The organism is Mesonia sp. K4-1 (assembly GCF_008017825.1).
Classification (GTDB): domain Bacteria; phylum Bacteroidota; class Bacteroidia; order Flavobacteriales; family Flavobacteriaceae; genus Mesonia.
Genome location: NZ_VRLS01000026.1, coordinates 115344 through 170117, shown reverse-complemented (window position 1 = coordinate 170117; position 54774 = coordinate 115344). Strand labels below are relative to the sequence as shown.

Sequence of the window (54774 nt, the reverse complement as noted above, 5' to 3'; positions counted from 1 at the left end):
TACCGCGCTAAGCGGGGTGCAAATATACAACCCTTTTTCCCTAATCAACAAACAAAATCGCAACTTTTATTTAATATCCTCTTAATACATTGAAAATGAAAAGTGTGTAAGTGAAAATTTATTTATTGTTATAATTGAATTAGGAAATTCATATCCTAAACTGTTATATTAGTATAAAATTTATTCACTATTTATGAAGCAAGGTTATTCTTCTATTAGAAAAGTATATATCTTATTTTTTTTTCTGTTTCTCATTAACCAATATACAAGAGCTCAATGTGCAGGTAGTGATACCACAATTACTATATGTAATATTCCAGACACGAGTAATCAAAATTTTAATTTATTCAACGCTTTGCCAGGGACTCCTATTACTGGAGGAACATGGACAGACAATGATAATTTAAATGTTTATGTTGGGACCGCTACGCATATTATTAATATATGGCAAATAAATCAAGGAGGTGTATATTCATACACTTATACAGTGGATCCTATTAATTGCACTAATAATACTGCTACTATAACTTTAATTATAGGAGGCTACCCTGGTGAAGATAACTATATAGCTAATGCTTGTGAAGATGATTTAGACGTAAACCTTTTTCAATTTATAAGTAATAATCCTAGCCCGCACTTTTTTGGCACTTGGGTTGACCAAAGTAATACTGGAGCTTTAAATGGGAGTTTCTATAATGCCACTGTGCAGGGTGCAGGAACTTACCTATTTACTTATAATGTTCCTGCAGTGGGAAGCTGTTCTGCCAAAACAGTAACTGTTGAATTAACCGTACATCCATTACCAAACCCTGGTATAGATTCAATTATAGAGATTTGTGGTTTAACTGACCTTGCTAATTATACGACTTTAGACTTATCGGTTATATTAATAGGTGAACAACCTAATGGAAATTGGACAGAAAACTCTGGCACTTCAGAATTTAGTAATAATAGTGACACGACTATTGACGTCCAAAATATTTTTAACACTTTTGGTTACGGAGAATATGACTTTAGCTATACAGCAACACCTAATCATCCTATATGCCAACCCCAAACATCTATTACGACTCTTAAAATACAAAGAGAATTAGACTTCTCTAATTCTGATTTTGATGTTAACTCTATATGTGAAAATGAAATAGGTATAATTCCGCTTGAAGCTTTAATAACTAATCTACCAAGTTTAACTGGCCTCCCTAGCTATATGTTAAATATAGATTATGAAGTAAACGGACCCATAAATTATGATGGCTCAGTACAAACTAGTTTAAGTGACCCTACATCATTCTTATTAGATTCAAACTTTACACCAACTCCAGGAGTATACTCTATTACCATTACAAATATTGAATTAGTAAGCGATCCTAACGATTTAATCTGTAATATTATTTATAACCTAGAAACTACTTTTGAAATATGGCCCGTATATGACGATTTAAATTTAAACATAGATGATATTTGCGAAGGTGAAAACTTAAGTATAATTATTAATCACCCAGATATTAACTTTAATGAGTCTTTAAACATCACTTATAATATTACAGGTGCAAACACCATAAACAATAGTTCTCAAACTTTAAATTTTGTAAATGGAGAAGCTTCATTTATTATTAATAGCTCATTAATTCCTAATACAGGTATAAATACTTTTAAAATTACAAGTATTACGACCGAAAATAATTGTACTTCAAATCCAGATGATTTACTTATAGATTTTGAGGTCTTTCCTCTACCAAATTCCAATGTAGTTATTGATGTTGAAAATATTTGTTTCGGTGAACCGATTTTAATACAACTTTTTAACTTAACAGGTATTAATCAAGTTGAAATCATTTATTCTATTGAAACAGGAATTTCTTTAAATCAACATATAACATTACCCGTAATTAATGGACAAACAGAATTTACCTTACCCGCTAACACTTTTATTAGTGCCGGCAATTATTCTTTTGTAGTAAATGAAATTATTAATTTAGCAACAGGCTGTAGCATTCTTTCTAACAGTAACCAAGATTTTGAAATCTTTCCCATACCAAATCCGCCTACGGCAAATGCTATCCAAGAATTTTGCGAAGTAGATGAAGCTACCATCGCAGACTTACTACCTAATGCAGGAAATATAACTTGGTATGACAATCAAAATTCAATTGTTCCGTTAGGTAACACTCATATACTTTTAGAAAGAACTTATTGGGCTGCACAAAGTAATACTCAAAATTGTATTTCTGATAAAACTCCCGTTGACGTTTTAATCCATAAAACCCCAACTCCTACTTTATTAGATGCCGAGTTTTGTGGTGCCGATAATCCTACTATACAAGATTTATCTAAAAAGGTAATTGAAAACCTTCAATATGAGGTAATCCTGTTAGATGAAGATAATAATCTACTCTCTTCCTCTACTCTATTAAAAGAAAATGTAGTCTACTATATTTACTTACACGATTCTGTTACCAATTGTGATTCAAAAGAAAAACTAGAAGTATTTGTAAGTCTTACAGATTGTGATGTCACTAACTATGATTTTTTTGTACCTGATGCTTTTTCACCTAATAAAGATGGGACCAATGATGTATTTAGAATCCCGAATATTTCATTTATTTACCCTAATTATGAATTTGAAATTTACAATCGTTACGGGAAAATTTTATTTAAAGGAGATATTGATCATCCAGAATGGGATGGTCGCTCTTCTGAGAGTGGTGCATTAGTAGATGGTATTGCACCTAATGGGGTTTATTTTTATATACTTCATTTCAATAAAGGTAGAAAGAAACCACAACAAGGTCGTCTATACCTTAATAGATAATATTTAAAATTATATATGAAAAAAATTACTCTATCTCTCTTTTTCTTATTATTCATAAAACTAGGGTTTGCACAACAAGATCCAGAGTTTACACATTATATGTATAATATGAATGTGATTAATCCTGCATATGCTACCAGTACTCCAGAGGTAATCAATTTTGGCGCTTTTTATAGAACGCAATGGATAAATGCGACGGGGAGTCCGCAAACTTTTTCATTTTTCACCCATCTACCATTAAATAATAAGATTGAAACTGGCTTATCTTTTATTTCTGATGAGATTGGTGAAGGAGCGTTAAAAGAAAATAACATTTTTGCTGATTTTGCCTATATCTTAAAACTTAACGACAAGCTTAAACTATCACTTGGCGTAAAGGCTGGGATTACTTTCTTAGATACAGATTTTTATAATTTTCGCTTAGAAAGTGGAGACGTGAGCACCGATGCTGCTTTTCAAGAAAATTTACATAAAACCTTTCCTAATTTTGGTACGGGAGCATTTCTCTTTCATAAAGATTATTACATAGGTCTTTCTGCTCCTAATTTTCTAAATAGTAAACATTTAGATGATCCCGACGGGATTCAACGCTTGGGAAGTGAAGAAATTCACACCTATCTTACTGGAGGTTATGTATATCAGCTTAACTCAGAGTTTAAACTAAAACCATCCTTTTTGATAAGAAATGTAAAAGGTGCTCCATTAATGTACGATTTTTCTTTTAATGTAAAGTACTTAAATCGGTTTGAGTTAGGGGCATCTTATCGCTTAGACGATTCAGTTAGCGGAATGTTTTCAATTGGCATCACCCCAAACTTAAGCTTTGGTTACGCTTACGATTATACCATTACCAATCTTGGAAACTACAACTCTGGTACGCACGAATTCTTTCTGCTTTATGATTTATCTTTATTAAGCGGTTACAATAAATCTCCAAGATTCTTTTAAATTATTTGTATGAAAATTAAGCTACTCTTCTTCATTTTAATTCCACAAATTATTTTTTGTCAGAATTTTCAGACTAAAAAAGCCGATAATTATTTTCAAAAAACCTATTATTCTAAAGCCATCCCTTTATATGAAGCTTCCTTAAATAAAAAAACTTCAGAAGAGACACTTTTAAATTTAGCCGATGCGTATTATTTCACCTTTCAAGTAGAAAAAGCATCCTCCCTTTACGAAAAAGTTTTAGGTAGAAAGTCAGAATTAATGAATAATGAGCATCTTTTTAGATATGCTCAAACCTTAAAAGCAATAGATAATTATCAAGAGGCAAATAAAATTGAAACCTTATATTCTTCACATAGCCCTGAAAAACATCAAAACAACTTGCGCTATTTAGAAAATGTAACAGCTATAGGGGATCGTTATGATATAAAATCTTTACCAATTAATACTGAAAGTTCAGAATTTGGATCAACCATTTATAATGACCAATTGATTTACTCAGCTACCAAAAAGTCCCATTCGTTTTTTGAAAAAATGTACTACTGGAATAATAAGCCTTATCTTAATTTATACAGCACCTCATTAGATTCATTAAATCAGGAAAACTCAGCCCAACTCTTTTCTCAATCTTTAACCACCAAGTTTCATGAATCGAATGCAGTTTTTACTTCAGATGGAAAAACAGTCTATTTTACCAGAAATAATTACCTTAACGGAAAAACAAAAAAAGATTCCGCTAAAGTAAATCAACTTCAAATTTATCAAGCACAGCTCGTTGATGGAGAATGGAAAAATGTTATTTCCCTTCCTATTAATGATAAAAATTTTTCTACAGAACACCCTGCACTAAGTTCAGATGGAAAAATACTTTATTTTTCCTCTAATAGACCTGGAGGTTTTGGAGGTTTTGACATATATCAAGTTTCCATCAACAATTTTACTGATGTAAAAAATTTAGGAGCACTTATAAATACTAAACAAAAAGAGCAATTTCCGTTTATAGACAAAGAAGGAAGTTTATATTTTTCATCTGATGGTCACCCAGGTTTTGGGTTTTTAGATATTTTCATAAGTAAGAAAGAAAATGATCAATTTTTAAAACCTGATAACGTAGGTTTTCCTATAAACTCTGGATTAGATGACTTTGCTTTTATGATAAATTCAGAGACAAAAGAAGGTTTTTTCAGTTCTAACCGAGCTACAGGTATAGGAAGTGATGATATTTATCAAATTAAAGAAACCTTACCTTTAATTATAGAGGATTGTTATCAATATATTACAGGGATAGTTCAAGATAAATATACCAAAGAAGTTTTAGCAAATGCTAGGGTAATTCTCTATAATAAAAATGTAGACAGAGATAGTATTATCACAGGACCTAAAGGTGAATTTAAATTTAAAGTTCTTTGTTCAAATCCTTATAAAATTACTGGTCATAAAGTAAGTTATAAACCTGACAGTACAATTGTAAACACTTCTAAAATCAGAAAAAAAGAAAATAAAATTGTTTTGTCTTTACTGAGTCTTGAGCGAATTGAAGAACTGAAAAAAGAAGAAGAACTTGAGCAACAAAAACAATTAGAAATTACCAAAGCAAATGAGAAACTAGCGAAAGAAAATAGAGTAAAATCAATTATTGATAATGAAAAAGCGATTGTTAAAAAAGACAATGCTTATTACATAAAAACCGAACCTATTTACTTTGATTACGATCTTTGGTATATGAGAAAAGAATCTAGAGCAACGCTACAAAATGTTATTTCTCTAATGAAAAAGTATCCCAATATGAAAATTGAAATAGGAACGCATACCGATATTAGAGGAAATAATAAGTATAATAAAGACTTATCACAGAAAAGATCTAATTCTGTACAACAATATTTATCTGAAAATAAAATTGACGTTTCTAGAATTATTGCCATAGGTTACGGAGAGAGGTTTCCTATTATCTACTGTGAGACTGAAGAATCTTGTACAGAAGAACAACATGAAATTAATAGAAGATGTGAGTTTAAGATTCTAAATTTTGAGTAGAAGTTAATTCCAGCGTTTCATACTCTTAGAAAAATCAATATCTATGACAGGCTCGCTTCTATTCAACTCATTTTTTTGAAAGCTCCTTCTCAATATATGTTCAATATAATAATCCTCTTTTACGTTTAAAGGATCGAAAGTTTCTTTTAAAGAAATATTAAAAAGACTTGCAGTGGTATTATACCAAAAAGCCTTCCATCCGCTTTTTAACTCCTTAACTACATCAAAGGTGGTTTCACCTGTTTGTCGATACATCAATTTTACGAGAATTTGCCCTTCGGTTTTAGTGAGTTTTTTTAATTCTTCTGTAAACTCATCTTCAATATAATTCTGAACGATTCGTGTATATTTTCTTTTTTTAGATTTACTTTCTATAGAATTAAGTCTTTCGTTTAATTGAGTTAATCTTTCAGATGCTAGAACAGCATAAGGCCAAACTTTTCTTGTTTTTCTTTGAAGAATCAAATACGTTCTTCGCTCTGTTCTATTTTTAAATTTAAAAGGACCCAGAAGAAGTACTTCATCTAGGTTTACAGCATCTACAGCCAAAGAATCATCTTGTATCATATAAAAGCCAGATGGTGTCGATACCAAATGCTTCTTTGTAGTGTCTTTTTCAAGCACCCTGCTTGTATGTTGAGCTTGCAACACAAAAGAAAAGAGTAATATATATATAGAAATAATGTACTTCAAGTGATTATTTTTTACATAACTATTAGCCAAAATCGTTCCAAAATTAATTCCGCTACAAGCGTTGTGACCTTAATTATTAGTATTTTCGTAAAAATGTAAAATTTAAGTTATGAGCAAAAATAGTATCCTTAATAAAAAGTCACTCACTTTTTTAGAAAATTATTTAAATAATGCAGCTCCAACGGGCTATGAATGGGAAGGACAAAAATTATGGATGGATTACCTAAAACCATATGTTGATGAATTTATTACCGATACTTACGGTACTGCAGTAGGAGTTATTAATCCCGATGCTAAATTTAAAGTTGTTATAGAAGGACATGCCGATGAAATTTCTTGGTATGTAAATTACATTACAGATAATGGTCTTATTCACGTCATTAGAAACGGAGGAAGTGATCATATGATTGCAGCCTCAAAACGTGTAAATATTCATACTAAAAACGGAATTGTAAAAGGTGTGTTTGGTTGGCCAGCTATACATACTAGGGATAAAAGCAACGAAGAGCATCCAAAAATAGAGAACATTACCATAGATGTTGGTTGTACGACTAAAGAAGAAGTAGAAAAACTAGGTGTTCACGTAGGTTGTGTAATTACTTATCCAGACGAGTTTTTTGTACTTAACAATGATAAATTTGTTTGTAGAGCTTTAGATAATAGAATGGGTGGTTTTATGATTGCCGAAGTTGCTCGTCTATTAAAAGAGAATAAACAAGAGTTAGATTTTGGTCTATACATTACTAATTCTGTACAAGAAGAAATAGGTCTTCGTGGTGCCGAAATGATTTCGCAAACCATCAAACCAAATGTAGCTATTGTAACCGATGTGACTCACGATACTACTACTCCTATGATCGATAAGAAGAAGGAAGGTGATACCAAAATTGGTGCTGGTCCCGTGATTAGCTACGCTCCGGCGATACAAAACAAATTGCGTGAAATGATTATGGATACAGCCGAAAATAAGAAAATACCTTTCCAACGTATGGCAGCAAGTAGAGCTACTGGGACAGATACCGATGCTTTTGCCTACAGCAACGGCGGAGTTGCTTCTGCTTTAATCTCACTACCATTACGTTATATGCATACTACCGTAGAAATGGTACATAGAGATGATGTAGAGAATGTGATTAAGTTAATTTACGAAAGCTTACTTCAAATTAAAAACGGAGAGACATTTAGTTATTTTGACTAAAATTTCGCTTCCGCGGAAATAAACCTAAAGCCTCTTGATATTTTCAAGAGGCTTTTTCATATAACAAATCTTTAAAATTTCATAAAAATTAATCCGTAAAGAAAAATTTCACTTTTCCTTATCAGTTGTGTTTTGTTTTTAGTTTTAAATTCAGGAATAAAAAATACAGCTGTGCGACTTTCACCTCAACAATTAAAGAAAATAATTACAGAACCCGAAGAGTTTACCAATATGGCTAATCTTGTCTATATTTCAGATAAAGATTTAACCATTAGTCGGCATAAAGTAGGTAGAGGTTATTACTACAAAGACAAGAAAGGAAATAAAATTACTTCTATAAAAGAAAAAAAACGCATTAAAGATTTGGTTATTCCTCCCAATTGGAAAAACGTTAGAATTACGCATTTAAAAAATGGGCACCTTCAGGTAATCGGTCGAGATGACAAAGACAGGAAAGTCTATTTATACCATGAACAATGGACCAATTTTAAAAATCAAACCAAATTTTACAAAATAGCAGCTTTTGGTAAGCAACTTCCCAAAATACGAGAGCAAATAGATAAGGATCTAAGAAAGAAAGGAATGCCTAAAGAAAAAGTAATCGCTTTGGTTATTCGGCTAATGGAAGAAACTCATATAAGAATCGGCAATCATTATTATGCCAAGAAAAACAAAACTTATGGTCTTTCTACCTTAAGGTCTAAACACATACATATAAGCAAAGACATTCTCACTTTTAATTTTATAGGTAAAAAAGGAAAAGAACATCAAATAGACATTACCGACAAAAAATTAATAGAATTGGTGCAAAACTGTGAAGAAATTTCTGGATGGGAATTGTTCAAATATTACGATGAGAACGGAAAAACCCAAACCATAGACAGTACAATGGTCAATGAGTATATTCAAAACAGTTGTGGTGATTTTTATTCGGCTAAAGATTTTAGAACCTGGGCGGCCACCAAAATATTCTTCGAAACTCTTCGAGATATTGGTCTTGAAGATGATGAAAAGCAACAAACCAAAAATTTAAATCTCGCTTACGCGGAAGCTGCCAACGGATTGGGTAATACCAAAACGGTTTGTAAAGAATATTATGTGCACCCCATAATACCAGAAAAATACCTTGACGGAAGTATAGCAAGTTATTTTAAAAAAGTAGAGAACAATAAGAATCCCAAAACAAAAAACCTCTCCAAAACAGAAGAAGTTCTCCTTGATCTTATGAAAGATTTTGAAATTGATTTTAAGAAATAAAGTCATTTATATCTCCTAATACATAACAATATCTCATAAAATTTATTAAAAGATGGTTTTTTGATATAAAGATTGATGCTTTTAAAAATTATTTTATACTTACAACAACTAATTAACATTAAACCTATAAAATGAAAAAACTTTTACTCGCAGTTGCTACCTTAGCATTTGCATTGTCTAGTAATGCTCAACAATTTTTAAGACCATTTGAAGGAATTTCTACCAAAAAAGTTTCCTACATAACTTTCGAAGATGGTACAGAGTTAGAAACTCCTATTAAATCTGTAAAAAGAAAAAAAAGTTTAATTAAAGGCTTTAGCTATAAGGACGAAAATAAAAACAAAATAGAAGTGCCCATAGAAGATATTGATTTCGTGTATATCCCACAAAATAATCTTGATAAACTAAATAAATTCACCGATTTCGCACACGATCCAGCCCAGTGGACTATAAGTCCGTATGATGAGGAAAGATTCGAAAAAGGTTATGCCTATTTTGAAAAAGTACCTGTAATGATTAAGAAAAAGAAGATGGATTTACTTTTACAATTATTAAATCCTACCAATACTTCTAGGATAAAAGATTTCACGATATGAGAGCCGGAGAAGCTGGTGGTTTCGGAATGGGAGGATTACAAATTAAAAATCTATAGATAAATCTTTTTATATTCAAAAAGACAATGCTACTGCAGAAAGAATGCATAAGTCTGATTTCAAAAAAGAAATTTTTCAAGAGCTTTTTGGTGATTGCGAAGCAACAGTTACCAAGTATGGAAACAAACCAAAATGGAAAGATTTTGATCAAATGATTTATTTCTACAATGAAAATTGCGCCAACTAAAATAAAAAAGCCAAGTTTCTAACTTGGCTTTTTTAATTATTTTAAGATCTTTACGCTGAATAAATACATCTGTAAGAGAGTCGCTATTATTACTTATACTTTATTTATGATTAAAAAACTACCTCAATGGGGTTTACGTTCATCTACTAATTTATATAGTTTGAGTATTTTACTATTGTTGAACTCTCAATTAATATTCTCACAAGTAATTAAAAATTCTGCTACGGACTATTTCTTTTTATCTGAAGTTTTGATAGGTAAAACGATACCTGCAAACCTACATTTCCCTAATATACATATGCAAAGAGGTATTTCTATAGGAATAGGAAAAGACCATAAGAATAATAAAGAAGAATGGGCATACCGACTTAACTATCCTAAAACAGGAGTTGCAATAGGACTAGGTAATATGGGAAACCGTGATGTCTTGGGTTATCAATTTTCTATTCTCCCGTACGCTGAATTTCCCTTATTAACTTTAAATGAAAAAAAAATAAACCTTATGTTAGGTTTAGGTTCTTCTTATTTTACTGAAAAATATGACCTGAAGAATAACCCTATTAATAAAGCTGTTTCTACCAATATTACTTGGTCATTTAAACTTTTCACCTACTACCCCATTTTTCAAACCTCAACAACCAATATACGTTTAGGGTTAGGCTACGCACACCAATCGAACGGGCACAAGAGATTACCCAATAACGGCTTCAATTCTTTTTTAACTAGTGTGAATGCTAATATAAACTTTAAAAAAATTAAAGAGATTAAAGAGTCACCATCATTTTTTACGTTTGAGAAAACACAAAATACCTATATCAATGTTGAAGCAGGTTGGGGAGAAAACACATTTTCACCTAGCTTTAACGATCCAAAAAATGTATTTTCTTTTAGACTAGGAATAGGAAAAAAGATAAATAACACTTATAGATTAGGTACAGGTATACACTATCATTATTATCAACATTATTACGATTATATAAATAATAATGAATCTTTGGTTCAAAAGGGAGAAGAATTCGAAACATTAAAAAACCATCCTGTTATTAACGCTTCAGCATTTGGTGTTTTTATTACTGGAGAAATGATTCTTCTTAATCACATAGGATTTTTAACTCAAATAGGTGTGAATTTATATAAGCCTTCTTATAGTATAGAATGGCGATATAATGAAGGTTGGAAAGACACCCCGCAAGAAATACCAGAGGGGTGGCTTTTAGGAGACTATAACTCTAAGTACAAACTAAAGAAATTATTTTCTACGAGATTAGGAGTTAAATATTACTTTACAAGTATTGACTCTAATCCCAACCACAATATATACTTATCTGCAAGTATCAACGCTAATTTAGGACAGGCCGATTTTACTGAATTTGGACTAGGGTATATTTATAACTTAAAAATTAATTAGAAATATAATCTAATATGTTATTTTCTATTCTTTCTTTAATATTAGAAATATCTGCTTTTACAAATTTCTCTCCAGTGATATTTTCATAAAGTTCAATATACCGATCTGAGACAGAAGTGATGTACTCATCACTCATTTCGGGTAGTGTCTGCCCTTTTAAACCTTGAAAGTTATTTTCAATAAGCCACTGTCTCACAAATTCCTTTGAAAGTTGTTTTTGCTTCTCACCTTTTTCTTGTCTTTCTTCATAACCTTCAGCATAAAAATAGCGAGAAGAATCTGGCGTATGAATTTCGTCAATTAAAACAATTTTTCCTTCTTTAGTTTTCCCAAATTCATATTTGGTATCTACGAGAATTAATCCGCGTGAAGCAGCAATTTCACTTCCTCTTTGAAATAAAGCATAAGTGTATTTTTCTAATTGCTCATAATCTTCAGCTGATACGATATTTCTCTTTAAAATATCTTCTCTAGAAATATCTTCATCGTGATCCCCTTGTTCTGCTTTAGTGGCAGGAGTAATAATGGGTTGTGGTAATTTATCATTTTCTTTTAATCCTTCCGCTAAGGCAACTCCGCATAATTCTCTTTTTCCAGCTTTATACTCTCTTGCTGCGTGACCGGCTAAGTACCCACGAATGACCATTTCTACTTTAAAGGTTTCACACATTTGTCCTACTGCAACATTTGGATCTGGAGTAGCTTCTAACCAATTGGGAACAATATCTTTGGTATCATTCATCATTTTGGTGGCTATCTGGTTAAGAATTTGTCCTTTATATGGAATTCCTTTTGGCATCACTACATCAAAGGCAGAAAGTCTATCGGTAGCAATCATTACTACCTTATCATTATCTAGCTCATATACTTCTCTTACTTTTCCTTTATAAACACTTTTTTGCTGCGGAAATTGAAAACTGGTTTCAGTTAGGGTATTACTCATGAATCTAAATTATTCTACGTTTTCTATTTTTTTATATGCCTCTATAACTTTCTTAACCAAGCGGTGTCTTATGACGTCTTTGTCATCTAAATAAACGACACCAATACCTTTCACATCTTTTAAAACTAATAATGCTTCTTTAAGACCAGAAATGCTTCTTGGCGGAAGGTCTATTTGCCCAGGATCTCCTGTAATAATAAATTTAGCGCTTTTCCCCATACGGGTTAAAAACATCTTCATTTGAGCGTGAGTGGTATTTTGAGCTTCATCTAGAATCACAAAAGCGTTATCTAGAGTTCTACCCCGCATAAAGGCCATGGGTGCAATTTGTATCACTCCTTTTTCTATAAAAGTTTCTAACTTTTCGTGCGGAATCATATCTCTTAATGCATCATATAAAGGCTGCATATAAGGATCTAGCTTTTCTTTGAGATCGCCTGGTAGAAATCCTAAATTTTCTCCAGCTTCTACGGCTGGTCTTGTTAAAATAATTTTACGAACTTCTTTTTCTTTGAGTGCTTTTACAGCAAGTGCCACCCCTGTATAGGTCTTACCTGTTCCCGCAGGACCCACAGCAAAAACCATATCATTTTTTTTGGTAAGCTCTACTAACTTGCGTTGATTAGCTGTTTGAGCCTTTATTAATCTACCGCTTACTCCATGTACAAGCACTTCCCCACTTTCTGACGAAGTATCATAATCTTCTTTCTTTTCACTGGTAAGTACGCGTTCAATAACATTTTCATCGAGCTTATTATACTTTCCGAAATGCTCCAGAAGCATATTAAATCTTTTATCAAACTCTTCTAGTAATTCTTCATCCCCAAAAGCTTTTATTCTATTACCTCTTGCAACAATTTTTAACTTAGGAAAATACTTCTTAAGTAGCTCTATATTTGCATTTTGTAATCCAAAAAATTCTCTTGGATTAATTTCTGAGAGTTCAATATCAAGTTCGTTCAAAAGCAAGTGTATTTATTAATCTTTTATAATTAAATTCGCATTACAAATTTAGACAAAAATACCTTCAAATCACACTAAAATATATTAACATCATTTCTTTATGGCGATTATAACTTTAACCACAGATTTTGGGCTTAAAGACCCTTCTACAGGTGCTGTTAAAGGTGCTATCCTAAGCGAATTGGAAAGTGCAAATATTGTTGATATCTCTCATGATGTTTCTCCTTTTCATATTACTGAAGCTGCATACATTATTAAAAATTCATACAGCAGTTTCCCTAAAGGTAGCATACACTTAATTGGTGTCGATTCTGAAATTACTCCAGAAAATAAACATATTGCTATACAATTGGACGATCATTTTTTTATTTGTGCCAATAATGGGATTATGTCTTTAATCGCTTCAGAAATTAAACCACAAAAAATTGTGGAAATTAATATTCACGATGCGGTAGAGACCAATTTTCCTGTGCTAGATGTTTTTGTAAAAGTAGCTTGTCATATCGCTCGAGGCGGAACTTTAGATGTTATAGGTAAATCTATTCCTACTATTAAACAAATTAAGAAGTTTAATCCGTTTATAAACGATAGTCAAGATCAAATCATAGGTCACGTCATGTATATTGATAATTACGGAAATGTTGTGACCAATGTTTCACGAAAGCTTTTTGAAAATGTAGGAAAAGGAAGAGCCTTTACTTTAAATGCTAGATCTACCGCATTTACTACAATACACGAAAGCTACAGCCACGCAATTGATTTTGATTCTCCTAAAGAGCAACGTGTGGAGGAAGGAAAAAAATTAGCTATTTTTAATGCTTCAAATTATATAGAAATTGCTATCTATAAGAGTAACCCAAATACAGTGGGCAGCGCTTCTACCCTATTTGGACTAAAATTAATGGATACTATAAATATTAAATTTACTTCATGATTGTTCGAATTGTAAAAATGTCTTTTAAAGAAGAAGAAATCGAAAATTTTTTGACACTTTTTCATAGTAAAAAACAATATATACGTGGTTTTGAAGGTTGTGATTTTCTAGAACTTTATCAAGATAAAAATAATCTTTCTATTTTCTTTACGTATAGTTATTGGCAAAGCGAAGAGGATTTAAAAAACTACAGACATTCTTCTTTATTTAAAGAAGTTTGGGCCAATACAAAAGTAAAGTTTAATGCTAAGCCAGAAGCCTGGAGTGTTGATAAGCTGGTAAGTTTAAATTAATCGTATGAAAGCAATTTTTTTTAAAGAAATAAACTCATTTTTTTCTAGTACTATTGGCTATTTAGTCGTTGGTATTTTTCTCATTGTTTGCGGATTGTTTTTATGGGTATTTACAGGAGAGTTTAATATATTAGATAATGGATTTGCTAACCTATCTCCGTTTTTTCTTTTAGCCCCTTGGGTATTTTTATTTCTAATACCGGCTATTACTATGCGTAGCATTGCTGAAGAGAAAAAACAAGGAACTTTAGAAATACTACTTACACAACCCATCACTAAGTGGCAATTAGTGTTAGGTAAATATTTTGGAGCTTTTGCACTTTCTATCTTAGCAATTATCCCCACCTTATTATATGTGTATGCTATTAGCGAATTGGGAAGTACGCCCGGTAATTATGATTTAGGCGTTATAATAGGTAGTTATGCAGGATTATTATTGTTAAGTGCCACCTACACCTCTATAGGTATATTCGCTTCTAGTTTAACTGAAAATCAAATTGTCTCTTTTATACTGGCAGTTTTACTTTGTTTTTTACTCTACTTTGCTTTTGACGGAATATCAAACTTAACTATTTTTAATTCAGAAACTTATGGCATAGAATACTTAGGTCTTAGTTATCATTATAAAAGCATAAGCCGTGGAGTTATCGATACTAGGGATCTTATTTATTTTATAAGCATCATTTTTTTGTTTTTAAGTTTGACCAAGTTTAACCTAGAAAAAGAAAACAAGTAATGACAAAAAATATAAAATCTATATTTGGAATTCTTTTGGTATTAATTGTAGTGAATGTTATTGCTACAATCTACTTTAATAGGTATGACCTTACTCAAAATAAACGCTATACACTTTCCCAGCCTTCGAAAGAAATTATAGAAAAGGTAAAAGATCCAATTATTATCGATGTCTTTTTAAAAGGAGATTTCCCTTCAGAATTTAAACGCCTTCAAAACGAAACTCGATATTTACTTGAAGAATTTAGTGCCTATAATTCAGAAATAAAATTCAATTTCATTAACCCTTTAGAAGAAGGCATAGATGCTCAAACCATCGCCAATAACTTCTATAAAGCAGGAATGACTCCTGAAACTTTAAACGTAAATGAAAACGGAAAAATAAGTGAGAGCCTACTTTTCCCATGGGCTGTAGCTTATTATGACGACAAATCTGTTCAAGTAAATCTATTGAAAAAGAAAATAGGTGACTCTAATGAACAAATTGTAAATACCTCTGTAGAAAATCTAGAATACGCTTTCGCGGATGCTTTTAGCAGATTAATTTATGGGAAAGATAAAAAAATTGCCATTATGCGTGGTAATGGGGAGTTACCCGAAAAGAATATTGTAGACTTCGTAAAAACACTCAGAGATTATTATTATATAGCTCCATTTACATTAGATTCTGTAGAAGGTAATCCACAAAAAACACTACGTCAATTAGAGCAATATGATTTGGTTTTAGAAGCTAAACCTACTCAAAAGTATTCCGAAAAGGAAAAATTAGTTCTAGACCAGTACTTAATGCAAGGCGGGAAAATGTTATGGCTTATAGAAAATTCAGCTATAGAAAAAGATAGTCTGTTTACCAATGACGATAATGCAGCATTGGCATATCCTAGAGATTTAAACCTCAATGACTTTTTCTTTAAATACGGAATAAGAATTAACACCTCATTGGTAAATGATATTATTTCAGCTCCTATTATTTTAGCTCAAGGCTCAGGCAATGAAACTCAATTTAATCCTTTCCCTTGGTACTATTCTCCTTTAGCAGTTTCAGACAATTCACATACGATCATAAAAAATACCGAAGCAGTAAAGTTTGATTTTGCTAATAACATTGATACTCTAAATAACAATATTAAAAAAACAATATTACTACATAGCTCTCCTAAAACTAAACTAGATGCTACTCCTTTATTAGTGAACTTAGATATTATAAATAAAAAACCTATTGAAGAAAGCTATAATGCTGGAAAACAAAATTTAGGTGTGTTGCTGGAAGGTGAGTTTACCTCTGTTTATAAGAATAGAATTTCACCTTTCTCACTAGATAAGTATAAAGAGAAAGGAGAAAACACAAAAATGTTGGTGATCTCTGATGGTGATGTCATTAAAAATGAATTTAATAGAGATGGCCCTGTCGCACTAGGTCACGATAGATTTACGGGAGCTACGTATGGCAATAAAGAATTTTTACTAAATGCCGTCAATTACTTATTAGATGATACAGGTTTACTAGCTATAAGAGCAAAAGATATTAAATTGGCATTTTTAGACACAAAAAAAGTTGCTCAAGAAAGAACTTCTTGGCAACTTTTTACAATTATTTTACCACTTGTGGTTTTAGGTATTTTTGCTTTTGGCTTTAATACCTATAGAAAAAAGAAATATATTAAGAATTAAGAGCGTTAATGTCTTTTACAAGACTATGCGCTTTTTCTTCTAATTCTTTACCCACTGCTCTTAAATGTTTACCTCTATTTTCTACCGACTTATCGTTGATTTTAGTGATTAAATCATCGTAAGAAACCATTGCTTCTTCTACGATAGCATCAGACTTTGAGTGATCTTCTTTTGGATTTACCATTTGATGTAAGAATGCAGCTTCTATAATATCGCCCATTACGTAATTTACATCTCTTTTAAGCGTTTGTTTACTTGCCATAAGTATTTGTTTATTTTATGGAGCAAAATTACACTAAAATCTACATAGTAACGTGAAGTAATTTACAATTTTGAGATTTAATTTCAATTTCCTTCAAACTTGCCGGAATTAAAAGGCTTTCTCCTAATCTAATTTCTTCTTTCCCTAATTCATATTCAATTTGCGCCTCTCCCTCTACACACATTAAGATAACGAAGCAATCTTCATTTATTGATAGCTTAAAACTATCATGTTTTGTTATGTAGAGCAACTGAGTAGTAAAATAAGAACAGTTCACCAAAGAAGTTAGTTCGTTTTTTTTAGGAGTATATTCTACCTTATAATCATCATTACTTTCATAATCTATAGTTTCTAAAGCTAAATCGGTATGAAGGTCTCTTTTCTCTCCATCTATTCCTTCTCGATTATAATCATAGATACGATAGGTTATATCTGATGTTTCCTGTATTTCAGCTAATAAAACTCCAGAACCAATAGCGTGAATTAAACCTGCTTTAATGAAAAAGGTCTCTCCGCTTTCTACAACTTCTTTATTTAAAATCTCTTCTAAAGATTCCTCTTTTAAATGCAATAAATAATCTTCTTTACTTATCCCTTTTTTAAACCCAGTAACTATTTTTGCTTGAGAATCGGCTTGAACAATATACCACATCTCCGTTTTTCCTAAAGAATTGTGCCTTTTTGAAGCTATCTCATCCCCAGGATGTACTTGAACAGAAAGGTTTTCTTTAGCATCAATAAATTTTATTAGTAATGGAAAATTATCTTTAAACTTGCGGTAAATGTTATTTCCAACGAGCTTTTCTTTGTAAGTTTTAATTAGTTGTTGAAGACTCTCACCTTTTAGAGATCCATTTTCTACAATAGAAATATCACCCTCAACTCCACTAATTTCCCAACTCTCTCCTATTTTATCACCTACTTTATCTTTAGCTAAAACTGTATGTAGCTTTTCTCCACCCCAAACTTTTGGCTTTAAAATGGGCTTAAACTTTAAAGGATATAGTACTTTTTCTTTCATACGAACTATCCTTTATAAGAAACAAAATTTCGAGGAGTTTCGTATAAAACAACTTCTAAACTTAAGTGATTCTCTAATTTAGATTTTAATTTTTGCCAAATAAAAACTACGATATTTTCTGCGGTAGGATTTAAGTTTTTAAATTCTAAAATATCTACATTGAGATTTTTATGATCTAAATAATCTTCTATTTCAGTTTTAATTAAATCTTTTAATACCTTCAAGTCCATAACAAAACCCGTCTCTTCATTAATGTTTCCTGTAACAGAGACAATAAGTTCATAATTGTGACCATGGTAATTAGGGTAACTGCATTTACCAAAAACCTTTAGGTTTTTCTCATCGCTCCAGTCTTTTCTAAACAATCTATGAGCGGCATTAAAATGTGCTTTTCTGCTTACGGTTACTGCCACTACGAAATGAAATTATAATATTTATCGAAAATAATTTTAAACCAAGCTGTATATTTTTCAGGATTATTACTCATGTCCTTTTTGATATCCTCTAAGCTCATCCATTTCCAACTGGCAACCTCATCTGGGTTAATTTTAGGCTCTTCATTGTAATGACCTACGAGTATGTAGTCATATTCATGTTCGCTTAAGCCATTATCAAAAGGGGCTTTATAAATAAAGGAGGTTACTTCTTTTAGATCGGTTTGGAAACCCATCTCTTCCATTAATCTTCTTTTCCCTGCCTCTACATTGGTCTCTCCCTCTTTTTGGTGGCTACAACATGTATTGGTCCACAAGCCTGGGGAGTGGTATTTTGAGAGTGCCCTTTGCTGAATCATGACTTCATTCTTGTCATTATATACAAAAACTGAAAATGCACGATGTAGTAGTGCTTTTTCATGAGCTTCAATTTTCTCCATCAAGCCAATTTGCTCATCATTTTCATTGACTAAAATTACTTTCTCTTCCATAGAAATCAAAAGTACAAAATTGTATTTCTATTTCATAGGAATAAAAGAAGGCTTATCGTTAAAAACGTTCTTTCCCACTAAGACCTACAACAAAAGCGCCATCAAAACCTTTTTTTCTTAATTCTAGTTTATATGCATCTGCTTCTTCTCGGGTTTTAAATTGGCCTGAAAAGTATCTTCTATAACCATCGGGATATGAATAATAAAATACGCTAGATAAAGATTTATGCTTAATTACAGGATTTTTACTACTCCCTGCTACAATTTGAACTGTAAATACCTCTTGCGGATTTGAGCTCTCAAAATCATAATTATTCGTAGTTAACATTTTTTCCGAGGCATCGTTACTTCTATTTACCTCTTCATTGTTACGAGCTACAATTTCTCTTCGCATTTCTTTTGGAGTTTCATTCTCATTAAGAATAATAAACTCTGACCTTCTATTAAATTGATGCTGTTCTTCGGTACAATCGGCATTATTATCACAACCGTTGATCAATTGGGTTTCTCCATATCCCTTTCCTGTGACTCTGCTTTTATCAATTCCTTTTTGAACTAGATAATTAACGGTAGCTTTTGCTCTTTTGTCTGAAAGCAACAAATTATAAGCGTCACCACCACGACTATCACTATGGGAACGGATATCAATTTTCATTTGAGAATATTTCTTTAATACCGCTAAAACTTTTTGTAGTTCTACCTCGGCATCGGGTCTAATATTAGTTTTATCTAAATCAAAATAAATAGGATCTAATTGTAACAAGTTTCTTAAATCATCTCCTTTTCCTGCTTTAGTAACTCCGAGTTCCTCTCCTCTTTCCATATTAACAGAAGGAATTTGAATATTCTTTTCAAACTCAGATCCTGATCTTAATAATTCTTCGGCAGTTTCATAACTTTCTTTAGAAACTCTAATGATATAACGCGTATCACAATCTAATGTAAATTCGTATTCACCATTTTCATTAGTTTCTGTATCTTTTAAAAAGTTTAAATTTTCATCAAATAATTCTACCTTCACCCCAGGAATTGGAGTTTCAGTTTCAGTTTCGGTAATGGTACCATTTACATATTGCTGGCAGGAAGTAATAAGATCTTCATTTTGTTTGAAATAGTAGATATCATCTTCACCCATTCCTCCTTCGCGATTACTTGCAAAGAATCCATTTTTATCATTTTTTCCTAAGACAAAATTAAAATCATCTTTAGAACCATTGATGGGACGACCAACATTAAAAACCTCTCCAAATGACCCATCTTTTTTAAGAACGCTTACAAAAACATCTAATCCGCCAAGGCCAATATGACCATTGCTGGAAAAATAGAGTTCATTTTTTTTATTAATATAAGGAAATGTTTCTCTTCCCTCTGTATTTATTTGATTTCCTAAGTTTTTTGGTTCTCCAAAAGTACCATCTTCATTGATTGAAACCACATAAATATCTGACATACCAATGGTTCCTGGCATATCTGAAGAAAAATATAATTTGGTTTCATCTACATTTAATGTAGGGTGAGCTACAGAATATTCATCATTATTAAATGGAAGTTCTACGGGTGTTTTCCACTCGGCTGAAATGCTATCTCGCTCTGCTTTATATATCTTTAAGAAATTGATTCCTTCATCACTTTTACCGTACTTTTTATTGTTATAGTTATTTCTGGTAAAATATATTGTAAGTTGATCTTGAGTAAGGCAAGCCGAAGATTCGTGGAATTTTGAGTTAATTACTTCCGACATCAAAGCAGGCTCACCTTCTAATTCATTTTCATCGTTAATTGGTATTGTATATAAATCTAAGTAAGGTTGTTTGTTCCATTCGTGAATACGCTTTACGGAAGAAGGCGTTTCTCTATTAGATGCAAAAATTAATGTTTGGTTGTTTATTTGCGGAGAAAAATCGGATAGTTTTGAATTGATGGGTGCTATGTCAACATCGAATTTTCCTGACTGAAGCTCTATTAATTCTAAGTAATTACGTTCTCCTTTTAATAATTCTACCCTAGAATCTGTTTCACTTAACTTTTCAAACTCTAATAAAACCTCATCAGATTTTTTGTATTGCTGATCGCTTTTTAGGGCCATTGCATATCTAAAAAGATACTCTTTTTCTAATTCTGAATTTTTAAGTACATATAATTCTTCATACCATTTTAAAGCGTTGGGAAGGTCACCATTAAAGTAATAAGAATCGCCTAGTTTTTTAAATAAATTTTCAGATTTATATCCAGCTTCAGCTACTTCTAGATAGATCTCTCGTGCATCAATAAAAGCGTATCTATCAAACATTTTATCGGCTTCTTTCAATTTTTCTTCTTGTGCTTCAGTAAAAAAGCAGCTTAAGAAAAGTGAAAAGAAAACTAAATATTTATATATATTTTTACTCATAGCAATAAGTTTAGAAAAATCGAGGAGTTAGCATCTTGTTGTATTTTTTAAACAACTCAAACCTTAGAAAAACTTCAAAACTCCCATCATTATAATTTGTATATTTTGTCGTATCTGTATCATAAGCAAAACCCAACATCCAAGCATCTGTAAATTGGAAAGCTACCAATCCACTTAAAGCAGCATCCCATCTATAGGCAGCTCCTAAAGTCAATTTCTCATAGAGTAAAAAGTTAGCCGAAACATCTACTTGCAGAGGAGCCCCTTCTGTCAATTTGGTTAAAAGAGTTGGCTTTAATTTTAAATCACTTGAAAGGTCAAACACATAGCCTCCAGTTAAATAATAACTAATCCTTTCTTTAGCAACCGTATTAGAGTTACTATTATTGGACTGGTCAAAATGTTTGGTTTCTAAAACATTTGGTACACTTAAGCCTACATAATAATTCTCTGCAAATAATAAAGCACCCAACCCAAACTGCGGAGAGAATTTATTATCTACATTACTCTGAAAATTTGGATCTGTACTATCAAAAATATCAAGTTTAGAATAATCTACATCCAATAAATGAGCTCCAGCTTTTATTCCAAAATTCAATTGACTTTCTCTTCCTACTTCTATCCCGTAACTGTAACTCGCATCTATATAGGTTTGGCGAGAAGGTCCTATGGCATCATTGGTTATATTTAAACCTATTCCCATTAAGTTTTTGGTAATGGGTGTATGAGCACTTAAGGTTTGAGTTGTAGGTGCGCCATCTACGCCAACCCATTGTGAACGATGAAGTAATACCGCACTCAACACCTCACGTGAACCAGCATAAGCAGGATTTATGCTCAATGTATTGTACATATATTGAGTATATTGGGCGTCTTGCTGTGCCTTTACGGAAGAAGAAATTCCCACACAAAAAGAGATTGCTATAATGATACCAATTAGCTGACGCATAAATTGTGATTCTTTTTAATTAATATATAAGTATCCATCTATCTTTTTTAAGTCTCCAAGTTCATCTCTATACTCCATAAAATAGAAGTACGTTCCTGTAGGGAGTTGCTCATCTTTTCCTAAGGTAGCTCTTCCTTCACTTAAGCCTTTAAATAATTTTCCATTTTGACCATAATTTATTGCTTCATAAACCACAACTCCCCATCTATTCAAAATAGTTATTTTATTATCTGGATATCGATCAATTCCTTGAACGTATAAGAAATCATTCTTTCCATCATTGTTGGGAGTAATTGCATTAAAAACTTTTAATCGCTCTAAATAAAAGCCATCTAACTCATTATTTACATCTCCTGAAGTTACTGTAATCATGGTTGGGTTGCTTCCTTGAGTTTGAGTAGTGTATTCTGGAAAATCTAAATCATTTGTTTGGATAAAACTTAATGCGTTACCTAAAGGCACTAGAGCTTCCCAATCCCCATTCACATTTGACTCTACCGTTTGGGTAATTCCTAAGGCATCTGATATTTCTATATCTATATTCGGAATATTAGGTTCATTTGAATCCTGCATACTATTCCCATTAACATCCTCATACATATGACCTGTAATTCGTTCTGTAGACAACTCAGTTACATAAAACCCGTCTAGTTCCATCAAAGAAGTTCCCAATACAATAACATTATTTGTGGGATTATCGCCTTCTGTCTGAACAGCATTAGCAGGGAAATCAGGATCATTAGTTTGTATAGTAGTAGTTACATTCCCCAATGGAAGAGATATGCTCCAATTTCCATTAGCATCAGATGTAACCAAGTGAGTTGTATTATTAGCATCTATTATTTCAATATCTATATTAGGTAAATCGGGTTCATTTGGATCCTGACTAAAACTACCGTTTAAATCTAAATAAATATGTCCTGAGTAATTTTGATTATTAATAGGTACCTCAAACCCATCATCTGGCTCATTGGTATTAACATTGTTCACAACTACCGTACTGGTAGGGTTTGTTCCTTCCGTTTGTGTGGCTCCTACTGGAAAATCTGGATCTGTAAAATCTATATCGCTTGTAGCTACTCCTTCTGGCAAAATGGCTTGCCAACTCCCGGTAACGTCGGTAACTACAGTTTGAATTATCCCAAGTGCATTTGTAATTTCTACGTCTATGTCTGCTAAATCTGGTTCTCCTGCTTCTTGATTTCCATTTCCGTTAAGATCATTATATAAATGTCCATTTAAAGTTCCTGTTTGAGTTCCTGTAAAATTAAATCCATCATCTGGCTCATTGGTTGTGACGTTAAGTACCACTACCGTAGTAGTAGGGTTAGTTCCTTCGGTTTGAGTAGCTCCAGCTGGGAAATCGGGATCTGTAAAGTCTATATTACTTGTTGCAGGACCTTGTGGTAAAGATGCTTGCCAATCTCCATTAGCATCTGTTACTACTATTTGCACAATCCCTAAAGCATCGATGATCTCTACATCTATATTTGGTAAATTTGCTTCGCCTGGTTCTTGATTTCCATTAGCATTAACGTCATTATATAAATGTCCGTTCAAAGTTCCGGTATTAGAGGTAGGAATTGTAAAACCATCATTTACTTCAGAAGTGGAAACGTTAGTTACCACGAGTGTAGTGGTAGGATCTGTACCTTCGGTTTGTATAAATAATGGGTTATAGTCTGGATCATTCTCATCTATATTTGAAATGGTATTTCCTATTGGAACATTAACACTCCAATCTCCATTTACATCAGTTGTTAAGATTTGGATTACTCCTAATACATTTGTAATCTCTACATCAATATTAGATAAGTTTGGCTCTCCCGTGTCTTGAGTGCTATTACCATTAAGGTCTTCATATAAATGTCCTGTTAATGTACCTACAGCTAAACCTGAATCTTGAAAACCATCGTTTACTTCGTTAGAGGTTGTATTTGCGATTACATTCGTTGTGGTAGGATCTGTACCTTCGGTTTGTACAAAGGCAGGATTAAAATCGGGGTCACTTTCATCTATATTTGAAATAGTGTTCCCTACTGGAACTGTAACCGACCAATTTCCATTTACATCGGTTGCTATAGTTTGAACTAATCCCAGAACATTGGTAATTACAACATCTATATTAGGTAAATTTGGCTCACCTGAATTTTGAGTTGCATTTCCGTTAAGGTCTTCATATAAATGTCCTTCTAAGATTCCGTTTTGTAGATTAGGAATGGTAAATCCATCTGGTGTTTCGGCAGTGGTATTATTTGCAATAACATTTGTTGTGGTTGGATCTGTACCTTGAGTTTGTATAGCCCCTAAAGGGAAATCGGGATCGGCTTGATCTATATCTGAAATCGTATTGCCTTCAGGAACAACAATACTCCAGTCTCCATTAGAATCTGTAACTACCGTTTGAATTATCCCTAGAACATTCGTAATCTCTATATCTATATTGGGTAGATTTGGTTCACCCGAATCTTGTATTCCATTTCCATTTACATCATAATAAAGATGGCCTGTTAAAGTTCCATTTGTTAATGTAGGTATTACAAAACCATCATTAGTTTCTGCAACTACCGAATTACCTATTACCAATGTTGTGGTAGGATCTGTTCCCTCTGTTTGAATTGCTCCAGTTGGAAAATCGGGATCGGTTTGATCAATATTTGATGTTGTATTGCCTTCAGGAACCACAATTCCCCAGTTTCCATTTACATCAGTGGTAACGGTTTGGATGATCCCCAAGACATTTATAATGTCCACATCTACATTAGGCAAGTTAGGTTCCCCTAGATCTTGTGTTCCATTATTATTAGTATCATAATATAAGTGTCCCGTTAACGTACCATCAATTAAGGTAGGCACCACAAAACCATCATTGGTTTCAGCAATTGTATTATTGGGAGTTACTAAAGTGGTTGTAGGATCTGTACCTTCGGTTTGAATTGCCCCAGCAGGAAAATCGGGATCGGTTTCATCAATATCTGACGTGGTGTTTCCTATAGGAACATTTACACTCCAATTTCCAGCTATATCGGTTACTACAATTTGTACAATGCCTAAGGCGTCAGTAATTTCTACATCAACGTTAGGTAAGTTAGGTTCTCCTGGGTCTTGAGTTCCATTACTATTGGTATCATAATATAAATGTCCTGTTAAAATACCTTCTTCAAAAAAGCCATCATTCAACAATCCATCGTCACTTACAGTTTGCCCTGTAATCACGTTTGTTATTGTAGGATCTGTACCTTCAGTTTGTATAGCGCCAGTCGGAAAATCGGGATCAGCTTGATCAATATCCGACTCTGTTGAACCTGCAGGTACGTTTACTGACCAATCTCCATTCGCATCTGTTACCACAATTTGTTGATTGCTTAACGCATCTGTAATCATTACATCGACGTTAGGCATATCTGGCTCTGAAGTATCTTGAGTTCCATTTCCGTTAAGGTCAAAATACAAATGTCCTTCTAAAGTTCCTACTTCGTAAAAACCGTCATTTAATATTCCGTCATCACTTACGGTTTGGTTTATTAAAACGGTTGAAATGGTTGGATTCGTTCCTTCGGTTTGCGTAGCTCCTGTCGGGAAATCTGGATCATTTACATCTATTAATGCTGTAGTATTTCCTACGGAAGTTAAAATACTCCAGTTTCCATTAGCATCTGTGGTAACCGTAATTATTTGTCCTGTTGAAGTGGTTATTATTACATCTACATTAGGCATATCTGGCTCGCCAGCATCTTGTTGTCCGTTACCATTAACATCAGAGTAAACGTGACCTTCTAAAGTTCCTGACTCATAGAACCCATCATTCAACACGCCATCATCACTTACTATTTGAGCATTTATTACCGTAGTGGTTGTTGGGTTAGTCCCTTCGGTTTGTGTAGCTCCTGCAGGAAAGTCTGAATCATTAATATCTATGGTTGAAGTTGCAGGCCCAGCTGGCAAAACAATTGACCAGTTCCCATTAACATCTGTTACTACAACATGAATATTTCCTAATGAGTCTACAACCTCTACATCTACATTAGACATATTTGGTTCACCAGCATCTTGAGTTCCATTTCCGTTAAGGTCAAAATAAACATGTCCTTCTAAAACTCCTTCTAAGTAAAAACCATCGTTATCTGTAAAGTTATTTTGATTAGAAATAACCGTTACCGTTGTAGGATCTGTACCTTCGGTTTGAATGGCGCCTGTAGGAAAATCTGGATCCGTTTGATTTATCGCGACTGTAACATTTACTGCTGCCACGGTCGCCATCCAATCTCCATTAGCATCTGTAGTTACTGTAATGACAGTTCCAAATTCATCGGTAATATCAATATCTACATTAGGCATATTGGGTTCACCCGGGTCTTGCTGTCCGTTTCCATTAGTATCGAAATATAAATGACCGCTTACTTGCCCTTCAAAATAATAACCGTCTTTGCCTGCATTATTATTTACATTTACTACTGTAGTAAGTACTTGGGGATCTACTCCTTCGGTTTGAATATAGCCCAAAGGTAAATCGGTATTATCAATACTTACATTTACAGTTCCTGGAGCAACAACAGCCATCCAATCTCCATTAGCATCTGTAGTTACCGCTTGAGATGTACCTGCAGAATCAAAAATTATAACATCTATATTATTAAGCCCAGGATCTAGAGCTTCTTGCATACCATTGCCGTTTCTATCTCGGTATACCCGACCAGAAACAGTAGTTACTACCATTAAATCACTAGGTAGTGAAAGAGGGCTAGAATTAAATATTGGGGAGATATTAATTTCTTGATCTTGACCAGCTACATTTTCAATTCCTAAAAATAAAAATGTAACTAAAAAAAAGACACTTTGCAAAAATCCTTTCATAGAAAGAAAATATTTAGTCGTTATTAAAAAATGACTTTCAGCATATTAATCTTTTTGTATTTGGGTTACATAAAAGATTCTCGGGGCATCTACATAGTCTCAAAATTGCAGGATAAAGGTAAATAATTTTTAACAGAATTTAAGAAAATAGCATTTAAATAATAGTCAATATTATATTTTCTTTAAGCCTTTTGTAAGAAACTTTGCTACAGCTTTTTAAAAACAATACATTTGCAAAATGAAATTAATTGACGAAATAAATAAAAGGAGAACCTTTGGTATTATCTCCCACCCCGATGCAGGTAAAACCACTTTAACTGAAAAACTACTTCTTTTTGGAGGAGCTATTCAAGAAGCTGGCGCTGTAAAATCTAATAAAATTAAAAAAGGGGCTACAAGTGATTTTATGGAAATTGAACGCCAAAGAGGAATTTCTGTAGCTACCTCTGTCTTGGCTTTTGAATACCGAGATATTAAAATAAATATCCTAGATACTCCAGGACACAAGGATTTTGCCGAAGACACCTTTAGAACTCTTACCGCTGTAGATAGTGTAATTGTGGTGATAGACGTTGCAAAAGGAGTCGAAGAGCAAACCGAAAAACTTGTGGAGGTTTGTCGTATGCGAAATATCCCAATGATTGTTTTTATAAATAAAATGGATCGCGAAGGGAAAGATGCTTTTGATTTATTAGACGAGATCGAGCAAAAGTTACACCTTAGAGTTACCCCTCTCAGTTTCCCTATCGGTATGGGCTATGACTTTAAAGGAATTTATAATATTTGGGAGAAGAATGTTAATCTTTTTACTGGAGATCCAAGGAAAGATATTGAAGAAACTATAGAAATTTCTGACTTAAGTAATCCTGAACTTGACGACCTTATCGGAAATAAAGCTGCAGACACACTAAGAGAAGAGGCCGAATTAGCACAAAGTGTCTATCCTCCTTTTAATCAAAAAGAATATACTGAAGGGCATTTGCAACCTGTATTTTTTGGATCTGCCTTAAACAATTTTGGAGTTAGAGAGCTTTTGGACTGTTTTGTAGATATTGCTCCAGCTCCCCGACCAAAAGAAAGCGATACGAGAATCGTAAATCCTGAAGAAAAAGAATTTACTGGTTTTGTATTTAAAATACATGCCAATATGGATCCTAAACATAGAGATCGATTGGCTTTTATCAAAATTGTTTCAGGAAAGTTTGAAAGAAATGTTCCTTATTTACACGTAAGACATAATAAAAAGTTACGCTTTAGCAGCCCCAATGCTTTCTTTGCTGAAAAGAAAGAAATTGTAGATGTTTCTTATCCTGGTGATATTGTGGGTCTTCATGATACTGGAAATTTTAAAATTGGAGATACACTTACACAAGGAGAAGAATTAAATTATAAAGGGATACCTAGTTTTTCACCTGAACATTTTAGATACATCAATAATGCCGATCCTATGAAATCTAAGCAATTAGAAAAAGGAATTGACCAGTTGATGGATGAAGGAGTGGCTCAACTGTTTCGCTTAGAATTAAATAACAGAAAAATTATAGGTACGGTTGGTGCATTACAATATGAGGTAATTCAATACCGCTTAGAACATGAATATGGCGCAAAATGTACTTACGAAAACCTTAATGTACATAAAGCTTGCTGGATTGAACCTGAAGATGAAAAAAGCGAAGAATTTGCTGAATTTAAACGTGTAAAAGCTAAATTTTTAGCCAAAGATAAGCGTGGACAATTGGTATTTCTTGCTGACTCTCAATTTTCTTTACAAATGACAGAACAAAAATATAAGCATATTAAATTCCATTATACGTCGGAGTTTTAAGCTTTATATTCGAATATGAATCAAAAAAACCTAACTATTACAGTTAGGTTTTTTATTTTTAGCACAGTCTCTCGTTCGGAAATAGCGACACATTATATCTTTGTGTATCGTTATTCCGGAAAGAAAAAACTCTAATATAAAAAAACTCCGAAGCTTTCGCTTCGGAGTTTTTGTTTTATGCTTGTCCCGTTGGACCAAAATTTAACGGAATCGGTGGTTTATCATAATCTTTTATTTCGCCGTGAGCTTGTTCAAACCTTTGAATATTATCTCCTAAAGCTTTTAAAAGCCGCTTTGCGTGTTGTGGAGTTAAGATAATTCTAGACTTCACTTTACTTTTTGGTGCTCCAGGCATAATATTTACAAAATCAACAACAAATTCAGATGGAGAATGATTAATAATCGCCAAGTTACTATACGTTCCTTGTGCGGTTGCTTCATCTAACTCAATATTAAGTTGATTTTTTTTATTCTTGGTTTCTTCACTCATAACGCTATATTAATTATAGTTTACCTCTTGTTTCTTTTCCATCATTTCGTTTAACTCTTCTTTAGAACCTACAATAATATTATCGTATTCTCTAAGACCTGTTCCTGCTGGGATTCTATGTCCTACAATTACATTTTCTTTCAATCCTTCTAAGGTATCTACTTTACCACTTACCGCAGCTTCGTTCAATACTTTAGTCGTTTCCTGGAATGATGCTGCAGAAATAAATGATTTGGTTTGTAAAGATGCTCTAGTAATACCTTGTAAGATTGGTGTTGCCGTTGCTGGCTGTGCCTCTCTTGCCGTTGCCAATTCTTTATCTGCTCTTCTTAAGATAGAATTCTCATCTCTTAATTCTCTAGCAGTAACGATTTGTCCTGGCTTAAGGTTTTCACTATCTCCTGCATCTTCAACAACTTTTTTACCGAAAATCTCATCATTCTCTTCAATAAAGTCTGATTTGTGAACCAATTGATTTTCTAAGAAAATAGTATCTCCAGAATCTTGAATCTTAACTTTACGCATCATTTGACGTACTACTACCTCAAAGTGCTTATCGTTAATTTTCACCCCTTGTAATCGGTAAACCTCTTGAACTTCGTTAACTAAATACTGTTGTACAGCACTTGGTCCTTTAATGTTTAAGATATCTTCTGGAGTTATAGAACCATCAGATAATGGCATTCCCGCACGAACATAATCGTTTTCTTGAACTAAAATTTGATTAGAAAGTTTAACTAAATATTTCTTAACCTCTCCTAGTTTAGACTCTACGATAATTTCACGGTTACCACGTTTAATTTTACCAAAAGAAACTACACCATCAATCTCACTGACTACTGCAGGGTTAGAAGGATTACGCGCTTCAAATAATTCTGTTACACGTGGAAGACCTCCTGTAATATCACCTGCTTTAGAAGATTTACGAGGTATTTTAACTAAGATTTTTCCAATCTTAATTTTCTCTTCATCATCCACCATTAAGTGAGCTCCAACTGGTAAGTTATAAGAACGAATTACTTCGTCTCCTTTACCCATAATTAGTAAAGTTGGAATCTTTTTCTTGTTTCTTGACTCAGAAATTACTTTTTCTTGGAAACCGGTTTGTTCATCAGTTTCTACTTGGTAAGTAACCCCTTGTTCAATATTTTCGAATTTAACTCTACCTGCAAATTCAGAAATAATAACACCGTTATATGGATCCCATTGGCAAACTACATCATCACGCTTAATTTTGTCTCCAGCCTTGATAAATAATTGAGCACCATAAGGAATAACGTTTGTACTTAAAACGATATTAGTTTTAGGATCTACAATTTTTAATTCTGAAGTTCTAGAGATGATAATTTCAGCAGTTTCACCTTCTGTATTTTCACCTTTAACAGTCTTAAGATCTTCAATCTCTGCAATACCGTCAAACTTAGCTATTAATTTATTTTCTTCGGAAATGTTTCCTGCAATCCCTCCTACGTGGAATGTTCTTAACGTAAGCTGAGTTCCAGGCTCCCCAATAGATTGAGCAGCAACAACACCTACAGCTTCTCCTTTTTGAACAGTTTTTCCCGTTGCTAGGTTTCTACCGTAACATTTTACACAAATACCTTTTTTAGCCTCACAAGTTAATGCAGATCTTACGTCTACACTTTCTAAAGCTGAAGCATCTACTTTTGCAGCAATATCTTCATCGATCTCTACTCCTGCAACAGCAATTACTTCTTGGGTTAAAGGATCTACGATATCATTTAAGGCAGTTCTACCAATGATTCTTTCTGCTAAAGATTCAACGATTTCTTCGTTTTTCTTTAAAGCACTTACATCGATTCCTCTTAATGTACCACAATCAACTTCACCAACAATAACATCTTGAGATACATCTACTAAACGACGTGTTAAGTAACCTGCATCGGCAGTTTTTAATGCGGTATCGGCAAGACCTTTACGTGCACCGTGTGTTGAGATAAAGTATTCTAAAATTGAAAGACCTTCTTTAAAGTTAGATAAAATTGGGTTTTCAATAATTTCACCTCCACCAGAGTTAGATTTTTTAGGCTTAGCCATTAATCCACGCATACCTGTTAACTGGCGAATCTGTTCTTTAGATCCACGTGCTCCAGAATCAAGCATCATATATACTGAGTTGAAACCTTGGTTATCTTCACGAATTCGCTTCATAGCTAATTCAGTAAGATTAGCATTGGTTGCGGTCCAGATATCAATTACTTGGTTATAACGCTCGTTGTTAGTAATAAGACCCATATTATAATTGGCCATAATACCTTCAACTTGCTGATTAGCATCGTCAATCATTTCATATTTTTCTTCAGGAATAATAATATCTCCTAAAGAGAAAGAAAGACCACCTCTAAATGCAAATCCGTATCCTAATCCTTTAATATTATCTAAGAATTCTGCAGTTTCAGGAACGCTAGTTACCTTAAGAATATTACCAATAATATCTCTTAAAGATTTCTTGGTTAATACCTCATTGATAAATCCAGCTTTTTCTGGTACTTCTTCATTGAAAAGTACACGCCCTACAGTAGTTTCAATAATTTGGTAAACTAATTCACCTTTATCATTAAAATCTTTAGCTCTAACTTTTATTGGACTATTTAAGTCTACTTGTTTCTCGTTGTAAGCGATATTAACCTCTTCTGCCGAGTAAAAAGTAAGTCCTTCTCCCTTCATCTTACGCTCTGGAGTAGAAACTCTCATCTTGGTCATATAATAAAGACCAAGTACCATATCTTGAGAAGGTACCGTTACCGGAGATCCATTCGCAGGATTTAGAATATTATGAGAAGCTAACATTAATAGCTGAGCTTCTAAAATAGCTTCTGGTCCTAATGGTAAATGAACCGCCATTTGATCCCCATCAAAATCGGCGTTAAATGCCGTACAAACTAATGGGTGTAATCTAATTGCTTTTCCTTCAATTAATTTTGGTTGAAAAGCTTGAATACCTAAACGGTGAAGCGTAGGAGCACGGTTTAGTAATACTGGATGTCCTTTAAGAACGTTCTCCAAAATATCCCAAACTACAGGCTCTTTTTTATCAATAATTTTCTTTGCAGATTTTACCGTTTTTACAATTCCTCTTTCAATTAGTTTTCTAATTACGAAAGGCTTGTAAAGCTCTGCAGCCATATCCTTAGGAAGACCACATTCAAACAATTTCATTTCTGGCCCAACAACAATTACCGAACGTGCTGAATAATCTACACGTTTACCTAATAAGTTTTGACGGAAACGACCTTGTTTTCCTTTTAATGAATCTGATAAAGATTTTAAAGGACGATTAGAATCTGTTTTTACTGCTGAAGATTTTCTTGTATTATCAAATAATGAATCTACAGACTCTTGAAGCATACGTTTTTCATTACGTAAAATTACTTCAGGGGCTTTAATCTCCATTAATCTCTTAAGACGATTGTTACGAATAATAACACGTCTATAAAGATCATTTAAATCTGAAGTCGCAAAACGACCTCCATCAAGTGGAACTAATGGACGCAATTCTGGTGGAATTACCGGAACCGCTTTCATTATCATCCACGCTGGTTTATTTTCTTTTCCTTTATTAGCATCACGGAAAGCCTCAACAACTTGTAAACGCTTTAAAGCTTCAGTTTTACGTTGCTTAGAAGTTTCGTTATTTGCTTTATGTCTTAAGTCATAAGAAAGCTCATCTAAATCTAAACGGTTTAAAATGTCAATAAGACATTCTGCACCCATTTTTGCGATAAACTTGTTAGGATCTGAATCATCTAAATAAAGATTTTCTTGTGGAAGGGTATCTAATATATTTAAATATTCTTCTTCCGTTAAGAAATCCATTTTTTGCAATGCATCTCCTTCTTCATTCTTAGCAATACCTGGCTGAATTACTACATATCTTTCGTAGTAAATTATCATATCTAATTTCTTAGAAGGTATTCCTAATAAGTATCCTATTTTGTTTGGTAAAGAACGAAAATACCAAATATGAGCTACAGGAACCACTAAATTAATGTGTCCTACTCTATCTCTACGTACTTTTTTCTCGGTTACTTCTACACCACAACGGTCACAAACAATCCCTTTGTAGCGAATTCTTTTATATTTACCACACGCACATTCGTAATCCTTTACAGGACCAAAAATACGTTCACAAAACAGTCCGTCACGTTCTGGTTTATGAGTACGGTAATTAATGGTTTCTGGTTTTAACACCTCACCTCTCGATTCAGCCAAAATCGATTCTGGAGAAGCTAAACCTATAGAGATTTTATTAAATCTCTTTTGTTGTGTATTCTTATCGTTATGTCTTGCCATAATATATGGTACTAAAGAATTATTTTAATTTTAGCCTTATAAGAGATGCCTTCACCGTAGTGAAGGCAATCCTTATTACTCTTCTAACTTAATATCTAACCCTAATCCTTTTAATTCGTGCATTAATACGTTAAAAGATTCTGGCAATCCTGGTTCTGGCATTGGCTCTCCTTTTACGATTGCTTCGTAAGTTTTAGCTCTACCAATTACATCATCAGATTTTACTGTTAAGATTTCACGTAAGGTAGCAGAAGCACCGTATGCTTCTAATGCCCAAACTTCCATCTCTCCAAAACGCTGACCTCCAAATTGAGCTTTACCTCCTAATGGTTGTTGTGTGATTAATGAGTAAGGTCCTATTGAACGAGCGTGCATTTTGTCTTCAATCATATGCCCTAATTTTAGCATATAAATAATTCCAACAGTTGCTGCTTGATCAAAACGATCTCCTGTTCCTCCGTCATATAAGTAAGTATGTCCAAATCTTGGGATACCTGCTTCATCTGTAAGCTCATTAATTTGATCTATAGTAGCTCCATCAAAAATTGGTGTTGCATACTTCTGACCTAATTTTTCTCCAGCCCAACCTAAAACAGTTTCATAAATTTGTCCAATATTCATACGTGAAGGCACCCCTAATGGGTTTAACACGATATCAACTGGTGTTCCATCTTCTAAGAATGGCATATCTTCTTGACGAACGATTCTTGCAACAATACCTTTGTTACCGTGGCGTCCTGCCATCTTATCACCTACTTTAAGCTTACGCTTTTTAGCGATATAAACCTTAGCTAATTTTATAATTCCAGAAGGTAATTCATCTCCTACAGAAATCGTAAACTTCTCTCTTCTTAAGTTACCTTGAAGATCGTTTTCTTTAATTTTATAGTTGTGAATTAAATCTGCCACTAATGCATTGGTATGGTCATCTGTAGCCCAAGTACCTTGCGTTAAATGCGTATAATCATCTACAGAGTTTAACATTTTAAGTGTATACTTTTTACCTTTTGGTAAAACATCTTCCCCTAAATCATTCTTTACTCCTTGAGCTGTTTTTCCTCCTACGATAACAAACAACTTGTCGATTAATTCATTTTTAAGTGTTTCAAACTTAACTCTGTATTTATCTTCAAGTCTTGCAATATCCTCTTTATCTTGAGCTCTCTTACGCTTATCTTTTACTGCTCTAGCAAATAACTTTTTGTTAATTACTACACCATTTAATGAAGGAGAAGCTTTTAAAGAAGCATCTTTTACATCCCCAGCTTTATCTCCAAAAATAGCACGCAAAAGTTTCTCTTCTGGAGTTGGATCTGATTCACCTTTTGGAGTAATTTTTCCGATAAGGATATCACCAGGTTTAACCTCTGCTCCAATACGAATCATACCATGCTCATCAAGATCTCTTGTGGCATCTTCTGAAACGTTAGGAATATCATTAGTTAATTCTTCATTACCTAATTTAGTATCTCTTACTTCTAAAGAATACTCATCAATATGAATAGACGTAAATATATCTTCTCTTACTACTTTTTCAGAAATTACAATCGCATCCTCAAAGTTATACCCCTTCCAAGGCATAAAGGCTACTTTCATATTTCTACCTAAAGCTAATTCTCCTGCTTCTGTAGCATAACCTTGACAAAGTACTTGTCCTTTAGCTACTCTATCACCTATGCGAACAATTGGCTTAAGGTTTACTGAAGTACCTTGGTTGGTTTTTCTAAATTTAATTAGATTATAAGTTTTAGAATCAGATTCAAAACTTACCATTCTTTCTTCCTCAGTACGGTCGTACTTTATAGTTACTTTTTGTGCATCTACGTATTCTACTGTTCCATCTCCTTCTGCATTAATCAATACACGTGAGTCTGAAGCTACTTGACGCTCTAATCCTGTTCCTACAATTGGAGAATCTACTCTCAATAACGGTACAGCTTGACGCATCATGTTAGATCCCATCAATGCACGGTTGGCATCATCATGTTCTAAGAATGGAATTAAAGATGCCGAAATAGATGATATTTGATTTGGAGCAACATCTGTAAAGTGAATCTCTTTAGGATCTACTACAGGGAAATCTCCTTCCATACGAGCAATTACCTTATCGGTATTGATCGTACCATCATCTGTTAACGGAATATTCGCTTGTGCAATTAATTTTCCTTCTTCTTCTTCAGCAGAGAAATAAACAGCTTCATTAGTAATATCAATCTTCCCATTCTCCACCTTACGGTAAGGAGTCTCAATGAATCCCATTCCGTTTACTTTTGCATAAACTGAAAGAGATGAAATTAAACCAATGTTTGGTCCCTCTGGAGTTTCAATAGGACAAAGACGGCCATAGTGTGTATAGTGAACATCTCGAACCTCGAAACCTGCTCTTTCTCTAGATAAACCTCCAGGTCCTAAGGCAGAAAGACGACGCTTGTGCGTTATTTCAGCCAGTGGATTGGTTTGATCCATAAATTGAGAAAGCTGGTTGGTACCAAAGAAAGAATTAATTACAGAAGAAAGTGTCTTTGCATTAATTAAGTCTATAGGTGTAAACACTTCGTTATCACGTACATTCATACGCTCACGAATTGTTCTTGCCATACGAGCTAAACCTACACCAAATTGCTGAGATAATTGCTCTCCTACAGTTCTAACACGACGATTAGAAAGGTGATCGATATCATCTATCTCTGCTTTTGAGTTAATTAACTCAATAAGGTACTTTATAATGGTAATGATATCCTCTTTGGTAAGCACTTGCTTATCCATAGCAATATCAAGACCTAATTTTTTATTCATTCGGTAACGCCCAACTTCACCTAAATTGTAACGTTGGTCTGAGAAGAATAATTTATCAATAATTCCTCTAGCCGTCTCTTCATCTGGCGGCTCTGCATTACGTAATTGTCTGTATATATGTTCTACCGCCTCCTTCTCTGAATTGGTAGGATCTTTTTGTAAAGTATTGTGAATAATAGCATAATCACCAGTAGAATTATCCTCTTTATGTAAAAGAATAGTTTTCGTACCAGTTTCTAAAATTTCTTCGATGTGATCTTTTTCAAGTTCAGTATCACGATCTAATACAATTTCATTACGCTCAATAGAAACTACCTCTCCTGTATCTTCATCTACGAAATCTTCATACCACGTATTTAAAACACGTGCGGCTAATTTTCTACCTAAAACTTTTTTAAGTCCAGACTTAGAAACTTTTACTTCTTCTGCAAGATCAAAAATTTCTAAAATATCTTTATCTCTTTCAAATCCGATAGCACGGAAAAGAGTGGTAACAGGTAATTTTTTCTTTCTATCGATATAAGCGTACATTACACTATTAATATCGGTAGCAAATTCTATCCAAGAACCTTTAAATGGAATTACTCTAGCAGAATATAGTTTTGTTCCGTTAGCATGGAAAGACTGTCCAAAGAAAACTCCAGGAGAACGGTGTAGTTGAGAAACGACAACTCGTTCAGCTCCGTTGATACAGAAAGTACCACTTGGAGTCATATAAGGAATAGTACCTAAATACACATCTTGCACGATAGTTTCAAAATCTTCATGCTCAGGATCGGTACAATAAAGCTTTAACCTAGCTTTTAAAGGCACACTATAAGTTAACCCTCTCTCAATACATTCTTGAATTGAGTAACGTGGAGGATCTACAAAATAGTCTAAAAATTCTAATACGAACTGATTACGGGTATCCGTAATAGGGAAATTTTCCATGAAGGTATTGTATAATCCTTCATTCCCTCTTTCTTCTGATTTTGTTTCTAATTGAAAAAAGTCCTGAAATGATTTTATCTGGATATCAAGGAAATCCGGATAATCAGGTCTGTTTTTAACAGAAGAGAAATTCAATCTTTCAGTTTGCGTTTCTAACATCTATGGACGGAATTTGAGGTTTTTAATATTTGAGGCCACATCAAAATATCAAAAGCCTAATTAAATATAAAAAATGTTTGCGAATAAACGCCGCGTATAAATACGCAAAATGGTTTAGACCTTCAAGCCAAAGCCTGGAGGTCTAAACCTAAATAATATTGCTTGTTAAGCTTACTTAAGCTCAACCTCAGCTCCTGCTTCTTCTAATTGAGATTTTAATGCCTCAGCTTCGTCTTTAGCAACACCTTCCTTAATTGGAGCTGGAGCACCATCTACTAAACCTTTAGCGTCTTTTAATCCTAAACCAGTTAATTCTTTAACTAATTTTACAACTGCAAGTTTAGAACCTCCAGCGGCTTTAAGGATTACATCAAACTCAGTTTGCTCTTCAGCAGCATCATCACCACCAGCGGCTCCACCACCAGCTACTACAGCAGCAGCTGCAGGCTCGATACCATACTCTTCTTTTAATATATCAGCTAACTCGTTTACTTCTTTTACTGTTAAGTTAACTAATTGTTCTGCGAAATCTTTTAAATCTGCCATTTTCTATCGTTTTAAAATGTGTAATTTGAATTATAATTGTTAAAAAGTGCGTACGTTTTATCCTTCTTTTTCAGAAAGGGTCTTAAGAATTCCTGCAATTTTACCACCACCTGACTTAAGTGCTGATACAACATTTTTAGCAGGAGATTGAAGTAATCCAACGATGTCCCCAATAACTTCTTCTTTAGACTTAATGTTAGAAAGAGTTTCTAAATACTCATCTCCTACATATACAGCCTCATTAATGAAAGCTCCTTTTAAAAGTGGCTTTTCAGCCTTTTTTCTGAATTCTTTGATTACTTTAGCTGGTGCATTACCAGTTTCTGCAATCATAATTGAAGTATTGCCTTTTAAAGTTGACGGTAAGTCACCAAAATCTTTTTCGGTTACCTCCATGGCTTTAGCCAACAATGTATTTTTAACTACCGATAACTTAACGTTAGCTTTAAAACAAGCTCTTCTTAAGTTAGAAGTTGTCCCAGCATCTAAACCAGAAATATCTGCTAAATAGATGATAGATGTATCAGTTAACTGGGCAGTTAAATCTTTTATTACTTGTGATTTTTCTTCTCTTGTCATAATATCTAATTATTGCTCAGTAAACCTTTTTGTATCAATCTCAACACTTGGGCTCATAGTACTAGACATATAAATACTTTTAATATAAATACCTTTAGCTGCCTGAGGTTTCAATTTTACTAGCGTAGTTAATAATTCTCTTGCATTTCCTGCAATTTTCTCTGCATCAAAAGAGGCTTTACCAATTCCTGCATGTACGATACCAGTTTTATCTACTTTAAAGTCGATTTTACCTGCTTTCACATCAGATACTGCCTTAGCAACATCCATAGTAACTGTACCAGTTTTTGGGTTAGGCATTAAACCTCTAGGACCTAAAACTCTTCCTAAAGGACCTAATTTACCCATAACACTAGGCATAGTGATGATTACATCAACATCAGTCCAACCACCTTTAATTTTATCTAAGTATTCATCTAGACCAACATAATCTGCACCAGCATCTTTAGCTTCTTGCTCCTTATCTGGAGTTACTAAAGCCAATACCTTTACATCTTTACCAGTTCCGTGTGGAAGTGTCACCACACCTCTAACCATTTGGTTAGCTTTACGTGGATCTACATTTAAACGAACTGCTAAATCTACAGACGGATCGAAGTTTACGTTAGATACTTCTTTTATTAAAGCAGAAGCTTCAGCTACAGTATAGGTTCTTGTAGAATCTATTTTTGACTGAACTTCCTTTTGCTTTTTTGTTAATTTTGCCATTTTTACTTTCTTTTTGGATTAAAATGGTGCATCACCTTTTACTGTTACTCCCATTGAACGTGCAGTACCAGCTACCATTTTCATAGCAGACTCGACAGTAAACGCATTTAAATCTTGCATTTTATCCTCAGCAATAGCTCTTACTTGATCCCAAGTTACGCTTGCTATTTTCTTTCTATTTGGCTCTCCCGAACCTTTCTTTGTTTTTGCTGCTTCCATAAGTTGAACAGCCGCTGGAGGAGTTTTAATTACAAAATCAAAAGACTTATCTTTATATACTGTAATTGCAACTGGCAATACTTTACCAGCTTTATCTTGGGTTCTACCATTGAATTGCTTACAGAATTCCATGATATTTACTCCGGCAGCACCTAAAGCAGGTCCAACTGGTGGCGACGGGTTTGCCGCGCCTCCTTTTACTTGTAGCTTTACAACCTTACTTACTTCTTTTGCCATTTCTTAAAAATTTAGTTTGAATTATTTTTAAAGTGGAAGCATTAACAATAATTCTAATATATATGTAACAATTTATATTTTCTCAACTTGCATGTAGCTCAATTCCAATGGTGTCTTTCTTCCAAATATTTTCACCATTACCTCAAGCTTGCGTTTTTCCTCATTCACCTTCTCCACAGTACCATTAAATCCGTTAAACGGACCATCGACTACTTTGATAGTTTCCCCTACATTGTAAGGAATAGCAACACTATCTGCCTTAACAGACAACTCATCTACCTTACCTAACATTCTATTAACTTCTGATTTTCTTAACGGAACAGGATCACCTCCCTTTGTCTCACCCAGAAAACCAATTACTCCATTAATACCTTTTATAATATGAGGTATTTCTCCACCTAGATTAGCCTGAACCATTATATATCCAGGGAAATACACTCTTTCTTTATTGATTTTTTTTCCATTACGGATTTGAATAACTTTCTCCGTAGGAACCAAGACTTGCTCTACAAAATCTTCTAAACCTTGATGAGCTATTTCTTTTTCTATATAATCCTTAACTTTATTCTCTTGACCACTTACAGCACGAACAACGTACCATTTTTTCAAATTCCCTTCAGACATATCGCTAGTTGATTCTTAAGATTTTACCCATTCAAAATATTGCTCGATCGCAGAACTAAAAACGGTATCTACACCCCATATCGCTAAAGAAAATAATACTGAAAAAACAAGCACAATAACCGTAAGCCTCTGAGCCTCTGCATAAGAAGGCCAAGTTACGTGGTTTTTTAACTCGTTATAAGACTCTGAAATATAATTTACGATTCCTGCCATGATTATTTTATTTGCACGGGTTGAGAGACTCGAACTCCCGACACCTGGTTTTGGAGACCAGTGCTCTACCAACTGAGCTAAACCCGTATCTATAAGCCAAGGTGTTTCGAAAAACGAAACACCTTAAACTTATAATATATATTCAAAATTAGTCTAAAATTTCAGTAACCTGACCAGCACCTACTGTTCTACCTCCTTCACGGATAGCAAAACGAAGACCAACATTCATTGCAATAGTTTGGATCAACTCAACAGTAATAGTCAAGTTATCTCCCGGCATAACCATCTCTACTCCATCAGGTAAATTAATAGTACCTGTAACATCTGTAGTCCTAACGTAGAACTGAGGACGGTAGTTATTATGGAATGGAGTATGACGTCCACCTTCTTCTTTTTTAAGGATATAAACCTCTGCTTTAAACTTAGCGTGAGGAGTTACAGATCCAGGCTTAGTAATTACCATACCTCTAGAAATCTGAGACTTCTCAATACCTCTTAATAAGATACCAGCATTATCTCCAGCCTCACCTCTATCAAGAATCTGACGAAACATTTCAATACCAGTAATAGTAGAAGTTAATTTCTCTGCACCCATACCGATGATCTCAACTGGATCCCCTGTATTAGCAATACCAGTTTCAATACGACCTGTAGCAACAGTTCCACGACCTGTAATAGAGAATACATCTTCAATTGGCATTAAGAATGGCTTATCAACATCACGCTCTGGTAACTCGATCCAAGCATCAACAGCTTCCATTAATTCTAAAACTGTTTTTGTCCACTTATCATCTCCTTCTAAAGCTCCTAAAGCAGATCCAGAAACAACAGGTCCATTATCACCATCATACTCGTAGAAAGAAAGTAAATCTCTAACCTCCATCTCAACAAGCTCTAATAATTCTTCATCATCCACAAGGTCAACCTTATTTAAGAATACAACAATTCTTGGAATACCAACCTGACGACCTAAAAGGATGTGCTCACGAGTCTGAGGCATTGGACCATCAGTCGCAGCAACAACTAAAATAGCACCGTCCATTTGAGCAGCACCAGTAACCATGTTCTTCACGTAATCGGCGTGACCAGGACAGTCAACGTGTGCGTAGTGACGATTTGCTGTAGAATATTCAACGTGAGAAGAGTTAATTGTAATACCTCTCTCTTTCTCCTCTGGAGCGTTATCAATCTGATCAAAAGCACTAGCCTCTGAATAACCAGCATCTGCCATTACTTTTGTAATCGCTGCTGTTAAAGTTGTTTTTCCGTGATCTACGTGTCCAATTGTACCTATATTCAAGTGCGGTTTGGAACGATCATAAGTTTCCTTTGCCATAATTAATACTTATTTAATCTTAGTTATATATTAGTGTTCAATTTTATACAATACAAAAAAACAACAACCCGAAAGTTTTGTTTACGAAAAGCAAACGCCTCATAAATAGAGCCAACGACGAGAATTGAACTCGTGACCTCTTCCTTACCAAGGAAGCGCTCTACCCCTGAGCTACGTCGGCATAAAACTTATTTTTGCTTTATGCAAGTTAAGCCCCATCCCCACCAAGTTACCTTAGTGAAAATAGAGCGGGAGACCAGGTTCGAACTGGCGACATTCAGCTTGGAAGGCTGACGCTCTACCAACTGAGCTACTCCCGCATTCCAAAATTTTGCATTCTAAACTTAATCTTAAATTAAGTTTTTAGTGGGGAGAGCAGGATTCGAACCTGCGAAGACGTAGTCAGCAGATTTACAGTCTGCCCTCGTTGGCCGCTTGAGTATCTCCCCATTGGTTTTTTAAATAAAAAAACCTTCAAAATTTCATAGAACAGAGCCGATGGAGGGACTCGAACCCACGACCTGCTGATTACAAATCAGCTGCTCTAGCCAGCTGAGCTACATCGGCATCTTTTACTCTTTCTATTTTCTAAAGAACTACCGCTTTTCTAACGGAATGCAAATATAGAGGAGTTTGTGAATTACACAAAATATTTTTGCGTTTTTTTTTATCTTTTTTTTGAATAAAAAAACATCTTATTGATTATCAAAATATTAGTTAAAATTATTTTTCACTTTTATTTCTAGGATGCGATTTCCCATATACCTTTTTTAGACTATTAATGTCATTATGGGTGTAAACCTGAGTAGAAGCCAAACTATCATGCCCCAAGAGTTCTTTTACTTCTTGTAGGTTAGCACCATTGGCTAATAAATGGGTTGCAAAAGAATGTCTTAATACGTGAGGACTTTTTTTTGTTTTAGTAGATACTAATGAAAACATTTCATTAATTTTCCTATAAAGCAACGTAGGATAGATCTCTTTAGCTTTTTCTGTTAAAAAGAGAACATCCGTTTGTTTAGATAAGCTCTGTAGAAGTTTCTCTCTAAAATTTAAATACTTCTTAATACTATTTACAAAAGTACCAATTAGAGGGACCACCCGTTCTTTATTTCTTTTTCCTATGAATTTTAAGGTTCTATTTTCTAAATTTAGATTACTTAAAGTTAAGGAAATCACCTCAGCTCTCCGCATACCCGTAACATAGAGCAACTCTATTAGCAATCGGTCCCTTGAAGTCTGAAAAGAATCTACCTCTATTAATTGAAGTACCTCTTGAATCTCTGATTTAGAAAAAGGAACTTGAATTTTTTTAGAAGTCTTTAGCGCTTTATGTTTAACCAAAGGAGAGACCTTAATTGTTTTTGTTTTAAGCAAAAATCTATAAAAAGCATTAAGTGATGAAATTTTCCTATTGATAGAGTTGTTAGAAATCCCCCCTTCTGACAACTCTATAATCCAAGTCCTAATAATAGAGTAATTAACGCTTTTTAATTCACTCTCTTGAAACTGGCTTTCAACAAATTTTCTAAATTTTAATAAGTCGTTTTGATAAGCGATAATCGTATTCTCTGAATAGTTTTTCTCTAATCTTAAATACTCTACAAATTTATCTATGGATGCCATATAAAAGAATTGACCATAAAGTTACTTACTTTATGGTCAATTTTTGGATTTTTGAAAAATTAAATATTCTCTTGATCTCTTAGCTTCTGAATGTATCGAGCTTTTTGAATTTTCTCTCTATTTGTAACAGAAGGCTTTATGAATTCTTGTCTAGATCGTAATTGAAACATCGTTTTCGTTTTATTAAACTTTTGCTTATAACGCTTTAACGCTCTTTCAATATTTTCACCGTCCTTTATCTGTACTATCAACATCTATTTACCACCTCCTTTCTTTAAAAATTTGCGCAAATATATTATTTATTGAGAATGTAAACTACAAACTTTTTAAAATTATTATATCGCAAATTTTTAATAGCTAAAAAAAAAGACCCAACCATTGGCAGAGTCTTTTTTATTTAATTCCGTGGCAACGAAAACAATATTATTAATCTAGGTTGCCGGCTTATATTCCTTCTTATCGATAATCATTTTGGCGATAATCTCTCTAAGAATTTCGGAAGTACCACCTCCTATTGGTCCAAGCCTACTATCACGAAGCATTCTAGCTAATGGATAATCTTCCATATAACCGTAACCTCCTAAAAGCTGCAAACAGTCATATATAGCTTGATCGGCAATTTTTGTAGAAAGTAATTTTGACATACTCGCCTCTTTTACTACATATTCACCTTGATTTAATCTTTTTGCGATAGAATAATTAAATTCTTTACACATCTCTACTTCACTTGCAATATCGGCTACTTTATGTCTTAAGGCTTGAAATTTATCTATGGATCTACCAAAAGCAGTTCTTTCACTCATATATCCCAAAGTATACTGCAATGCATGTTCTGTTCTTGCATGTGCATTAATACCCATAATCAATCTCTCTAATGCAAAATGCTGCATAATGTATGGAAAACCTTGACCTTCTTCACCCATTAGGTTTTCAGCAGGAATTCTTACATCGGTGAAAGAAATTTCTCCAGTATCTGAAGCTCTCCAACCCAACTTATCTAATTTAGTAGAAGCAATACCTGGTGTATCTCTGTCCATCACAAAAATGCTCATGCCTTTATTTCCTAATTCTGGAGAAGTCTTCGCTGCTACTACCAAGTAATCTGAATAGATTCCATTAGTAATAAAAGTTTTTGAACCATTTATAATATAAGAGTCTCCATCTTTTACTGCGGTACTTTTCATACCTGCAACATCAGATCCGCCGAAAGGCTCTGTAATACAAAGACAGCCTATTTTTTTACCTTCAATACTTGGAGTTAGGTATTCTTGCTTTATTCTTTCATCTCCTTCTTTATTTAAGTGCGTCATAGCTAAGTAAGCATGCGCCCACATAGCTGCTGCAAAACCTCCAGAGTTGATTTTTTGTAATTCTTCTAAGAAAATTACTGTATAAAAAAGGTCTAACTCTAAACCTCCATATTTTTCTGGGTAGTTGATACCAAAGTAACCCATTTCTCCAAACTTCTCCCAGATAAACCTTTCGATAGTACCTGTCTTCTCCCACTTATCTAGATGAGGCACCACTTCTTTTTGTAAAAAATCTTTAAGACTTTGCCTAAAAAGTTCGTGTTCTTCAGTAAAATACATATTATTCATTTATTTATACTTTTATTGACTTTTTAAAAATTAAAAAGCCCTTTTATCATTAATTACTCAACGGTCAAATATAATTGTATTCTATCTATTTTATGACTAGGAAAACCATCTATTTTTATTAATTCTTCAAAAGTTGTGATTTTTTCATTCAATTTCCTATAATTAATTATTCTTCTCGCAAGTTCGTAGTCGAAATAAGGTATTTCAGTTAACTGAAGAACTGTAGCAGAATTAATATTTAACAGTATAGGTTTATTTTTAGCCTTTACCGTAAACTTGTCTAAAAGGTTTTGCTCTGCCTCGTAAGACAATCCGTAAATATCTTTAATTTGAATATCATCAATAAAACCTCCAATACGAACTCTATATCTAATAATTCTAGTAGATAAGGTCTGCCCTATTCCGTTAACGGAAATTAAATCATCTTCTGTAGCGTGATTTAAATCAGATTTTAAATGATGAGGAGTGGCACCTCTTTTATACGAAGTATTTTTCTTGTTTTCTTTTACCCATTCTGGAAATTTAAAATAGGGTGATATGGTATTGAGCAACGAATCTGAAACCTGAGTAACTTTTTTAAAATCTTGAATGGAGTTGATCCATTTATTTTGTTCTCTGTATTGATGAAGCCTGTCAATTTCATCCAAACTCATTCCTAAAGTATAACCTTTGTGATCGCTTATATAATTAGGATTAAAAGGAAAGATTTTAAATTTTTTCTTTGTTTTTGCTTTCGCTAAGGAATCTATTTTATGTTGAATTAGCTGAGCTTGCTCATCTTGTACAATCTTATTTTCAGGAAGAGGAAAAAGAGTGTCTTGATAACAGATTCCTATAAAAATCAAAACAATAACTACCCAAAAGAACAAAATCCCATTTCGTTGTTTTTTATTTAAACTGAAATGGGATTGTGTTTTCATATGTTATATGTTGCTTAAGAAGTCACATTCTGCTTCTTAAATAGTTCACCTGCTTTTAATTTTCTGAAGTATTCACGAAGATCTTCTCGTACTTCTCCTGAAAGAATATACAACCCTATGATATTAGGGAAAGACATGGCTAGAATCATCATATCTGAAAAGTCTAGAACTGCTCCTAAACTCACAGAAGATCCTATTACTACGAATATTAAAAATAACATTTTATATACAAATTCGGACTTGTTACTTTTTCCGAATAAATAAGTCCAAGCTCTCATTCCATAATATGACCAAGAGATCATAGTAGAAAATGCAAATAAGAATACTGCTGCTGCTAATACATACGGGAACCAAGAAATTACACTTGCAAAAGCTTGAGAGGTTAATTGTGCACCACCAACTCCTTCAACTTCGTGCATTCCTGTAAAAATTAATACTAATGCTGTTAAAGTACAAACTACAACTGTATCAATAAAAGGTTCTAATAAAGCTACGAATCCTTCTGAAGGCGGATGATTTGTTTTTGCTGTACTGTGGGCAATTGCTGCGGAACCAACACCTGCCTCATTAGAAAATGCTGCACGTTGAAAACCAACAATTAAAACTCCTATAACTCCTCCTTTAAGAGCGGTTGGATTAAAAGCTCCTTCAAAGATTGCACTAAATGCAGGACCGATATTTTCAATATTTATTCCAATAACTGCTAATGCTCCAATTACATATACGGCAGCCATAAATGGCACTACTTTTCCAGTAACTTTAGCGATACTATTAATCCCTCCAATTATAACTACACCTACAAGTACAGATACAATGATACCAAACCAAAAACCATTTCCTACGAGTGCAGGAAATTGACCTGATAAAATTTCAAAAGATTGATTTGCTTGAAACATGTTTCCTCCTCCAAAAGAAGCTCCTACTCCTAATACTGCGAAAAAAGCTGCCAAAAATTTACCAAGACCACTAAGGTTTCTTTTTTCTAAACCATAACGAAGGTAATTCATAGGGCCTCCAAATATTTTACCCTCTTTATTTATAAACCTATATTTTACTCCTAAAGTACATTCTACAAATTTCGAAGACATTCCCATTAAACCTGCCAATACCATCCAAAATGTAGCACCTGCTCCACCTAACGAAATCGCTACTGCAACACCTGCAATATTCCCTAAACCTACTGTGGCCGAGACCGCTGTAGACAATGCCTGAAAATGTGTAATACTTCCTGGCGCATTAGGATCATCGAATTTACCTTTAGCTAAATCTAGTGCGTGTTTAAATCCTCTAAAGTTAATGAACCCCATTCTTATTGTGAAGAAAGCAGCTCCCAATACTAACCATACTACAATAAAAGGTATGGTGTGAGTTTGAGGATCTCCGTTAGGGTGTGTTAGAATGACAGGTTCATCATATTGTATACGTGCAAAATAATGAGCGCCAGATTCTATTAAGTCTGCCGTATTAGTATAGTCAAAAATACTATTTCCCTCTTTTACTAGATGTTGAAGTTCTCCACTTGTTGAGGATCTCACTTCTATATCTCCATCCTTTTCAGAAGTAATTATCGCAATAAGATCGCCTTTTTCAATATGCTGTCCTTCTTTAGCTTCCCAAGATTTAAGAGTAAACTTATCTTCGGTCTCACTCGTCCAATTAGGAATAGATACATTTTTTACGTCAGCATACACAATAGGATCATAAACACCTAATGCGGTGAATGGATCCCAAAAAAGAATTGCTCCCATACTTTGAACAATAGGAGCAAATGTGCCGTTAAAATTTTCTGTAATAGACTCTGCTGGAATACGGTAAGACTTAGTGACTGTATTTTGATTAGCGTCTGTAATAATGACCGTATAATCAATACCTTCGACTAGGTTTTCTGCTTTATTAGATTTTAACGAAGTTTCTTGATTACTCCACTTATACGAATAAGGTGGTGTTCCACCGCTAACATCAAGAATTATTGTACCATCGTTAATAAGACTAGAAGGATTGAGCAACTCTGTCTTCACTTTTAAAGCTTGACTGTCACTATCACCCGTATTATCTTGTGCCTTTACATTAACTTGGGCGTGAATTGTAAGTATAGTTGTACATAAAAACAATGCTGAAAGTAGGTACTTTCTCATAAGGTATAATTATTTATTATAATAAATTTTGGAAAATTGAAATTAAATCTGCAGCAATATCAAAAAAAAACTCACTATATCAAAGTGATTGCGCTTGAAATGTAAAGAATTTGTTAATCATAACGCTTTATCAATAATTTTATTTTAAGTATAAATCTTGCATTTTGCGTATTTGTTCTGTACTACCTACCAATATTAACTTAGAGTCTTTTCTAATTATTAACTTAGCTTCAGGATTTACGATATAATCTCCCGTGGGTGATTTGTAGCCTATAATTGAACACCCTGTTTGTTTTCTCAAATCAAGCTCTGCAATGCTTCTCTCCCTTTCATCTGGACAAATAAACTCAAAAGCAATTTGCTCTATATTAATACTATCTTTTTCTCCCGTTACAGATAAATTATCTAAAAATTCGATTAAATCTGGATTAACCACTAAAGACGCCATATGGTCACCCCCAATTCTATCGGGCATAATTACATTATCTGCGCCAGCGAGCTTTAGCTTTTTTGTACTGTTCTCTCTTGAAGCTCTACTTATAATTTTTAAATTATGATTTAGCTGTTTAGCAGAAAGCACCACGAATAAATTATCAGAATCATTGGGTAGTGCACATAATAATGTAGATGCTCGGGTAATACCGGCTTCTTCTAAAATTTCATCTTCGGTTGCGTTTCCTTCAATGCAAGAAATTCCTTTTTCTATTAAATCATCAATAACCTCCTTATCGGAATCTATGATTACAAATTGTTTATTGTATGCTTTTAGTTTTAATGCTGCCTGCCTCCCATTTCTTCCGTAGCCACATATTATTACGTGATCCTCATACGTGTTTATTGTTTTTCGCATCCTACTATATCTTAAATTACCTATATTACTTTTTCTTAATAGATGTTCTGAAATTACAGAAAGAGCATAACCCACTATAATAATACTTAATAAAATAAATATTGAAACATAGAATTTCTCTACCGCACTAAGGGGTTGCACTTCACCAAAACCAATCGTTGTAATAGTAATAACCGTCATGTAGACAGCATCTATCCAGCTATAACCAGACAAAACCCTAAAGCCTAATATTCCTAAAATAAATATTCCGAAAAGTAGAAATATGGCGACATTTATTCTAGAATGAAAAATCTTACGGACTAAACTTGACATTTTACATTAGTAGATGGATTTTTATAAATCGAAAACAGAGGTTCGTTTGGTATACACCAAATCTTTTAATTTTAACCAAAAAGCTAAAGTTAAATATACCGCAAAGCCTATTCCAAGAGTAGCAAATGACAAGTATATAAAAAAGAGACGCACGCTTTTTACTTTCATTCCCAAGCGATCTGCAAAACGAGAACTTACGTAAAATCCGTTACGCTCAAAATAATATCTTATACTCGAAACCATAAAATTTGACTTTAACAAATATAACATTTAATCGATTGCAATGATAAATTCTTCACAGAATAGAAAACTACACCTTCTTTTTTAATAAACTTAAGCCTATTTCGCATTGTAAACACCTATTTTTATCACAGTAATTAGGTTTTAAATGAAGTAATGCCTGAGATTCTAATGCAGATATAGCTATTTTTGGCCTTATCACATTAAAGGATTGAATTATAGAGTTTTGCTCTTTTGGAAGTTCTTTTAAGAGAGATAAACAATCTTCTAAATCTAAATCTCCTTTTAATTTTTTATAATGAAATTTAAGAGGAACAATCGTATTTATAATTAGTAAATCTATAAAGCTTGAAGATAACACTTTAGTGCTTCGCTTACTTTCTTTTCCAAAAGTAAAATGGGTTTTCCAGTAGTTTGAAACTTCTACTTTTAATAGTTTATGAATTTCTCCTCTTGATCTAGCTTCCATTAATTGCATAAAAATCTGGGGAGTATTTGCATATAATGTAGCCAATTGTGATAATCTAATTGTGGGAAAGTTAGGAGGCCTTAACCTAAAATATTCCACTTGCTCAAAATGAAAATCAAGCAGATATTTCTTCTGTAAATAATCAAAATCTTGTCTTAGTTTTATAGTGTATACATCACCATCATCTTTAGGGATCATATTTAATAGCCCATAAAACAATGCTTCCAAAATTTCTACTTTATTGGTTTTTCTAATTATTGAAAAAGGAATTATTGATGCCATTTTAAAAAAGGGCACTCCATTAATATTTAATCCAAAATTTTTTGCTAGTAATTGAAAACACACGGCTTCCCAATCATTTTTAGATTTTTTCAGAGCATTTTCAATCGCTATAGATTTTTCTTGAAGACGCTCTATATACAATCGCTCTATCCAGTTTTCTACGGTAAAGGACGAAACAGATTTTAAGTCCTTTTCACAATTAATCCATTTATTATCCTGCCTTTCAAGCAATTTTCTATAGTTTTTTAACGCTTCCGCGGAAGCGAAATCACTAAGTTTTAAAGTAGCTATAACCGTATTATCTTTTCTAAATACCTCAACATCATCTTCCCATACCACGTGTAAAATCACATTGTCATAAGCTAGATCTTTTTGATGCTGATGCGCATACCAATCACTAGATTTTAGATGTATCTCAACATTCCCCGCCCACGTTTGATTACCTATTTGAAGTTTTGCATTAAAAAAATCTGGACCAGAATTTTGAGTATTGTGAGTGCCACAATTTAAGATTTCTACTTTTTGACCATCGGTAGTAACTAAATTTAAAACATCAAACTTTTTAAATTTCCACAAATAATGTAAAAAGCCTTCTTTCATCTTTTAATTATTAAGTAAATCTTTTACCTGAGGCAAAATTCTAACCACCCATCGACGATACATTTTTTCGCTAGGATGTAAACCATCGTCAGCCACTAAAGTTTTATTTGTTTCCGCTTCAAGCGAAATATCTGTAATGTTATAAAATGGAATCTCTAAACTTGCACAAATTTCTTGAGCTATTTTATCATACTCTTTCAACTCTTCTCCAATATTTTCTTTTCCCGAAGTTAACCCAAAAGGCGTTACTCCGTAATTGGGAATACTAAGCATAAATACGCTTTCATTTCCTCTTTTAGCATACAAAATAGCATTCTCTAAAATCCTCTTAAGCTCTTTCTTATATTGTTCTAGTTCTTTATTTTGATATTGATTATTTACTCCAATTAATACCGAAACTAAATCGTATTGCGCCTTAGCTGGTTCATCTTTCATTGCTTGATGCAAATCATCTGTTCTCCAACCTGTTTGGGCAATAATTTTTGGTGGGTTAAATGAAAAATTGTCCTCTTTTAATTCTTTAACCAATTGTACGGGCCATCTATCATCTTCTTCTACACTTTCTCCTATTGTATAAGAATCACCCAATGCTAAATAGTTAAGATTATCTTTGGTAGCCGGTTTTTGTTGACTAACCCTGCAGCCGAATAAACTCAGAACCGAAATGATGATAAATATTTTTTTTAACCCCATAGTAAACGAATATCTTTAAAGTTAATTCATTTTTTTTAATCTGGATATTTTCGCTAAAGCGGAATTATAATTAGAAACGAAAAAACCCTTTAAAGATAAACTCTAAAGGGCTTTAAATTTCTTATATACAAAAACTACGAATCTCTAAATTTTGGATTTATAAAAAGCTTTCCTGCTTTAAGTTTCTTTAAATAAGCTTTCATGTCTGCTCTTACTTCTGATGATAAAATATATAATCCTATAATATTTGGGAATGACATGGCTAGAATCATCATATCAGAAAAGCTTAACACCGCTCCTAAACTCGCCGACGCTCCTAGTACTACAAATATTAAAAACATTACTTTATAAATAACTTCAGATTTTTTACTCTTTCCAAAAAGATAAGTCCAAGAACGCATCCCGTAATAAGACCAAGAAACCATCGTTGAAAATGCGAATAAAAAGACCGCAAAAGCCAATACTGCAGGAAACCAAGAAATTACGCTTCCAAATGCATCTGAGGTTAATTCTACGCCTCCTAAACCATCTACTTCGTGCATCCCTGTGAATATAAGAACCAAAGCAGTCATCGTACACACTACCATGGTATCAATGAAAGGTTCTACTAGGGAAGTAAATCCATCTGCGATAGGATTATTAGTTTTAGTTGCACTGTGAGCAATTGCTGCAGACCCCACACCAGCTTCACTAGAAAATGCTGCTCGTTGTAAACCAACTATTAAAACCCCAACAAAACCTCCTTTAAGTGCTGTCGCCGAAAAAGCACCATTAAATATTGCTGAAAAGGCATTACCTATATTTTCAATATTAAAACCAATAACAATAAGACAACCTATAATATATACAGCTGCCATAAATGGCACTACTTTACCTGTTACTTTAGCAATACTGTTAATTCCGCCAAGAATAACAGCTCCAACTAACACGGCAAATCCTACTCCGAACCAAAAACCATGACCCTGTAGAAAAGGTATTTGTTCTGAGACTATTTTAAATGCTTGGTTAGATTGTAACATATTACCTCCTCCAAAAGAAGCTACTACTCCTAATACAGCAAATAAAATGGCTAAAAATTTACCTAAACCTTTTAAATTTTTCTTCTCTAAACCGTAACGTAGATAGTTCATGGGACCTCCAAAAATTCTACCTTCTTCGTTTATAGTTCTATATTTAACTCCTAAAGTACATTCCACAAATTTTAACGACATCGCGAAAAAACCTGCCGTAAACATCCAAAATGTCGCACCGGCTCCTCCTAATGAAATGGCTACCGCTACTCCTGCAATGTTCCCCAAACCAACCGTTGCTGATACTGCTGTGGCCATCGCCTGAAAGTGAGTAATACTACCTGGAGCATCTGGATCATCATATTTTCCTTTCGCCAAGGATATAGAATGTCTAAACCCGCTAATATTAACAAAACCTAATCGAAAGGTGAAAAATATGCTTCCTAGAATAAGCCATATCACGATAAAAGGTATGGTATTCGTTTTGATATCTCCGTTAGGATGTTGTAATGGCTGAGGAGTATCATATTTAATTTTAGCTAAAAAGTGTGCCCCTTGCTCAACAACATCGCTGGTACTATTAGGGTCATAAATAACTTGATTTTCTTTTACCAAATAACCTACCTTTCCTGATACTGGGGAAATAACTTTTATTTCCTTTCCTCCATCACTAGTAACTACAGCAATCTCATCTCCTTCTTTTACATCATCATTTTCTGCAAATTTCCATTGGGTTAATTTATATGCATCTTTACTCGTTGCATCCCAATTTGGAATAGGAACTTGCTTATAGTCTGTATATACTACAGGATCATAAATCCCTATGCTGGAAAATGGATCCCAAAACAAAATACTTCCTAAGAAATTTACCGCTGGTTGTACGCCACTATTAAAAAATTCTGTTATGGATTCTGTAGGGATTTCAAATTCTTTGGTTACAGTTTGTCCATCAGTATCAGTCACTTTAACCGAGTAAGTCATGCCTTCAATTAAGCCTTTCGCTTTTATTGACTCTAAGCTGGTTTCTTGATTTGACCATTTATACTTGTAAGGAGGTTGACCTCCTATAACTTTAATGGTAGCTGTTGCGTCATTTATCGTCTTTGATGGATTATTTAATTCTATCTCCAAGCGGAAATCCTTAGAGACAGACGAATCCTTATTTTGTGCGTTAACAGATATTAAAAACCCTATTAAACAACTGATAACAAGTAATATATTTCTCATGTGAATTTTATTTCTTTTAATATATAGCAAAAAAAATCCTGCTTTAAGAGCAGGATTTTTATATTTTTTTTTAGTCTATGAAACCTTGAGATTTCATCCAATCATCGTTATACATTTTACCAACATAGCGACTTCCATGATCATGGAACAATACCACCACTACATCATCTTTTGTAAAGTGCTCTTTTAATTGTAAGAGACCTTTCATTGCTGCTCCAGCAGAATTCCCTAAGAACATACCTTCTTCTTTAGAGAGTTTTTGAGTATATACTGCAGCATCTTTATCTGTTACTTTGGTAAAACCATCGATGATACTAAAATCTACATTTTTAGGTAAAATATCTTCTCCAATTCCTTCTGTAATATAAGGATAAATTTCTTTTTCATCAAATTCTCCGGTCTCGTGATATTTTTTAAATACCGAGCCGTAGGTATCAATTCCCCAAACTTTCACATTGGGATTTTGTTCTTTTAAATATTTTCCGACTCCAGAAATAGTTCCTCCTGTACCTACTCCTACTACAAAATGAGTAACTTTACCATCTGTTTGTTTCCAAATTTCTGGACCTGTACTTTCATAATGTGCTTTTGCATTAGAAGGGTTGTCATATTGATTAACATACCAAGAGTTTGGAGTTTCTTCTGCTAATCGTTTTGAGGTAGAATAATAAGAACGAGGATCTTCTGGCTCAACATCAGTTGGG

Annotated in this window: 43 protein-coding genes and 5 tRNA genes (1 of these 48 cut by a window edge); 12 read left to right on the top strand and 36 right to left on the bottom strand. The window is 33.6% G+C overall.

Annotation, left to right across the window (positions count from 1 at the left end; translation table 11 throughout):
- Positions 1-193 precede the first annotated feature (193 nt).
- The 3 genes from FT986_RS05020 to FT986_RS05010 are packed head-to-tail and all read left to right on the top strand — an operon-like array spanning position 194 to position 5794.
- Positions 194-2812: a gliding motility-associated C-terminal domain-containing protein gene (locus FT986_RS05020; RefSeq protein WP_147864126.1), complete on the top strand. Its 2619-nt coding sequence runs from the start codon at positions 194-196 to the stop codon at positions 2810-2812.
- Positions 2813-2827: 15 nt separating this feature from the next.
- Entirely contained in the window at positions 2828-3760 is a 933-nt protein-coding gene (locus FT986_RS05015) for a type IX secretion system membrane protein PorP/SprF (RefSeq protein ID WP_147864125.1), read from the top strand.
- A 9-nt stretch (positions 3761-3769) separates the two neighbouring features.
- On the top strand, positions 3770-5794 hold the full coding sequence (locus FT986_RS05010; RefSeq protein ID WP_147864124.1) for an OmpA family protein: 2025 nt from the start codon (positions 3770-3772) through the stop codon (positions 5792-5794).
- Between the two features lie 3 nt (positions 5795-5797).
- On the opposite strand, the gene FT986_RS05005 is transcribed toward FT986_RS05010, so the two are convergent.
- Positions 5798-6487: a DUF4294 domain-containing protein gene (locus tag FT986_RS05005; RefSeq protein ID WP_255505904.1), complete on the bottom strand. Its 690-nt coding sequence runs from the start codon at positions 6485-6487 to the stop codon at positions 5798-5800.
- A 109-nt stretch (positions 6488-6596) separates the two neighbouring features.
- Between FT986_RS05005 and FT986_RS05000 the strand changes: the two genes are divergently transcribed.
- The 4 genes from FT986_RS05000 (at position 6597) to FT986_RS04985 (ending at position 11190) form a co-directional block, all read left to right on the top strand.
- Positions 6597-7685 (top strand): M42 family metallopeptidase, encoded by a 1089-nt coding sequence (locus tag FT986_RS05000; protein ID WP_147864123.1) that lies wholly within the window; start codon positions 6597-6599, stop codon positions 7683-7685.
- A gap of 171 nt (positions 7686-7856) precedes the next feature.
- Positions 7857-8942 carry a DNA topoisomerase IB gene (locus FT986_RS04995; RefSeq protein ID WP_147864122.1) on the top strand — a complete coding sequence of 362 codons (1086 nt, stop codon included), beginning with the start codon at positions 7857-7859 and terminating at the stop codon, positions 8940-8942.
- Between the two features lie 131 nt (positions 8943-9073).
- On the top strand, positions 9074-9538 hold the full coding sequence (locus tag FT986_RS04990) for a hypothetical protein (RefSeq protein WP_147864121.1): 465 nt from the start codon (positions 9074-9076) through the stop codon (positions 9536-9538).
- Positions 9539-9888: 350 nt separating this feature from the next.
- Positions 9889-11190, top strand: a complete 1302-nt coding sequence (locus tag FT986_RS04985; protein ID WP_147864120.1) for an acyloxyacyl hydrolase — start codon at positions 9889-9891, stop codon at positions 11188-11190.
- Here FT986_RS04985 and FT986_RS04980 read toward each other — a convergent pair.
- Together FT986_RS04980 and FT986_RS04975 are read right to left on the bottom strand one after the other, a co-directional pair.
- A complete protein-coding gene (locus FT986_RS04980) occupies positions 11183-12133 on the bottom strand; it encodes a phosphoribosylaminoimidazolesuccinocarboxamide synthase (RefSeq protein ID WP_147864119.1) in 951 nt (316 codons plus the stop codon). The two genes, FT986_RS04985 and FT986_RS04980, sit on opposite strands and share 8 nt — an antisense overlap.
- Before the next feature lie 9 nt (positions 12134-12142).
- Entirely contained in the window at positions 12143-13096 is a 954-nt protein-coding gene (locus FT986_RS04975; protein WP_147864118.1) for a PhoH family protein, read from the bottom strand.
- A gap of 100 nt (positions 13097-13196) precedes the next feature.
- Here FT986_RS04975 and FT986_RS04970 point away from each other — a divergent pair, with 100 nt between their 5' ends.
- From FT986_RS04970 to gldG, 4 genes are read left to right on the top strand one after another with little or no spacing between them, the layout of a single operon-like run.
- The gene (locus tag FT986_RS04970; protein WP_147864117.1) at positions 13197-14030 is read left to right on the top strand and encodes an S-adenosyl-l-methionine hydroxide adenosyltransferase family protein; all 834 of its coding nucleotides are present in this window, start codon (positions 13197-13199) and stop codon (positions 14028-14030) included.
- Entirely contained in the window at positions 14027-14323 is a 297-nt protein-coding gene (locus FT986_RS04965) for a putative quinol monooxygenase (protein WP_147864116.1), read from the top strand. The genes FT986_RS04970 and FT986_RS04965 overlap by 4 nt, the downstream gene beginning before the upstream one ends.
- A 4-nt stretch (positions 14324-14327) precedes the next feature.
- A complete protein-coding gene (gldF, locus tag FT986_RS04960; protein WP_147864115.1) occupies positions 14328-15059 on the top strand; it encodes a gliding motility-associated ABC transporter permease subunit GldF in 732 nt (243 codons plus the stop codon).
- Entirely contained in the window at positions 15059-16729 is a 1671-nt protein-coding gene (gene gldG, locus FT986_RS04955; protein WP_147864114.1) for a gliding motility-associated ABC transporter substrate-binding protein GldG, read from the top strand. Before gldF ends, gldG begins: the two co-directional genes overlap by 1 nt.
- Here the strand turns inward: gldG and FT986_RS04950 are convergent.
- The 7 genes from FT986_RS04950 to FT986_RS04920 are packed head-to-tail and all read right to left on the bottom strand — an operon-like array spanning position 16719 to position 27129.
- A complete protein-coding gene (locus FT986_RS04950; protein ID WP_111541808.1) occupies positions 16719-16991 on the bottom strand; it encodes a hypothetical protein in 273 nt (90 codons plus the stop codon). The two genes, gldG and FT986_RS04950, sit on opposite strands and share 11 nt — an antisense overlap.
- A gap of 40 nt (positions 16992-17031) precedes the next feature.
- Positions 17032-18012 (bottom strand): type I phosphomannose isomerase catalytic subunit, encoded by a 981-nt coding sequence (locus tag FT986_RS04945; RefSeq protein ID WP_147864113.1) that lies wholly within the window; start codon positions 18010-18012, stop codon positions 17032-17034.
- A gap of 5 nt (positions 18013-18017) precedes the next feature.
- The gene (locus FT986_RS04940; protein WP_147864112.1) at positions 18018-18425 is read right to left on the bottom strand and encodes a 6-carboxytetrahydropterin synthase; all 408 of its coding nucleotides are present in this window, start codon (positions 18423-18425) and stop codon (positions 18018-18020) included.
- Entirely contained in the window at positions 18425-18937 is a 513-nt protein-coding gene (gene idi, locus FT986_RS04935) for an isopentenyl-diphosphate Delta-isomerase (protein WP_147864111.1), read from the bottom strand. The genes FT986_RS04940 and idi overlap by 1 nt, the downstream gene beginning before the upstream one ends.
- 58 nt (positions 18938-18995) lie before the next feature.
- Complete coding sequence (locus FT986_RS04930; RefSeq protein ID WP_147864110.1) at positions 18996-21326, bottom strand: OmpA family protein; 2331 nt, start codon at positions 21324-21326, stop codon at positions 18996-18998.
- A gap of 10 nt (positions 21327-21336) precedes the next feature.
- Entirely contained in the window at positions 21337-22275 is a 939-nt protein-coding gene (locus tag FT986_RS04925; RefSeq protein ID WP_147864109.1) for a type IX secretion system membrane protein PorP/SprF, read from the bottom strand.
- Positions 22276-22290: 15 nt separating this feature from the next.
- Complete coding sequence (locus FT986_RS04920; RefSeq protein ID WP_147864108.1) at positions 22291-27129, bottom strand: gliding motility-associated C-terminal domain-containing protein; 4839 nt, start codon at positions 27127-27129, stop codon at positions 22291-22293.
- 238 nt (positions 27130-27367) lie between these two features.
- Between FT986_RS04920 and FT986_RS04915 the strand changes: the two genes are divergently transcribed.
- Positions 27368-28954, top strand: a complete 1587-nt coding sequence (locus FT986_RS04915; protein ID WP_147864107.1) for a peptide chain release factor 3 — start codon at positions 27368-27370, stop codon at positions 28952-28954.
- Between the two features lie 175 nt (positions 28955-29129).
- Here the strand turns inward: FT986_RS04915 and FT986_RS04910 are convergent, their stop codons facing one another.
- The 26 genes from FT986_RS04910 to FT986_RS04785 all read right to left on the bottom strand — a co-directional run.
- Positions 29130-29444, bottom strand: a complete 315-nt coding sequence (locus FT986_RS04910; protein WP_111541800.1) for a DUF3467 domain-containing protein — start codon at positions 29442-29444, stop codon at positions 29130-29132.
- Between the two features lie 9 nt (positions 29445-29453).
- Positions 29454-33758, bottom strand: coding sequence for a DNA-directed RNA polymerase subunit beta' (rpoC, locus tag FT986_RS04905; protein WP_111541799.1), 4305 nt, complete (start codon positions 33756-33758; stop codon positions 29454-29456).
- A gap of 75 nt (positions 33759-33833) precedes the next feature.
- On the bottom strand, positions 33834-37646 hold the full coding sequence (rpoB, locus tag FT986_RS04900; RefSeq protein ID WP_111541798.1) for a DNA-directed RNA polymerase subunit beta: 3813 nt from the start codon (positions 37644-37646) through the stop codon (positions 33834-33836).
- Positions 37647-37817: 171 nt separating this feature from the next.
- Positions 37818-38192: a 50S ribosomal protein L7/L12 gene (gene rplL, locus FT986_RS04895; protein ID WP_111541797.1), complete on the bottom strand. Its 375-nt coding sequence runs from the start codon at positions 38190-38192 to the stop codon at positions 37818-37820.
- A 57-nt stretch (positions 38193-38249) separates the two neighbouring features.
- Positions 38250-38771 carry a 50S ribosomal protein L10 gene (rplJ, locus tag FT986_RS04890; RefSeq protein WP_111541796.1) on the bottom strand — a complete coding sequence of 174 codons (522 nt, stop codon included), beginning with the start codon at positions 38769-38771 and terminating at the stop codon, positions 38250-38252.
- A gap of 9 nt (positions 38772-38780) precedes the next feature.
- Positions 38781-39479 (bottom strand): 50S ribosomal protein L1, encoded by a 699-nt coding sequence (gene rplA / locus FT986_RS04885; RefSeq protein ID WP_111541795.1) that lies wholly within the window; start codon positions 39477-39479, stop codon positions 38781-38783.
- An 18-nt stretch (positions 39480-39497) separates the two neighbouring features.
- Positions 39498-39935, bottom strand: a complete 438-nt coding sequence (rplK, locus tag FT986_RS04880) for a 50S ribosomal protein L11 (RefSeq protein WP_111541794.1) — start codon at positions 39933-39935, stop codon at positions 39498-39500.
- 72 nt (positions 39936-40007) lie between these two features.
- Complete coding sequence (nusG, locus tag FT986_RS04875; RefSeq protein ID WP_147864106.1) at positions 40008-40559, bottom strand: transcription termination/antitermination protein NusG; 552 nt, start codon at positions 40557-40559, stop codon at positions 40008-40010.
- 15 nt (positions 40560-40574) lie between these two features.
- Positions 40575-40772 (bottom strand): preprotein translocase subunit SecE, encoded by a 198-nt coding sequence (gene secE, locus FT986_RS04870; RefSeq protein ID WP_147864105.1) that lies wholly within the window; start codon positions 40770-40772, stop codon positions 40575-40577.
- Positions 40773-40786: 14 nt separating this feature from the next.
- Positions 40787-40859 (bottom strand) — tRNA-Trp (locus FT986_RS04865).
- 61 nt (positions 40860-40920) lie between these two features.
- Positions 40921-42108, bottom strand: a complete 1188-nt coding sequence (gene tuf / locus FT986_RS04860; RefSeq protein ID WP_147864104.1) for an elongation factor Tu — start codon at positions 42106-42108, stop codon at positions 40921-40923.
- 109 nt (positions 42109-42217) lie between these two features.
- Positions 42218-42289 (bottom strand) — tRNA-Thr (locus tag FT986_RS04855).
- Between the two features lie 66 nt (positions 42290-42355).
- A tRNA-Gly gene (locus FT986_RS04850) sits at positions 42356-42428 on the bottom strand.
- Positions 42429-42475: 47 nt separating this feature from the next.
- Positions 42476-42557, bottom strand: a tRNA-Tyr gene (locus tag FT986_RS04845).
- A 44-nt stretch (positions 42558-42601) separates the two neighbouring features.
- Positions 42602-42675, bottom strand: a tRNA-Thr gene (locus FT986_RS04840).
- Between the two features lie 156 nt (positions 42676-42831).
- The gene (locus FT986_RS04835) at positions 42832-43734 is read right to left on the bottom strand and encodes a tyrosine-type recombinase/integrase (protein WP_147864103.1); all 903 of its coding nucleotides are present in this window, start codon (positions 43732-43734) and stop codon (positions 42832-42834) included.
- Positions 43735-43793: 59 nt separating this feature from the next.
- On the bottom strand, positions 43794-43988 hold the full coding sequence (rpsU, locus tag FT986_RS04830; protein WP_147864102.1) for a 30S ribosomal protein S21: 195 nt from the start codon (positions 43986-43988) through the stop codon (positions 43794-43796).
- 177 nt (positions 43989-44165) lie between these two features.
- Complete coding sequence (locus tag FT986_RS04825) at positions 44166-45332, bottom strand: acyl-CoA dehydrogenase family protein (RefSeq protein WP_147864101.1); 1167 nt, start codon at positions 45330-45332, stop codon at positions 44166-44168.
- A gap of 53 nt (positions 45333-45385) precedes the next feature.
- The gene (locus FT986_RS04820; RefSeq protein WP_147864100.1) at positions 45386-46252 is read right to left on the bottom strand and encodes a helix-hairpin-helix domain-containing protein; all 867 of its coding nucleotides are present in this window, start codon (positions 46250-46252) and stop codon (positions 45386-45388) included.
- A gap of 14 nt (positions 46253-46266) precedes the next feature.
- The gene (locus FT986_RS04815; RefSeq protein WP_147864099.1) at positions 46267-48387 is read right to left on the bottom strand and encodes an amino acid carrier protein; all 2121 of its coding nucleotides are present in this window, start codon (positions 48385-48387) and stop codon (positions 46267-46269) included.
- 139 nt (positions 48388-48526) lie between these two features.
- Positions 48527-49549, bottom strand: a complete 1023-nt coding sequence (locus FT986_RS04810; protein WP_147864098.1) for a TrkA family potassium uptake protein — start codon at positions 49547-49549, stop codon at positions 48527-48529.
- A 21-nt stretch (positions 49550-49570) separates the two neighbouring features.
- Complete coding sequence (locus FT986_RS04805) at positions 49571-49792, bottom strand: PspC domain-containing protein (RefSeq protein WP_245924777.1); 222 nt, start codon at positions 49790-49792, stop codon at positions 49571-49573.
- Between the two features lie 67 nt (positions 49793-49859).
- Positions 49860-51140, bottom strand: coding sequence for a DUF2851 family protein (locus tag FT986_RS04800; RefSeq protein WP_147864097.1), 1281 nt, complete (start codon positions 51138-51140; stop codon positions 49860-49862).
- A 3-nt stretch (positions 51141-51143) separates the two neighbouring features.
- A complete protein-coding gene (locus tag FT986_RS04795; RefSeq protein WP_147864096.1) occupies positions 51144-51833 on the bottom strand; it encodes an SGNH/GDSL hydrolase family protein in 690 nt (229 codons plus the stop codon).
- Positions 51834-51967: 134 nt separating this feature from the next.
- Positions 51968-54070 carry an alanine/glycine:cation symporter family protein gene (locus tag FT986_RS04790; protein ID WP_147864095.1) on the bottom strand — a complete coding sequence of 701 codons (2103 nt, stop codon included), beginning with the start codon at positions 54068-54070 and terminating at the stop codon, positions 51968-51970.
- A 70-nt stretch (positions 54071-54140) separates the two neighbouring features.
- Positions 54141-54774, bottom strand: partial view of a PLP-dependent cysteine synthase family protein gene (locus tag FT986_RS04785; protein ID WP_147864094.1) — the 3' portion only. The gene runs 347 nt beyond the window's last position; only the last 634 of its 981 coding nucleotides appear in the window; the start codon falls outside the window, past its right edge; the stop codon is at positions 54141-54143.

Excerpts from the sequence above, each read along its gene's own strand:
- FT986_RS05020 (WP_147864126.1), top strand. The coding sequence starts at position 194 with ATGAAGCAAGGTTATTCTTCTATTAGAAAAGTATATATCTTATTTTTT.
- FT986_RS05015 (WP_147864125.1), top strand. The coding sequence starts at position 2,828 with ATGAAAAAAATTACTCTATCTCTCTTTTTCTTATTATTCATAAAACTA.
- FT986_RS05010 (WP_147864124.1), top strand. The coding sequence starts at position 3,770 with ATGAAAATTAAGCTACTCTTCTTCATTTTAATTCCACAAATTATTTTT.
- FT986_RS05000 (WP_147864123.1), top strand. The coding sequence starts at position 6,597 with ATGAGCAAAAATAGTATCCTTAATAAAAAGTCACTCACTTTTTTAGAA.
- FT986_RS04990 (WP_147864121.1), top strand. The coding sequence starts at position 9,074 with ATGAAAAAACTTTTACTCGCAGTTGCTACCTTAGCATTTGCATTGTCT.
- FT986_RS04985 (WP_147864120.1), top strand. The coding sequence starts at position 9,889 with ATGATTAAAAAACTACCTCAATGGGGTTTACGTTCATCTACTAATTTA.
- FT986_RS04980 (WP_147864119.1), bottom strand. The coding sequence starts at position 12,133 with ATGAGTAATACCCTAACTGAAACCAGTTTTCAATTTCCGCAGCAAAAA.
- FT986_RS04970 (WP_147864117.1), top strand. The coding sequence starts at position 13,197 with ATGGCGATTATAACTTTAACCACAGATTTTGGGCTTAAAGACCCTTCT.
- FT986_RS04965 (WP_147864116.1), top strand. The coding sequence starts at position 14,027 with ATGATTGTTCGAATTGTAAAAATGTCTTTTAAAGAAGAAGAAATCGAA.
- gldF (WP_147864115.1), top strand. The coding sequence starts at position 14,328 with ATGAAAGCAATTTTTTTTAAAGAAATAAACTCATTTTTTTCTAGTACT.
- gldG (WP_147864114.1), top strand. The coding sequence starts at position 15,059 with ATGACAAAAAATATAAAATCTATATTTGGAATTCTTTTGGTATTAATT.
- FT986_RS04950 (WP_111541808.1), bottom strand. The coding sequence starts at position 16,991 with ATGGCAAGTAAACAAACGCTTAAAAGAGATGTAAATTACGTAATGGGC.
- FT986_RS04945 (WP_147864113.1), bottom strand. The coding sequence starts at position 18,012 with ATGAAAGAAAAAGTACTATATCCTTTAAAGTTTAAGCCCATTTTAAAG.
- idi (WP_147864111.1), bottom strand. The coding sequence starts at position 18,937 with ATGGAAGAGAAAGTAATTTTAGTCAATGAAAATGATGAGCAAATTGGC.
- FT986_RS04930 (WP_147864110.1), bottom strand. The coding sequence starts at position 21,326 with ATGAGTAAAAATATATATAAATATTTAGTTTTCTTTTCACTTTTCTTA.
- FT986_RS04925 (WP_147864109.1), bottom strand. The coding sequence starts at position 22,275 with ATGCGTCAGCTAATTGGTATCATTATAGCAATCTCTTTTTGTGTGGGA.
- FT986_RS04920 (WP_147864108.1), bottom strand. The coding sequence starts at position 27,129 with ATGAAAGGATTTTTGCAAAGTGTCTTTTTTTTAGTTACATTTTTATTT.
- FT986_RS04915 (WP_147864107.1), top strand. The coding sequence starts at position 27,368 with ATGAAATTAATTGACGAAATAAATAAAAGGAGAACCTTTGGTATTATC.
- FT986_RS04910 (WP_111541800.1), bottom strand. The coding sequence starts at position 29,444 with ATGAGTGAAGAAACCAAGAATAAAAAAAATCAACTTAATATTGAGTTA.
- rpoC (WP_111541799.1), bottom strand. The coding sequence starts at position 33,758 with ATGGCAAGACATAACGATAAGAATACACAACAAAAGAGATTTAATAAA.
- rpoB (WP_111541798.1), bottom strand. The coding sequence starts at position 37,646 with ATGTTAGAAACGCAAACTGAAAGATTGAATTTCTCTTCTGTTAAAAAC.
- rplL (WP_111541797.1), bottom strand. The coding sequence starts at position 38,192 with ATGGCAGATTTAAAAGATTTCGCAGAACAATTAGTTAACTTAACAGTA.
- rplJ (WP_111541796.1), bottom strand. The coding sequence starts at position 38,771 with ATGACAAGAGAAGAAAAATCACAAGTAATAAAAGATTTAACTGCCCAG.
- rplA (WP_111541795.1), bottom strand. The coding sequence starts at position 39,479 with ATGGCAAAATTAACAAAAAAGCAAAAGGAAGTTCAGTCAAAAATAGAT.
- rplK (WP_111541794.1), bottom strand. The coding sequence starts at position 39,935 with ATGGCAAAAGAAGTAAGTAAGGTTGTAAAGCTACAAGTAAAAGGAGGC.
- nusG (WP_147864106.1), bottom strand. The coding sequence starts at position 40,559 with ATGTCTGAAGGGAATTTGAAAAAATGGTACGTTGTTCGTGCTGTAAGT.
- secE (WP_147864105.1), bottom strand. The coding sequence starts at position 40,772 with ATGGCAGGAATCGTAAATTATATTTCAGAGTCTTATAACGAGTTAAAA.
- tuf (WP_147864104.1), bottom strand. The coding sequence starts at position 42,108 with ATGGCAAAGGAAACTTATGATCGTTCCAAACCGCACTTGAATATAGGT.
- FT986_RS04835 (WP_147864103.1), bottom strand. The coding sequence starts at position 43,734 with ATGGCATCCATAGATAAATTTGTAGAGTATTTAAGATTAGAGAAAAAC.
- rpsU (WP_147864102.1), bottom strand. The coding sequence starts at position 43,988 with ATGTTGATAGTACAGATAAAGGACGGTGAAAATATTGAAAGAGCGTTA.
- FT986_RS04825 (WP_147864101.1), bottom strand. The coding sequence starts at position 45,332 with ATGAATAATATGTATTTTACTGAAGAACACGAACTTTTTAGGCAAAGT.
- FT986_RS04820 (WP_147864100.1), bottom strand. The coding sequence starts at position 46,252 with ATGAAAACACAATCCCATTTCAGTTTAAATAAAAAACAACGAAATGGG.
- FT986_RS04815 (WP_147864099.1), bottom strand. The coding sequence starts at position 48,387 with ATGAGAAAGTACCTACTTTCAGCATTGTTTTTATGTACAACTATACTT.
- FT986_RS04810 (WP_147864098.1), bottom strand. The coding sequence starts at position 49,549 with ATGTCAAGTTTAGTCCGTAAGATTTTTCATTCTAGAATAAATGTCGCC.
- FT986_RS04805 (WP_245924777.1), bottom strand. The coding sequence starts at position 49,792 with ATGGTTTCGAGTATAAGATATTATTTTGAGCGTAACGGATTTTACGTA.
- FT986_RS04800 (WP_147864097.1), bottom strand. The coding sequence starts at position 51,140 with ATGAAAGAAGGCTTTTTACATTATTTGTGGAAATTTAAAAAGTTTGAT.
- FT986_RS04795 (WP_147864096.1), bottom strand. The coding sequence starts at position 51,833 with ATGGGGTTAAAAAAAATATTTATCATCATTTCGGTTCTGAGTTTATTC.
- FT986_RS04790 (WP_147864095.1), bottom strand. The coding sequence starts at position 54,070 with ATGAGAAATATATTACTTGTTATCAGTTGTTTAATAGGGTTTTTAATA.